Annotated in this window: 59 protein-coding genes and 1 riboswitch (2 of these 60 running past the window's edge); of the genes, 31 read left to right on the forward strand and 28 right to left on the reverse strand. The window is 69.7% G+C overall.

The genetic code is table 11. From position 1 onward, the window contains the following. On the reverse strand, nt 1–1,531 hold the 5' end (the start) of the coding sequence (locus tag RBS12_RS13385) for an ATP-dependent DNA helicase (protein WP_307966611.1). 1,745 nt of this gene lie to the left of the window's left edge; only the first 1,531 of its 3,276 coding nucleotides appear in the window; it begins with the start codon at nt 1,529–1,531; the stop codon falls past the left edge of the window. Next, the gene (locus RBS12_RS13390; protein WP_307966612.1) at nt 1,528–1,938 is read right to left on the reverse strand and encodes an MGMT family protein; all 411 of its coding nucleotides are present in this window, start codon (nt 1,936–1,938) and stop codon (nt 1,528–1,530) included. The genes RBS12_RS13385 and RBS12_RS13390 overlap by 4 nt, the downstream gene beginning before the upstream one ends. Nucleotides 1,939–2,158: 220 nt before the next feature. On the opposite strand from RBS12_RS13390, the gene RBS12_RS13395 reads away from it, so the two are divergent. From RBS12_RS13395 to RBS12_RS13430, 8 genes are all read left to right on the forward strand, one after another. After that, a complete protein-coding gene (locus RBS12_RS13395; RefSeq protein ID WP_307966613.1) occupies nt 2,159–2,914 on the forward strand; it encodes a prolipoprotein diacylglyceryl transferase family protein in 756 nt (251 codons plus the stop codon). 122 nt (nt 2,915–3,036) lie between these two features. Further along, nucleotides 3,037–3,261, forward strand: a complete 225-nt coding sequence (locus tag RBS12_RS13400; protein WP_307966614.1) for a hypothetical protein — start codon at nt 3,037–3,039, stop codon at nt 3,259–3,261. Next, complete coding sequence (locus RBS12_RS13405; protein ID WP_307966615.1) at nt 3,258–4,892, forward strand: radical SAM protein; 1,635 nt, start codon at nt 3,258–3,260, stop codon at nt 4,890–4,892. Before RBS12_RS13400 ends, RBS12_RS13405 begins: the two co-directional genes overlap by 4 nt. After that, complete coding sequence (locus tag RBS12_RS13410) at nt 4,889–5,251, forward strand: hypothetical protein (protein WP_307966616.1); 363 nt, start codon at nt 4,889–4,891, stop codon at nt 5,249–5,251. The genes RBS12_RS13405 and RBS12_RS13410 overlap by 4 nt, the downstream gene beginning before the upstream one ends. 160 nt (nt 5,252–5,411) lie before the next feature. Further along, the gene (locus tag RBS12_RS13415; protein WP_307966617.1) at nt 5,412–6,119 is read left to right on the forward strand and encodes a 3'-5' exonuclease; all 708 of its coding nucleotides are present in this window, start codon (nt 5,412–5,414) and stop codon (nt 6,117–6,119) included. A gap of 306 nt (nt 6,120–6,425) precedes the next feature. Next, nucleotides 6,426–7,385 carry an ABC transporter substrate-binding protein gene (locus RBS12_RS13420; RefSeq protein WP_307966618.1) on the forward strand — a complete coding sequence of 320 codons (960 nt, stop codon included), beginning with the start codon at nt 6,426–6,428 and terminating at the stop codon, nt 7,383–7,385. Nucleotides 7,386–7,403: 18 nt separating this feature from the next. Next, nucleotides 7,404–8,180 (forward strand): amino acid ABC transporter permease, encoded by a 777-nt coding sequence (locus RBS12_RS13425; RefSeq protein WP_307966619.1) that lies wholly within the window; start codon nt 7,404–7,406, stop codon nt 8,178–8,180. Between the two features lie 14 nt (nt 8,181–8,194). Beyond that, nucleotides 8,195–8,932, forward strand: coding sequence for an amino acid ABC transporter ATP-binding protein (locus tag RBS12_RS13430; protein ID WP_307966674.1), 738 nt, complete (start codon nt 8,195–8,197; stop codon nt 8,930–8,932). Nucleotides 8,933–9,013: 81 nt separating this feature from the next. Here the strand turns inward: RBS12_RS13430 and RBS12_RS13435 are convergent, their stop codons facing one another. Further along, nucleotides 9,014–9,469 carry an Lrp/AsnC family transcriptional regulator gene (locus RBS12_RS13435; protein WP_307966620.1) on the reverse strand — a complete coding sequence of 152 codons (456 nt, stop codon included), beginning with the start codon at nt 9,467–9,469 and terminating at the stop codon, nt 9,014–9,016. A gap of 80 nt (nt 9,470–9,549) precedes the next feature. Here RBS12_RS13435 and RBS12_RS13440 point away from each other — a divergent pair, with 80 nt between their 5' ends. After that, on the forward strand, nt 9,550–10,197 hold the full coding sequence (locus RBS12_RS13440; protein WP_307966621.1) for a LysE family translocator: 648 nt from the start codon (nt 9,550–9,552) through the stop codon (nt 10,195–10,197). 79 nt (nt 10,198–10,276) lie between these two features. On the opposite strand, the gene hemL is transcribed toward RBS12_RS13440, so the two are convergent. The 9 genes from hemL to hemE form a co-directional block, all read right to left on the reverse strand. After that, complete coding sequence (gene hemL, locus RBS12_RS13445; protein WP_307966622.1) at nt 10,277–11,590, reverse strand: glutamate-1-semialdehyde 2,1-aminomutase; 1,314 nt, start codon at nt 11,588–11,590, stop codon at nt 10,277–10,279. A 94-nt stretch (nt 11,591–11,684) separates the two neighbouring features. Continuing rightward, the gene (locus RBS12_RS13450) at nt 11,685–12,737 is read right to left on the reverse strand and encodes an LLM class flavin-dependent oxidoreductase (RefSeq protein WP_307966623.1); all 1,053 of its coding nucleotides are present in this window, start codon (nt 12,735–12,737) and stop codon (nt 11,685–11,687) included. Between the two features lie 39 nt (nt 12,738–12,776). Beyond that, nucleotides 12,777–13,757: a porphobilinogen synthase gene (gene hemB / locus RBS12_RS13455; RefSeq protein ID WP_307966624.1), complete on the reverse strand. Its 981-nt coding sequence runs from the start codon at nt 13,755–13,757 to the stop codon at nt 12,777–12,779. Between the two features lie 63 nt (nt 13,758–13,820). Next, a complete protein-coding gene (locus tag RBS12_RS13460; protein WP_307966625.1) occupies nt 13,821–14,756 on the reverse strand; it encodes a uroporphyrinogen-III synthase in 936 nt (311 codons plus the stop codon). 2 nt (nt 14,757–14,758) lie between these two features. Further along, the gene (gene hemC / locus RBS12_RS13465) at nt 14,759–15,760 is read right to left on the reverse strand and encodes a hydroxymethylbilane synthase (RefSeq protein ID WP_307966626.1); all 1,002 of its coding nucleotides are present in this window, start codon (nt 15,758–15,760) and stop codon (nt 14,759–14,761) included. A 1-nt stretch (nt 15,761) separates the two neighbouring features. Continuing rightward, complete coding sequence (locus tag RBS12_RS13470; protein ID WP_307966675.1) at nt 15,762–17,036, reverse strand: ferrochelatase; 1,275 nt, start codon at nt 17,034–17,036, stop codon at nt 15,762–15,764. A gap of 26 nt (nt 17,037–17,062) precedes the next feature. Next, nucleotides 17,063–17,791 carry a hydrogen peroxide-dependent heme synthase gene (hemQ, locus tag RBS12_RS13475; RefSeq protein WP_307966628.1) on the reverse strand — a complete coding sequence of 243 codons (729 nt, stop codon included), beginning with the start codon at nt 17,789–17,791 and terminating at the stop codon, nt 17,063–17,065. 83 nt (nt 17,792–17,874) lie between these two features. Next, on the reverse strand, nt 17,875–19,359 hold the full coding sequence (hemG, locus tag RBS12_RS13480) for a protoporphyrinogen oxidase (protein ID WP_307966629.1): 1,485 nt from the start codon (nt 19,357–19,359) through the stop codon (nt 17,875–17,877). Nucleotides 19,360–19,368: 9 nt separating this feature from the next. Beyond that, complete coding sequence (gene hemE, locus RBS12_RS13485) at nt 19,369–20,424, reverse strand: uroporphyrinogen decarboxylase (RefSeq protein WP_307966630.1); 1,056 nt, start codon at nt 20,422–20,424, stop codon at nt 19,369–19,371. A 120-nt stretch (nt 20,425–20,544) separates the two neighbouring features. Between hemE and RBS12_RS13490 the strand changes: the two genes are divergently transcribed. Together RBS12_RS13490 and RBS12_RS13495 are read left to right on the forward strand one after the other, a co-directional pair. Continuing rightward, nucleotides 20,545–21,903 (forward strand): glutamyl-tRNA reductase, encoded by a 1,359-nt coding sequence (locus RBS12_RS13490; RefSeq protein WP_307966631.1) that lies wholly within the window; start codon nt 20,545–20,547, stop codon nt 21,901–21,903. Nucleotides 21,904–21,969: 66 nt separating this feature from the next. Further along, complete coding sequence (locus RBS12_RS13495) at nt 21,970–22,860, forward strand: hypothetical protein (RefSeq protein WP_307966632.1); 891 nt, start codon at nt 21,970–21,972, stop codon at nt 22,858–22,860. Here the strand turns inward: RBS12_RS13495 and moeB are convergent. Beyond that, nucleotides 22,854–24,041 (reverse strand): molybdopterin-synthase adenylyltransferase MoeB, encoded by a 1,188-nt coding sequence (gene moeB / locus RBS12_RS13500; RefSeq protein WP_307966633.1) that lies wholly within the window; start codon nt 24,039–24,041, stop codon nt 22,854–22,856. The two genes, RBS12_RS13495 and moeB, sit on opposite strands and share 7 nt — an antisense overlap. 113 nt (nt 24,042–24,154) lie before the next feature. Here moeB and RBS12_RS13505 point away from each other — a divergent pair, with 113 nt between their 5' ends. From RBS12_RS13505 to RBS12_RS13515, 3 genes are all read left to right on the forward strand, one after another. After that, nucleotides 24,155–24,778, forward strand: coding sequence for a TetR/AcrR family transcriptional regulator (locus RBS12_RS13505; protein ID WP_307966634.1), 624 nt, complete (start codon nt 24,155–24,157; stop codon nt 24,776–24,778). A 73-nt stretch (nt 24,779–24,851) separates the two neighbouring features. Further along, entirely contained in the window at nt 24,852–25,076 is a 225-nt protein-coding gene (locus RBS12_RS13510; protein ID WP_307966635.1) for a DUF3107 domain-containing protein, read from the forward strand. Nucleotides 25,077–25,087: 11 nt separating this feature from the next. Then, nucleotides 25,088–25,399, forward strand: a complete 312-nt coding sequence (locus RBS12_RS13515; RefSeq protein ID WP_307966636.1) for a hypothetical protein — start codon at nt 25,088–25,090, stop codon at nt 25,397–25,399. Here the strand turns inward: RBS12_RS13515 and RBS12_RS13520 are convergent. Then, entirely contained in the window at nt 25,389–25,733 is a 345-nt protein-coding gene (locus RBS12_RS13520; protein WP_307966637.1) for a 4a-hydroxytetrahydrobiopterin dehydratase, read from the reverse strand. The genes RBS12_RS13515 and RBS12_RS13520 overlap by 11 nt on opposite strands. Before the next feature lie 137 nt (nt 25,734–25,870). Here RBS12_RS13520 and RBS12_RS13525 point away from each other — a divergent pair, with 137 nt between their 5' ends. Beyond that, nucleotides 25,871–26,038 (forward strand): hypothetical protein, encoded by a 168-nt coding sequence (locus RBS12_RS13525; protein WP_307966638.1) that lies wholly within the window; start codon nt 25,871–25,873, stop codon nt 26,036–26,038. 23 nt (nt 26,039–26,061) lie between these two features. On the opposite strand, the gene RBS12_RS13530 is transcribed toward RBS12_RS13525, so the two are convergent. The 3 genes from RBS12_RS13530 to thiO form a co-directional block, all read right to left on the reverse strand. After that, on the reverse strand, nt 26,062–26,883 hold the full coding sequence (locus RBS12_RS13530; RefSeq protein WP_373886524.1) for a thiazole synthase: 822 nt from the start codon (nt 26,881–26,883) through the stop codon (nt 26,062–26,064). A gap of 7 nt (nt 26,884–26,890) precedes the next feature. Next, nucleotides 26,891–27,148, reverse strand: a complete 258-nt coding sequence (gene thiS / locus RBS12_RS13535) for a sulfur carrier protein ThiS (protein ID WP_307966639.1) — start codon at nt 27,146–27,148, stop codon at nt 26,891–26,893. Further along, nucleotides 27,145–28,368, reverse strand: coding sequence for a glycine oxidase ThiO (gene thiO / locus RBS12_RS13540; protein ID WP_307966640.1), 1,224 nt, complete (start codon nt 28,366–28,368; stop codon nt 27,145–27,147). Before thiO ends, thiS begins: the two co-directional genes overlap by 4 nt. Then, a riboswitch (TPP riboswitch) is annotated at nt 28,366–28,520 on the reverse strand. Its footprint overlaps the gene before it by 3 nt. Nucleotides 28,521–28,535: 15 nt before the next feature. On the opposite strand from thiO, the gene thiE reads away from it, so the two are divergent. The 3 genes from thiE (at nt 28,536) to RBS12_RS13555 (ending at nt 31,828) form a co-directional block, all read left to right on the forward strand. Next, nucleotides 28,536–29,240 carry a thiamine phosphate synthase gene (gene thiE / locus RBS12_RS13545; protein WP_307966641.1) on the forward strand — a complete coding sequence of 235 codons (705 nt, stop codon included), beginning with the start codon at nt 28,536–28,538 and terminating at the stop codon, nt 29,238–29,240. Next, entirely contained in the window at nt 29,237–30,082 is an 846-nt protein-coding gene (locus tag RBS12_RS13550) for a prephenate dehydratase (protein ID WP_307966642.1), read from the forward strand. The genes thiE and RBS12_RS13550 overlap by 4 nt, the downstream gene beginning before the upstream one ends. 228 nt (nt 30,083–30,310) lie before the next feature. Beyond that, nucleotides 30,311–31,828 carry an RNB domain-containing ribonuclease gene (locus RBS12_RS13555; RefSeq protein WP_307966677.1) on the forward strand — a complete coding sequence of 506 codons (1,518 nt, stop codon included), beginning with the start codon at nt 30,311–30,313 and terminating at the stop codon, nt 31,826–31,828. A gap of 350 nt (nt 31,829–32,178) precedes the next feature. Here the strand turns inward: RBS12_RS13555 and RBS12_RS13560 are convergent, their stop codons facing one another. Beyond that, nucleotides 32,179–32,868, reverse strand: a complete 690-nt coding sequence (locus RBS12_RS13560) for a hypothetical protein (protein ID WP_307966643.1) — start codon at nt 32,866–32,868, stop codon at nt 32,179–32,181. 864 nt (nt 32,869–33,732) lie between these two features. Between RBS12_RS13560 and RBS12_RS13565 the strand changes: the two genes are divergently transcribed. Beyond that, the gene (locus RBS12_RS13565; protein WP_307966644.1) at nt 33,733–35,529 is read left to right on the forward strand and encodes a DEAD/DEAH box helicase; all 1,797 of its coding nucleotides are present in this window, start codon (nt 33,733–33,735) and stop codon (nt 35,527–35,529) included. A gap of 8 nt (nt 35,530–35,537) precedes the next feature. After that, nucleotides 35,538–36,425 (forward strand): DNA methyltransferase, encoded by an 888-nt coding sequence (locus RBS12_RS13570; RefSeq protein ID WP_307966645.1) that lies wholly within the window; start codon nt 35,538–35,540, stop codon nt 36,423–36,425. On the opposite strand, the gene RBS12_RS13575 is transcribed toward RBS12_RS13570, so the two are convergent. Then, the gene (locus RBS12_RS13575; RefSeq protein WP_307966646.1) at nt 36,422–37,279 is read right to left on the reverse strand and encodes a PHP domain-containing protein; all 858 of its coding nucleotides are present in this window, start codon (nt 37,277–37,279) and stop codon (nt 36,422–36,424) included. The two genes, RBS12_RS13570 and RBS12_RS13575, sit on opposite strands and share 4 nt — an antisense overlap. A gap of 91 nt (nt 37,280–37,370) precedes the next feature. Between RBS12_RS13575 and RBS12_RS13580 the strand changes: the two genes are divergently transcribed. Continuing rightward, nucleotides 37,371–38,954 carry an aminopeptidase P family protein gene (locus tag RBS12_RS13580; RefSeq protein WP_307966678.1) on the forward strand — a complete coding sequence of 528 codons (1,584 nt, stop codon included), beginning with the start codon at nt 37,371–37,373 and terminating at the stop codon, nt 38,952–38,954. Between the two features lie 82 nt (nt 38,955–39,036). On the opposite strand, the gene RBS12_RS13585 is transcribed toward RBS12_RS13580, so the two are convergent. Further along, entirely contained in the window at nt 39,037–39,891 is an 855-nt protein-coding gene (locus RBS12_RS13585) for a general stress protein (RefSeq protein ID WP_307966647.1), read from the reverse strand. Nucleotides 39,892–39,977: 86 nt separating this feature from the next. Here RBS12_RS13585 and RBS12_RS13590 point away from each other — a divergent pair, with 86 nt between their 5' ends. Genes RBS12_RS13590 through RBS12_RS13600 form a run of 3 tightly spaced genes read left to right on the forward strand, consistent with a single transcriptional unit; the run spans nt 39,978 to nt 42,998 of the window. Then, a complete protein-coding gene (locus RBS12_RS13590; RefSeq protein WP_307966648.1) occupies nt 39,978–41,258 on the forward strand; it encodes a magnesium transporter MgtE N-terminal domain-containing protein in 1,281 nt (426 codons plus the stop codon). Continuing rightward, the gene (locus tag RBS12_RS13595) at nt 41,251–41,886 is read left to right on the forward strand and encodes a DUF1003 domain-containing protein (protein WP_307966649.1); all 636 of its coding nucleotides are present in this window, start codon (nt 41,251–41,253) and stop codon (nt 41,884–41,886) included. The genes RBS12_RS13590 and RBS12_RS13595 overlap by 8 nt, the downstream gene beginning before the upstream one ends. Further along, nucleotides 41,883–42,998 (forward strand): Mrp/NBP35 family ATP-binding protein, encoded by a 1,116-nt coding sequence (locus RBS12_RS13600; protein WP_307966650.1) that lies wholly within the window; start codon nt 41,883–41,885, stop codon nt 42,996–42,998. The genes RBS12_RS13595 and RBS12_RS13600 overlap by 4 nt, the downstream gene beginning before the upstream one ends. Before the next feature lie 61 nt (nt 42,999–43,059). Here the strand turns inward: RBS12_RS13600 and RBS12_RS13605 are convergent, their stop codons facing one another. Genes RBS12_RS13605 through sigE form a run of 3 tightly spaced genes read right to left on the reverse strand, consistent with a single transcriptional unit; the run spans nt 43,060 to nt 44,898 of the window. Next, nucleotides 43,060–43,464: a twin-arginine translocase TatA/TatE family subunit gene (locus RBS12_RS13605; protein ID WP_307966651.1), complete on the reverse strand. Its 405-nt coding sequence runs from the start codon at nt 43,462–43,464 to the stop codon at nt 43,060–43,062. Between the two features lie 57 nt (nt 43,465–43,521). Then, on the reverse strand, nt 43,522–44,271 hold the full coding sequence (locus tag RBS12_RS13610) for a hypothetical protein (RefSeq protein ID WP_307966652.1): 750 nt from the start codon (nt 44,269–44,271) through the stop codon (nt 43,522–43,524). 9 nt (nt 44,272–44,280) lie between these two features. Next, nucleotides 44,281–44,898: an RNA polymerase sigma factor SigE gene (gene sigE / locus RBS12_RS13615; protein ID WP_307966653.1), complete on the reverse strand. Its 618-nt coding sequence runs from the start codon at nt 44,896–44,898 to the stop codon at nt 44,281–44,283. Between the two features lie 196 nt (nt 44,899–45,094). Between sigE and RBS12_RS13620 the strand changes: the two genes are divergently transcribed. Next, nucleotides 45,095–45,724, forward strand: a complete 630-nt coding sequence (locus tag RBS12_RS13620; protein WP_307966654.1) for an O-methyltransferase — start codon at nt 45,095–45,097, stop codon at nt 45,722–45,724. Between the two features lie 75 nt (nt 45,725–45,799). Here the strand turns inward: RBS12_RS13620 and RBS12_RS13625 are convergent, their stop codons facing one another. The 4 genes from RBS12_RS13625 to RBS12_RS13640 form a co-directional block, all read right to left on the reverse strand. Beyond that, nucleotides 45,800–45,967, reverse strand: a complete 168-nt coding sequence (locus RBS12_RS13625; protein WP_138414063.1) for a DUF3117 domain-containing protein — start codon at nt 45,965–45,967, stop codon at nt 45,800–45,802. A gap of 160 nt (nt 45,968–46,127) precedes the next feature. Further along, nucleotides 46,128–47,462 carry a hypothetical protein gene (locus RBS12_RS13630; protein WP_307966655.1) on the reverse strand — a complete coding sequence of 445 codons (1,335 nt, stop codon included), beginning with the start codon at nt 47,460–47,462 and terminating at the stop codon, nt 46,128–46,130. Continuing rightward, complete coding sequence (locus tag RBS12_RS13635; RefSeq protein ID WP_307966656.1) at nt 47,459–47,785, reverse strand: DivIVA domain-containing protein; 327 nt, start codon at nt 47,783–47,785, stop codon at nt 47,459–47,461. Before RBS12_RS13635 ends, RBS12_RS13630 begins: the two co-directional genes overlap by 4 nt. Next, a complete protein-coding gene (locus tag RBS12_RS13640; protein WP_307966657.1) occupies nt 47,782–48,624 on the reverse strand; it encodes a TIGR00730 family Rossman fold protein in 843 nt (280 codons plus the stop codon). The genes RBS12_RS13635 and RBS12_RS13640 overlap by 4 nt, the downstream gene beginning before the upstream one ends. 94 nt (nt 48,625–48,718) lie before the next feature. Between RBS12_RS13640 and RBS12_RS13645 the strand changes: the two genes are divergently transcribed. The 4 genes from RBS12_RS13645 (at nt 48,719) to RBS12_RS13660 (ending at nt 52,026) form a co-directional block, all read left to right on the forward strand. Continuing rightward, on the forward strand, nt 48,719–49,474 hold the full coding sequence (locus tag RBS12_RS13645) for an amino acid ABC transporter ATP-binding protein (protein WP_307966658.1): 756 nt from the start codon (nt 48,719–48,721) through the stop codon (nt 49,472–49,474). Between the two features lie 60 nt (nt 49,475–49,534). After that, the gene (locus RBS12_RS13650) at nt 49,535–50,437 is read left to right on the forward strand and encodes a glutamate ABC transporter substrate-binding protein (protein WP_307966659.1); all 903 of its coding nucleotides are present in this window, start codon (nt 49,535–49,537) and stop codon (nt 50,435–50,437) included. A 69-nt stretch (nt 50,438–50,506) separates the two neighbouring features. Further along, nucleotides 50,507–51,154 carry an amino acid ABC transporter permease gene (locus tag RBS12_RS13655; RefSeq protein ID WP_307966660.1) on the forward strand — a complete coding sequence of 216 codons (648 nt, stop codon included), beginning with the start codon at nt 50,507–50,509 and terminating at the stop codon, nt 51,152–51,154. After that, complete coding sequence (locus RBS12_RS13660; protein ID WP_307966661.1) at nt 51,151–52,026, forward strand: amino acid ABC transporter permease; 876 nt, start codon at nt 51,151–51,153, stop codon at nt 52,024–52,026. The genes RBS12_RS13655 and RBS12_RS13660 overlap by 4 nt, the downstream gene beginning before the upstream one ends. 94 nt (nt 52,027–52,120) lie before the next feature. Here RBS12_RS13660 and dapE read toward each other — a convergent pair whose 3' ends face one another. Beyond that, nucleotides 52,121–53,278, reverse strand: a complete 1,158-nt coding sequence (gene dapE, locus RBS12_RS13665) for a succinyl-diaminopimelate desuccinylase (protein ID WP_373886522.1) — start codon at nt 53,276–53,278, stop codon at nt 52,121–52,123. Between the two features lie 69 nt (nt 53,279–53,347). On the opposite strand from dapE, the gene dapD reads away from it, so the two are divergent. Beyond that, the gene (dapD, locus tag RBS12_RS13670) at nt 53,348–54,367 is read left to right on the forward strand and encodes a 2,3,4,5-tetrahydropyridine-2,6-dicarboxylate N-succinyltransferase (protein WP_307966663.1); all 1,020 of its coding nucleotides are present in this window, start codon (nt 53,348–53,350) and stop codon (nt 54,365–54,367) included. A 95-nt stretch (nt 54,368–54,462) separates the two neighbouring features. Beyond that, nucleotides 54,463–55,217, forward strand: the 5' portion of a protein-coding gene (locus RBS12_RS13675; protein WP_307966664.1) for a hypothetical protein. 97 nt of this gene lie beyond the right edge of the window; 755 of the gene's 852 nt are visible here — the first part of the coding sequence; it begins with the start codon at nt 54,463–54,465; its stop codon lies beyond the right edge, outside the window.

The following is a 55,217-nucleotide window of genomic DNA, read 5'->3' on the forward strand; positions in this document are numbered from 1 at the left end:
AAGAGAGTTCGAGCTGGCGCAGGGATTGGCGCAGGCGCCGGAGCTCGAGCGCGGAGGCCCCGCCGATCCGCGACATCAGGAGCTCAACGACCGTCTCGGCGGTCAGCGAGCTCGGATCGACGACGGCGCGATAGGCCGAGAGAAGCGGCCGCACCGCAGCTTCGTCGCGAACGGCCGTCTCCGCTACCGGGACCTTGACGGGGATGCCCTGCGAGGCGAGGAAGCGCTGCGCCTGCGCGAGCTTGACCCCCGAGCGCACCATGATGGCGATCTCGCCGTAGCCGAGCCCGCCGAGCAGGTGGGCATCCTGAATCCGATGGGCGACGTATCGCAGCTCGTGCATGGGCGAATGCAGGACATGCGCTTCGACTTCGCTGAGCGGATCGACGAGTTCGGCGTGCTCGAGCTGCCGCGCCTTCTGGCCCCCGGGCACGGCCGAGATGCGCGACGCAACGGCCTGCCATGCGACCGACACTGCAGGAGGCATTCGGTGCGACGTCGCCAAGGCCACCTCGGTCAGCCCGCCGAGCAGTTCGCCGAGCCGCGATACGAGCTCCGGGCGCGCGCCTCGAAAACCCTGGACGACGACGTCGGGGGCCGCCGACACGATGACGTCCCGCCCTTCGCCGAGCACAGACACGAGTTCGAGCACGGCCGGGTTGGCCTCCTGGATGTCGTCGACGACCAAGAGCGCGAGCCTGCGTCGCTCCGCCGCAAGGAGTTCGGCGTCGTCGAGCAGGATCTGGCGGGCGGCTGTGATGATGCCTGCGGGATCGAATGCCTCAGGCATGCGGAGTTCGAGGACGTCGCGGTACTCGCGGAAGAGCTCCGCCGCGGCCTCCCACTCGGGTCTCTGGGTGCGACGCCCGAGCTCGGCGAGCTCATGCGCCGTCGTGCCGTATTCCGTGACGCGGTCGACGAGCTCGCGCACCTCGTGCCGGAATCCGCGGGTTCCGAGGGCCGATTCGAGGCCCCGGGGCCACGCGGGCCCCCGGCCCGTCTTGGCGTGCCCTTCGAGCAGCTCCCTGATGATGAGGTCCTGCTCGGCGCCGGACAGGAGGCGCGGCGCGCGCGGAAGCCACTCGATCCGTCCCTCCGAGCGGGCGCGCCGGATGAGGTCGAAGGCATACGACTGCCACGTGCGCGCAGGCGGCGAGCTGAGGCTGCGATCAAGCCGCGCGGTGAAGCCGTCGCGCAGGCGCGCCGATGCGGCCCTCGACGGCGCCACGAGCAGCACCTGCGAGGGATCGACGCCGTCCCGCTCGACCCGCACGGCGGCTGCCTCAACCAGCACGCTGCTCTTGCCCGTTCCCGGAGCGCCCCACACGAGCACGGGACCCACTCCTTGGCGCAGCTCGATGACGGCTCGCTGGTCGGGCGAGGGGTCGAGGCCTGAGCGCGAGGCCCGCGGCAACGGCGGCAGGAGGGTCAGGCCCGCGTCGCGGGACGGCGCTTCGACGCGCGGAGCCTCTGGCCCGAGCTGGGTGTGGCTGGTCTCGTGATGGCGGATGGTCGGCGCGAAAACCGTCATGGCTCGATCCCACCATCGGGGTCCGACATTTTCCGGTGCCGGCCGTGAGTCCGGTCCCAGAGCGCTTCGGCGACCGCGTCGACAGCGTCGAGTTCGCCGTCGTCGGGCGCCCAGCGGGCCCGGCCCATATCGACGCGCCACGAGCCGACGCCGGGCGTTCCGCGGAGCGGCGTTCCCTCGTCGATGTAGCGGGCGAGCGCCTCGCGCTCGTGCCCCTCGGGGGCGCCCCCGTTCGCCTTGATGACGCGCCACCAGGCGGCCTGTCCCCCGTAGTGGGACATGACCGAGCCGACTTGGCGGGGTCCGCCCGCCCCAAGCAGCTCGGCGACGTCGCCGTAGGCGAGGACTGTTCCGGATGGGACAAGGTCGACGACGGCCAACACCGCCTCAACGTACTCGTCCCGCATGCCCACCAGCCTAGGGTGTGCCGCTCGTGCTGCCGGTGCGCCATGCGGGTGGAGGCGGAGTCAGGTTCAGACGGGGCCCATCAGCAACGGCGCGACTCTGATTCCGGCGTGACTCTGATTCCGGAGGGACCCGATGATCGCTGAACGCCGGATTGCCGGCAAAGGAAAACGTGCTGCCGCCTGCCTGTTCCCGTGGGCTCCCGGGGTCTACTGTGTTCGAATGATCGGGCTGCCGTTCGCCGGGAACGGACTGGTGCATGGCATCTTCATGGGCGTGGGCATCGCGGCCGCCCTCATCTTCTACGCCTTCGAGACGCGGCGCCGCGGCCTCACCGACGCCCGGCTGTGGACCCTCGCCGGTTTCGCCCTCGCGTTCGGCGCCGTCGGCTCTCGGTTCACGTGGGATTTCACCCGGCAGGCGTCCCCGGCCCAGTGGTGGTTCGACGGCGACCGCAGCATCCTCGCGGGTCTCGTCGGCGCATGGATCGGCGTCCATCTGGGAAAGCGTCTCATCGGCTACAGGGAATCCACAGGAGATCTCTTCGCGCCCGCGATCGCGCTGGCGATGAGCCTCGGGCGGATCGGCTGCCTCCTCACCGAACTGCCCGGCACCCCGACCGGAGGCAGCTGGGGGATGGTCCTGACACCGGCCCAGGCCGCGCTGCTCGGCGGCCCGGCCGCGATCGGGCTCCACCCCTCGTTCGCGTACGAGATCGTCTTCCACGCCACCGCGTTCGCGCTCATGGTGCGCTACCGCGACCGCGTGAGGCGCACAGGGGACCTGTTCATCTGCTACGTCGCCGCCTACGCGCTCTTCCGCTTCGGCGTCGAATTCGTGCGCGGCAATGAAGAGCTGTGGCTGGGGATGAGCCGACCGCAGTGGTTCCTTCTGGCCGTGCTGCCCCTGCTGGCCTGGCGGGTGTGGCGGGTGTTCGCCAGACCCGTTGCCGCGAAATTGGAGGGAAGGGCGGTATGAGCGAGGAACCCCCAGACAGCCCCCAGCCCCCGCGGGCGCCCGAGCCGCGCCGGCCATCATGGCCGCGCCGGCTACTGCGGCGCCCGGGCGTCTCCCTGCTGCTCGGGATTGGGGCCGGGGTCGTGGCGCTCTTCCTGCTGGGCCTGCTGGCCACGGGGATCTCCGCCGCCTCAGGCGCCTGGTCGTTGCTGCCGTTTGCCGTGTATCTGGTCGGGGCAATCGTGCTCGCGGTGAGGCCTGTGACATCTCGCTTCGGCGCGGGATTGCTGCTCGCGATCGGGGTCTGGGTGCTCATCGGCGCCGGTGTCTGCGTCGCGCTATTGAACAACCCGAGAGGATTCGTGTGAGCCCTTCGAACGCGGTCTCGCGCCGCGCGCCGCTCGGCCCGGGCCAGCCCCTGCGCGGGGACCGGATCCACCGGTACGTCACGGCGTTCTGCCCGCGCTGCCACGAGACGAACCCGCCGCTGGCACAGGTGCGGCGCCTCTCCGGGGCCCTCCTCGTGCGGGACGGGCGGGTCTGGCTGGAACGCGGCTGTCCCGACCACGGTCTCGTGCGCACCCTGTACGACGAGTCGCCCGAGATCCTGCGCTATCTGGAGAAGTGGCAGGCGCCGACGAAGGCGCACGTCCCAGACGAGGCAGAGAACTACCGCCCGGTCCCGGAGGCGTATGCCTACGGGCTTCCCGCGATGCAGACCCAGCACACGTGCATCCTCCTCGAAGATGTGATCGAGCACTGCAATCTGCGCTGCCCGACGTGCTTCACGGCGTCCGGCCCGCAGCTGCAGGGCGTGGCCCCGCTCGCCGAGGTCCTCGCGAACGTCGATGCCCGGCTGGCCCGCGAGAACGGGCGCCTCGACGTGCTCATGCTCTCCGGCGGCGAGCCGACGCTCTATCCTCATCTCGCCGAACTCCTCGACGAGCTGGTCGCCCGGCCGATCGTGCGGATCATGGTGAACAGCAATGGGATGCTCATCGCGACCGACGACGAGCTGCTGGCCCTGCTGGAGAGGCATCGTGAACGGGTCGAGGTCTACCTCCAGTACGACGGCCCGTCCAAGGAGACCTCCATCCACCATCGCGGGGGCGACCTGACGCGATTCAAGGACGCCGCGATCTCGCGCCTGTCCGAGGCGGGGGTCTTCACGACCCTGACGATGACGGCGGCCCTGGGCGTGAACGACGGCGAGATCGGCGCCGTCGTCCTGCGCGCCTTGGAGACCCCGTTCATAGGCGGGGTCGCGCTGCAGCCGGTGTTCGGCTCGGGGCGGGGACACGGCATCGATCCCGGGGACCGGCTAACCCACACCGGGGTACTGGCGCGCCTGGAGGAGCAGACCGGCGGGGTGGTGGCGTGGCACGACCTCACGGCGCTGCCCTGCTCGCACCCGCACTGCGCCTCCGTGGGCTACATGCTCAAGGACGACTCGGGCGTCTGGCGGTCCCTGACCGCCCTGATCGGGCACGACCAGTTGCTCGCCTGGCTCGAGATCGACCCCGACAGCATCGCCAACCGGATCGCCGACAGCGCCATCCCGCTCAGCCTGCGCTCGCTCATGAAATCGTCGCTTCTCGACCTGCTGAGCGAGCAGTCCTCGCTCTCGCATCCGAGCACGGCGGACCTCTGGAAGAACATCTGCACCCAGTGCGACCTCGGCATCGGCACGCTGGCCACCCTCGCGGCCGGCTGGCTCCCCGGCCAGCAGCAGCGCCTCCGCAGGCTCCTGGCCGAGCGCGTCACCCGCATCACCGTCAAGCCGTTCATGGACATCTCGACCATGATCGAGGAGCGCCTGCGCCAATGCTGCGTCCACGTAGGCACCAAGAGCGACGCCGGCAAGCACCAGTGCGCCCCCTTCTGCGCCGTCCAGGCCTGGCCCGCACTCGCCAGACAGCGGATCAGCACCGCGACCGGCCTGCCCCTGCCCACCCTGCGTCTTATCCAAGCACCGAGCAGCGCCCGAGAAGCCTCATGAGCGCCGATTCTGACGCACGGCGCATCGCCGAGGGCCCGTCGCCGTCGCACCTTGTCGGTCCGCGGAACGGCACCCAGCCCGAGCCCGCGCCGCCGCCGCAGGACTCGCCGCCCTTCGATCCGCTGCGACTGTGCATCTTCGCCACCATCGCCCTCCTGGGATGGCTGGCAGGCCCGCCCGCGCTCGTGGTGTTCTCTGCCATCGGGTTCGTCGGCTACGCGAAGGCCCGGCGCGCAGGCCTGACCACCTCGAAGTGCTTCCTCCGCGACACGAGGCTCGTGCTCCTCTACCTCGGCATCCTCACGGCCGCGGGGCTCTGGGGGACTTACGCGCTCGCGGCTCGCCTCCTCGGCTTCTGACCGCCTCCAACTCCTCGGCCACGCTGCCTGTCACCTTCGCGGCCGTCGCCTGAGGTGGGCGGCTCCCGGCCTGGGCGGAACCTCCGACTCGCGAGCACCTCGGCAAGGGCCCGGCGAGCCTCCCGTTAGATTGTCGGCCCCTCCCGTTAGCGTGTGGGACATGACGTGGAGCAGCAGTGCAAGGGCAGCGTTCGACCTCGAGACGACCGGCCGTAACTCGCGCGCAGCCCGCATCGTGACTGCGAGCATCGTCGTGCTCGCCGCGGATGGGTCGGTCGAATCCGAGTACGAGTGGCTCGCGGATCCAGGAGTCGAAATCCCCACTGAGGCCGCAGAGGTCCACGGCATCACGACCGAGAAGGCGCGCGCCGAGGGACAGCCCGCGGCCGACGTCGTCGCGGAGGTCGCGGCAACGCTCCAGAAGCTGTTCGACGAGGGCATCCCGGTCGTCGCCTTCAACGCTGCCTACGACTTCACCGTGATGGCGGCGGAGTGTGCGCGCCATGGCCTGCCCCAGCTCACACGATTCCCCGTGCTGGACCCGTATGTCATCAACAAGCAGGTCGAGCGCTTCCGCAAGGGGAAGCGGACATTGGGCGCACTGTGCGAGCAATATGGCGTCGTACTCCGCGACGCTCACACGTCGGCGGCAGACGCGCTCGCGGCGGCCCAGCTGCTCGACGCGATGGCGAGCCGCTTCCCGGAGCTCAACAAGCCCGCCCCCGCCCTGCACCGAAGCCAAGTCGACTGGTCCCTCGAGCAGGCCGCTGACTTCCAGTCCTATCTGCGGCGCACGAAGCCCGCCGCAGTGGTGGAGGGCGATTGGCCTGTGCTCACCCCCGCCGACGCGAGCCGCGGCGGATTTTAGGCGCAGATTCTCGGCGCCCGCGCCTCGCTCCACGCACGAGTGAGATACATCTCACAACCTGATTGCGCTGTCGACGCCGGGGAGCGACCAGTCACGGATTCACAGCAAGCGCCCAGCAACCTTCGACTCACAGCCACACATCAGCTTCAATCGAAGATAATTCGGCAGTTTCCGGCATGTTTCGAAATATGTTCCCCGAAAAATTGTTTCAAGCCTCCCACCCATAATGGTATGCAGCCCTGACACATTTGCGTCCCGCTCCTTGCGGATGCGTGTGTCCAGCGTTCTCATCACGAAAGAGGCTCCATGAAGCTCAAGGCACCCAAGTGGCTCGCGGCCGCCCCCGTCGCAGCTGTCCTCGCGCTCACGCTCGCCGCGTGCGGCGGCGCGTCCACCGGCACCCCCTCGGGAACCCCGACCGACGCGCTCAAGGGCTCGGACAAGCAGTCCACCGACAAGTACACGACGGCTTCGGTGACCCCGCTGGACAAGATCGACACGTCGAAGCTCGGCCTCATCACGCCCGGCACGATCAAGGTCGGAACGCTCTCTGACGCGCCGCCGAACATCTTCATCGACAAGAACACGGGCGAGTTCACCGGCTACGACAACGAGCTGCTCAAGGCCATGGCCGCGAAGCTCGGGCTCAAGGTCGAGTTCGTCTCGACGAAGTTCCAGAGCCTCCTCGCCCAGGTCAAGACGAAGCAGTTCGACATGGGCTCGTCCTCGATCTCGACGACGGACGCCCGCCGCGAGACCGTCGCGTTCACGAACGGCTACGACTACGGCTACATGGCGATCGTGACCAAGGACGGCGCGAAGGTGAAGACTTTCGACGACCTCAAGCAGGGCGTGCGCATCGGCGTCGTGCAGGGCACGGTCCAGGACGACTTCGTGACCAACACGCTCAAGCTCGACCCGGTCCGCTTCCCGGACTACAACACGGTCTACGCGAACGTGAAGAGCGGCCAGGTCGACGCGTGGGTTGCCCCGTCGCAGCAGGCCGAGGGTCAGGTCAAGCAGGGCGACGGCACTGTCATCGCCCAGAAGAAGGTCAACACCCAGAACTTCACGGCCTACGCCGTCGCGAAGGACAACCCCGCACTCCTCGAGGCCCTCAACTCGGCCCTCGACGCCGTGATCGCCGACGGCACGTGGTCCAAGCTCTCCGCTCAGTGGTACCAGGACCGTCCCACGCTCAAGGAGCAGACCCCCGAAGGCTGGAAGCCGGGCAGCAAGGCCGTCCAGGTCACTGCGGCCAAGTAACCGGAGAACAGGCGCCACATGGATTACCTGAACAAGCTCGGCGAAACCTTCTTCGACTGGAAGGTCATCGGCGAGGTGCTGCCCGCGATGTTCACGATCGGCCTGCCAAACACGCTCGTGCTCGCGATCTCCTCGGGGATCGTCGGCACGCTGCTCGGCTTGGCCCTGGCCGTCATGGGCATCTCGCGGAATCCTGTGGCCCGATGGATCGCCCGGGGGTACACGGACGTGTTCCGTGGACTCCCGGCGATCCTCACCATCCTCGCGATCAGCCTCGGGTTTGGGCCGATCCTGCGCCAGTTCACCGGGATCACGAGCCCATACCCGATGGGCGTCGCGGCGCTTTCACTCATCTCGGCGGCATACATCGGCGAGATCTTCCGCTCGGGCATCCAGAGCGTCGACAAGGGCCAGCTCGAGGCCTCGCGCGCACTTGGTTTCGGCTACGGACCGTCGATGCGGCTCATCGTCGTCCCGCAGGGCGTCCGCCGCGTTCTTCCGGCGCTCATGAACCAGTTCATCGCGCTCATCAAGGACTCGTCCCTCGTCTTCACGATCGGCGTCACGTCCCATGAGCGGGAGCTGTTCCAGATCGGGCAGGATGTCGCCGCCAACACGGGCAACCTGTCCCCGTACGTCGCGGCCGCGATCTTCTACCTCGCGATGACGATCCCCCTGACGCACGTCGTCAACTACATCGACGCACGTCTCCGCACGGGCCGGGCCAAAAACAACGCTGAGAAACAGGAACCGGACGAGGCCGCCGCCGTCGTCGGGAAGGGAGCCCGCGCATGAGCCACGCGACTTCGGTGAGCCAGTTCGCTTCCGGCTCCCTCGAGGCGAAGGGGATCCACCTCGCCTTTGGGAGCAACAAAGTGCTGCGCGGGATTGACCTCAACGTCCCGGCGGGCTCCACGGCTTCGGTCATCGGCCCCTCAGGCTCGGGAAAGTCGACGCTTCTGCGCGTCATGAATCGGCTCATCGAGCCGGACGCCGGCGACATCCTGCTCGACGGCAAGTCCGTGCTCAAGGACAACCCGGACGAGCTGCGCCGCCGCATCGGCATGGTGTTCCAGCAGTTCAACCTCTTCCCGCACAAGAGTGTCGGCGAGAACGTCGCGTTTGCGCTGCGGAAGCTGCGCGGGCTCCCCAAGGATCAGGCGCGCGACGAGGCCCTCGCCCAGCTCGACCTCGTGGGCCTCAAGCACAAGGCCGAGGTGCGGCCGGCGACGCTCTCGGGTGGCCAGCAGCAGCGCGTGGCCATCGCCCGCGCGCTCGCCATGAAGCCCGAGGTCATGTTCTTCGACGAGGCCACATCGGCCCTCGATCCCGAGCTCGTCAAGGGCATCCTCGCCCTTATGGCCGACCTCGCGCAGAGCGGCATGACGATGGTCGTCGTGACGCACGAGATGGGCTTTTCGCGCAACGTCTCGGATACCGTGACGTTCATGGACGGCGGCGTCGTGGTCGAGAGCGGCGCGCCCGAGCAGATGTTCGGGGACCCGCGCACGGATCGCCTCCAGCGCTTCCTGAGCGACGTCCTCTAGAACTCCGGCGACCCAGAACCACGGGCGACGGCGGCACTCACGCGAGTGCCGCCGTCGCCCGTTGTCGTTGAACCCGAGCGCCTAGAGCGGGAGCCCGCCGGAGCCTTTGAGATCCCGCATGACGATGGTCGACGAAAGCTTCGCGAGGCCGGGCAGCGCGGCGAGGCGCTCGTCATAGAGCCGCTGATAGCCCGGGAGGTCCTCGGCGACGCACTTGAGGAGATAGTCGGGATCGCCGAAGAGCCGATATGCCTCGACGACCTGCGGCTCCGCGACGACCGCGGCCTCGAAGGCCTGAATCGCCTCGCGTGACGTTTCGCGGAGGGTCGCGAAGACCATCGTCCCGAAGCCGAGGCCCACCTTCGCGGGATCGACCTCGGCGCGATATCCCCGGATGACCCCCTCGGACTCGAGGTCCTTGAGCCGACGATGGCACGGAGCGAGCGTGAGACCGACCTTCGAGGCCAGGGCGGTCGCGGTCATCCGGCCGTCCGACTGGAGGATGCGCAAGATACTGCGGTCGAGGTTGTCGATCATGGGTAGAATCTACTCCTGAGACACTCCCGCAAGCGAGAATTGGTGAGCACCTTGTGCGAGAAAATCCCTACTCTTGCTTCATGGATCTCACACCGTTCCTGGGCTTCGCGGCCGTCTCCCTCACCCTCGTCCTGACGCCGGGCGCCGACTGGGCCTACACGATCGCGGCCGGGATTCGCGGCGGCTCTGCGGCGCCCTCGGTCGCGGGGCTGTGTGCGGGCTATCTCGGTCACACCGCGCTCGTCGCGACCGGGCTCGGGGTCCTCCTCGCTGCGCGGCCCGAGCTCGTCGCGTGGCTCGCGGTCGCCGGAGCGGTGTACCTCCTGTGGCTCGGGACGACGACGGCGCGCGGCTGGCGCGCGGCGGGCTACCGCACCGACTGCGGGACGGCGGGCATGCGATCAACGAACCCGCTCAGGGACTTCCTCCGAGGAGCCGGAACGAGCGGCATCAATCCCAAGGGCTTCCTCCTGTTCCTCGCGGTCATGCCGCAGTTCGTCCGGGCGGGCTCAGCCGTGCCCGTCCCGCTGCAGACCGCGGCCATGGGCCTCACGCACGTGGCGATCTCCGTCGTCGTCTACGGGCTTGTCGCCGTCGCGGCGCGGCGCCTGCTCAGTGCCACGCCGCGCCGGGCGCAGTTCGTGACGCTCGCGAGCGGAATCATCATGCTCGGCTTCGGCGGCGTGCTCCTGGCCGAACAGGCGGCGGCGCTCATGGGCCACGCGTAGGGCGAGAAGTGGCCTCGCGTCGCGATGGGCGGATGCGCGGCTACATCTCGCCGAACGCCTGGCCGAATCGCTCGCCCGGCTACTCCCCCGTAGTCGCCGACGCCGCAGCCTTCGCCGCGGCCGGGAGGGCGTCGACGACGCGGGCCATCGCGGCGTCGTCGTGCGCCGCGGACAGGAACCATGCCTCGAAGACGCTCGGCGGGAGGTAGACGCCGGAATCGAGCATCGAGTGGAAGAACGGCCCGTAGCGGAACGCCTCCTGCGCCTGCGCGTCGGCGTAGTTGCGCACGCCGCGCTCCGACGTCCCGAACGCGACCGAGAACAGGTTGCCCGCGCGCTGGATCGAGTGATCGACGCCCTCAGCCGCGAGGGCCTGGGAAAGGGCCGCGGAGAGCTCTGCCGAGCGCGCGTCGATGTGCGCGTACACCTCGGGGGTCGCGAGCGAGAGCGTCGCAACGCCAGCCGCCATCGCGACGGGGTTACCCGAGAGCGTTCCAGCCTGGTACACAGGTCCGAGCGGGGCGAGGAATTCCATCACCTCGGCGCGCCCGCCGAGAGCGGCAACCGGCATGCCGCCGCCGATCACCTTGCCGAAAGTGAAGAGATCCGGGGCCCAGCCCTCGGCCTGCCCCGTGAGGCCCCAGTACCCCGCGGGCCCCACGCGGAATCCGGTCAGCACCTCGTCGACGATGAGGAGCGCGCCATTCTGGGCGGTGATCCGCCGGAGGCCCGCATTGAAGCCGTCAGCCGGGGTCACGACGCCCATGTTCGCGGGCGCAGCCTCCGTGATGACGGCCGCGATGCGAGAGCCGAGCTCGGCGAACGCGGCTTCGACGGCGTCGAGATCGTTGTAGGGGAGCACGAGCGTCTCCGCCGCCGTCGCCGCGGTGACGCCGGCGGAACCTGGCAGGGCCAGGGTCGCGACGCCGGAGCCGGCCGCCGCGAGAAGCCCGTCGACGTGCCCGTGATAGCAGCCCGCGAACTTCACGACAAGGTCGCGGCCGGTGTAGCCGCGCGCGAGGCGGATCGCCGTCATGGTCGCCTCGGTGCCCGTCGACACCATGCGGAGGCGCTCGACGGCGGGAACACGCCCGACGACGAGCTCGGCGAGCGCCGCTTCGTCCGGCGTGGACGCGCCGAAGGAGAGACCGCGGTCGACGGCGGCATGGACGGCGGCGAGCACCTCAGGGACGGCGTGGCCGAGCAGGGCGGGACCCCACGAACACACGAGATCGACGTACTCCCGACCGTCCGCGTCCGTGACGTGCGGACCCTTCGCGGAGACGATGAAGCGCGGCGTCCCGCCGACCGAGCCGAAGGCCCGAACGGGCGAGTTCACGCCTCCGGGCATGAGCGAGCGGGCACGGGCGTAGAGGTCCTCGGACGTGGTCATGGCCCCCATTCTCCCATCCGAAACCAACGGCAATTGTCGGGAAAGGCAGGGTCAACGGCGGTCTCACCCTGCTCAACCCGACAATTGCCGATGCTCAGGCGAGCATGTCCGCGACGAGCGGCGCGACCTTCGTCCCGAGGAGCTCGATGCTGTGCATCATCGCGTCGTGCGGGAGAGTTCCGCTCGAGTATTTGAGGTCGAAGCGCTCGGTGCCGAGCACCTTGTGGGTGTCCGCGATCTTGCGCGCCACGGTCTCGGGGGCGCCGACGTAGAGCGCGCCGTTCCGCGACGCCTGGGCGTTGAACTCGGTCCTGCTCCCGGGGCCCCACCCGCGTTCCGCGCCGATGCGGTTGCGCATCGCCAGCCAATGCGGGAACAGCTGCTCGCGGGCCTGCTCGTCGCTGTCCGCGATGTGGCCTGGCGAGTGTGTTGCGAGCTGGGTGTACGGCTTGTCGAACTTCTCGAGCGAGCGCTTGTAGAGCTCGATGAACGGCGCGAAGCGCGCGGGCTCGCCGCCGATGATCGCGAAGCTGACCGGGTACCCGTAGTGGGCCGCCCGGACGACGGACTGCGGAGTGCCGCCGACGCCGATCCACGTGTCGAGGAGCCCGTCCTCGAGATGCGGATACGCCGTGAGGCCCTGGATCGGTCCGCGCGTGCGGCCCTCCCAGTGCACCGGCTGCTGCGAGCGCACACGGTCGAAGAGCTCGAGCTTCTCCTCGAAGAGAATCTCGTAGTCCTCGAGGTCGAAGCCGAAGAGGGGGAAAGACTCGATGAACGAGCCGCGCCCAAGGATGACTTCGGCGCGTCCGTTGGAGACGGCGTCGAGCGTTGAGAAGCGCTGGAAGACGCGCACGGGGTCGTCGGAGGAAAGCACCGTGACCGCGGAGGCGAGGCGGATGTTCCGCGTCTCGGCAGCGACGGCCGCGAGGAGCACCTCTGGCGCGGAGACGGCAAAGTCCTTGCGGTGATGCTCGCCGACTCCGAACGCGTGGAGACCGACGGCGTCCGCGAGCTTTCCTTCGTCGACGACCTCGCGGATCACTTGGGCGTGCGGCTTCGGCTGCCCGTCTGGCCCGAGGCCGACATCGCCGAATGTATTGACTCCCAGGAGGACCTTGGATTCGCTCTCTTCATGCATATGCATTGAAACCGCCTCCTCGGCCCGATCATTCCCGAAAACGGCCTACGCCTCCCGGAGCCACCGCGCGATCTCCGGCGCCCAGTACGTGAGCACCATGTTGGCGCCCGCGCGACGAATGCCGAGGACCGACTCAAGGATCGCCGCCTTGCGGTCGATCCAGCCGTTCGCGGCGGCCGCTTCGATCATCGCGTACTCCCCCGAGATCTGGTAGGCCGCGACAGGCACGGGGCTCATCGCCGCGACATCCGCGAGGATATCGAGGTAGCTCATGGCCGGCTTGACCATGACCATGTCCGCGCCCTCCTCGAGATCGAGCTCGACCTCGAGGAGCGCCTCGCGCCGATTCGCGGCATCCATCTGGTACGTGCGCCGATCCCCCTTGAGCTGGGAATCCACCGCTTCCCGGAAGGGCCCGTAGAACGCGGACGCATACTTGGCGGCATACGCGAGCACAGAGACGTCCTGGCGGCCCGCCGTATCAAGGGCCTGGCGGATGACCGCGACCTGGCCGTCCATCATGCCGCTCGGCCCCAGGACGTGGGCCCCGGCCTCCGCCTGGGCGACGGCCATCTGCGCGTAGATCTCGAGCGTCGCGTCGTTGTCGACGCGGCCCTGTGCGTCGAGCACGCCGCAGTGCCCGTGATCGGTGAACTCGTCGAGGCACACGTCGCTCATGACGACGAGCGAGTCCCCCACCTCGGCGCGAACGTCCCGGATCGCGGCATTGAGGACGCCGTCGGGATCGAGGGACGCCGAGCCGACGGCGTCGCGCTCCTCGGGGACGCCGAACAGCATGATGCCCCCGAGCCCGAGCTCGGCGGCCTCGGCCGCGGCGCGCTTGAGGGTCTCGGTCGTGTGCTGGACGACGCCGGGCATCGACTGGATCGGGGCGGGCTCGCTCAGGCCCTCGCGGATGAACGCGGGGAGGATGAGCTCCGCCGGGTGAAGGCGATGCTCGGCGACGAGGCGGCGCAGTGCAGGCGTCTGGCGCAGGCGGCGCGGGCGGTGGTGCGGGAAGCTCATGGGGTGTCCTAGGGGCGGGTGGGCGGGATCAACTGGGCGGCGGGACGGGAGATCGGGGCGGGATCAGTTGGGCGGCGGGACAGAAGGCCGGGGCGGCCGTAAGAGTGCCTCGACGACGGCGTCGACGATGCCCTCGGGGGTCGGCCTGGTCGCGGTCGCCGCGACGTCGACGCCGAGCGATCGGAGTTCGGCGGCCGTCGGCTGGCCGATCGCGACGAGTCGCGTGGCGTCGAGCGGTCGAAGGGTCTCGCAGATGCGCTGCGCCGCGCTCGGCGAGGCCGCGACGACCGCGTCGATACGCCCGGCTGCCAGCTCGCCCTGCGCTTCGTCCGGGGAGAGGGCGACGGCGGGACTGGGCTCAGCTGCAAGTCTGGGCTCGGTGCCGACGGCGAGTTCGGCCGTGAGCCGCCGGGCGGGATCCGCTGGATAGTCGACCGTCTCGTAGGCGGTCACGACGTCGACGTCCCAGCCCCGCTCGACGAGTCCGTCGGACAGGGTTGGGGCGGCAAGGCTGCTCTGCGGGATCAGGACCCGCACGGCACCGGCACCGTCGGCCCCGGCCGCGCCGCCGTCGTCGGCATAGGCCCACAGCTCGACAAGGCCCTCAGCGGACTGCTTCCCCTCGGGTGCAAGATCGACGCGCAGGCCCTCGGACTCGAGCACGCGGCCCGAACTGGGGCCGATCGTCGCGATCCGAACCCCCTCGGGGACGAGCGAGCGGAGCGAATCGCCCCGCTCTGCGGCGAACTGCTTGAGCGCGCGCACGGTCGTGATGCTGCTGACAACGAGCCACGCGTAGTCGCCCGCTGCGAGCCGCGCTAGCGCAGCCTCAAGGGTGCCCGCATCGCGGGCCGACTCGAAGTCGATGAGAGGGAGGAGGAGCGGCTCGGCGCCCGCTGCGGCGAGCGCCGAGGCCATCGCTCCGGCACGGTCAGGGCTGCGGGTCAGGAGCACGCGCCGGCCGGCAAGGGGCCGCCCGTAGCCAGGACCGCGGCCCACGCTCACGCGCCCAGGTCCGCGAAGTCCGCGGCGCCCTGGGCGAGCAGTTCCTCGGCCAGTTCGATCCCGAGAAGATGTGCGCCGACCTCGGTCAGTCCGTCCGTTGCCCTGCTGAGCCTGAGGCTTCGTGTCCCGTCGAGCGAGCACACGACCGCGTCGAGGTACAGCAGGCTCCCCTTGCGACGCGCGAAGGCGCCGACGGGTGCCGCGCATCCGGCCTCGAGCCGGGCGAGCAGCGCGCGCTCGGCGCCCACCGCGAGGCGCGTGTCGGCGTCGTCGATTGCGGCGAGAGACTGGGCGAGCACGCCCTGCACCGCGCCCTCGACGAGCGCCCCGTTCTCGCGGACCGGCGCGTCGTCGGCGCGGCATTCGACGGCGAGCGCCCCTTGGCCGGGCGCGGGCAGCATGACCTCGGGCTCGAAGTATTCGCTCACGACCTCCGTGCGGCCGAGGCGTACGAGGCCCGCGGCGGCGAGGACAACTGCATCAAGCACGGCACTGGGGTCGCCCGGAGCGCCCTCAGCGTTCCCCGGGAGCCCGGGAACGCGACCGAGACGCGTGTCGACATTGCCGCGGATGTCCACGACCTCGATATCGGGCCGCGCAGCACGCAGCTGTGCCGCGCGACGCGGAGAGCCCGTCCCAACCCTCGCCCCGGCGGGCAGCTGAGCCAGCGTGAGGCCGTCGCGTGCGCACAGGACGTCGCGGGCGTCGGCCCGAGCCGGGATGGCGCCCAGTGCGAGACCGGGAGTCCCCGCCGTCGGCAGGTCCTTGAGCGAGTGGATCGCGACGTCGCAGCGGTCCGCGAGGAGGGCTTCCCGGAGCGCCGCGACGAAGACGCCGGTGCCCCCGAGCTGGGCGAGCGAGCCGGTCCGGACGTCGCCCTCGGTCTTGATCCGCACGAGTTCGACGTCGAAGCCGCCGACCGCGGCGAGCCTGTCCGCGACCTGCTGCGTCTGGGTGAGGGCGAGCGCGCTCCCGCGCGTCCCGATGCGCACGCTCACGTCAGGCCCCGCTCGCCGAGGCCGTCGAGGAGTCCGAGACGGTCGAGACGCCCGAGGCGTACGGATCGTGGCCGGATCCAATCGCTGTGCCCGCTTCAGCAATCGCGGGCTTGGCACCGCGGAAGTTCTCGCAGTCCCCCGCCGGAACGACGTCGTACCACGGGCCGAGCTCGGTCACGTGGGGACGGTCGGCGATATGGTGTGCGCCCCGCCAGCCCTCGGGAAGCCGCTCCGACACGAGGTCGACGAGTCCGGAGACGAAGATCGGGTGCGTGCCAGGGGTCGGTACGCGGACGGCCTCGATGCCGAGCTCCATGCACGTCTCGAGGGCCTCGGTGTCGAGGTCCCACGCGACCTCCATGTGGTCGCTCACGAAGCCAAGCGGCACGATGACGACGCCCTTGACGGCAGATTCCTTGCCGTCCCCGGCCGCGATCGACGCGAGATGGTCGTTGATGTCGGGCTCAAGCCACGGCACGTGGGGCGCCCCGGAACGGGACTGGTAGACGAGGTCCCATGCGAGGTCAGGAGCCACAGCCCCCATGATCGCGCGCGCGTTCGCGAGGTGCTGCGCGACGTAGGCCGAGCCGCCCTCGAACTCGCGAGGCTCGCCCGCGGCACGTCCGGCGGCCTCGGCGTCGCGGGTCGGGATCGAGTGGGTCGAGAAGAGGACCCGAATCTCGCGGTCGCGCGAGCCGTCCGCCGCACCAAGGGCCTCGCGCACTCGGGCGAGCCCCGCCGTCGCCCCTTCGACGAACGGCGCGACGAATCCCGGGTGGTCGAAGTACTGGCGCACCTTGTCGACTTCGAGGCGGCCTGCGAGGCCCGTCTCCGCGAGCGCCATGCCGATATCCTCGCGATACTGGCGGCAGCTCGAGTAGCACGTGTAGGCGCTCGTCGTGAGCATGAGGAGGCGGCGGTGGCCGGCGTCGTACAGACGCTCGAGCGTCTCGGGGATGTACGGGTCCCAGTTGCGGTTGCCCCAGTAGACGGGCAGGTCGATGCCGCGCGCGGCGAGCTCGGCCTCGAGCGCTGCCTTGAGCGCGCGGTTCTGCGCGTTGATGGGGCTCACGCCGCCGAACGCACGGTAGTGGTGACTCACCTCTTCGAGGCGCTCGTCGGGGATGCCGCGACCGCGCGTGACGTTGCGGAGGAACGGGATGACGTCGTCCTGGCCCTCAGGCCCGCCGAATGAGGCGAGCAGGATCGCGTCGTACTCCTTGGGCGCGAGGCGCCCACCCTCCGTGACGGGGTTGACGTCCGTGCTCACTGGCATTCCCTCCGGGAGGCCGGCGGCCGACGTCACGCGAGGACCTCGACGACCTCGGCCGCCGAGATGCGCCGGCCGGTGTGGAACGGGACTTCCTCGCGCACGTGGTTGCGCGCATCGGTGTAGCGCAGGTGTCGCATCATGTCGACGAGATCGGTGAGCTCGGGCGCCTCGAGCGCAAGGATCCACTCCCAGTCGCCGAGCGCGAACGCGGAGACGGTGTTCGAGATGACCTGCGGGAAGTCGCGGCCGAGCATGCCGTGCTCGCGGAGCATGCGCGAGCGTTCTTCGGCCGGCAGGATGTACCACTCGTACGAGCGGACGAACGGGTAGACCGTGAGCCACGTGCTCGGCTCGACCCCGCGCGAGAACGCGGGCGTGTGGCTCTTGGCGAACTCAGCCTCGCGGTGGACGCCCATCGCGTTCCACGTCTGCTCGGTGGCGGCGAAAAGCTCGCTGCGGCGGATGTCGCGGACGGCCTGCTGGAGTTCCTCGGGCTTGGGACCGTGGACCCACACCATGACGTCGGCGCCCGCGCGCAGGCCCGAGACGTCGTAGAGTCCGCGGACCGTGACGCCCTTCTCGCCGAGGCGGGCCACGAGGGACTCGAAGTCCGAGACGGCGCTCGCTGCCGGGGCGTCGCTGCCCGGGACACGGCCGAAGACGCTCCAGAGGGTGAAGAACTGCGGCTCGGTGGACTCTGAGGCGGGGCCGCCCTCCGTCACCGTTTTGGTGACAGATTCGTCAAAAGTGTGGCTCATGGCTCCAGTGTGCTCCTTCGGTCGAGGCAAAATCGAATTGGGAATCTCTACGGAACGTAGAAACGGCGTGGAAGTGATGAACGTCACGCAGGGCCGGCCACGAGGCGGCTCGCCTGCCCTCGCGCGTCGGGGACGACTGACGCGAGGCCATTGCCGGCAGCCCAGCCCCCCACGACGGCCAGCCCCGGCTGTTCGGCCACGCGGCGTCGAATCTCTGCAACACGCTCCCGGTGGCCCACGGCCGCGAACGGGAGGCTCCCCTCCCACCGCACAACGTCCCAGCCGAGCACGTCTTCGAACGTGATCTCCACGGTGAGAAGCGCTGAGGCGTCCGCGAGCGCGGCACGGAAGAGCTCGTCGTCGGTCTCGGGCCCCGTCTCAGGCGCGGTGGAATGCACATCGGCCGCCCGGCCATACGAGAGCCGCAGGACATGCGTTCCGCGCCCGGCTTCGTCGGCGAGCCAGGCCCATTTGGACGTCGCGTGGGTGAGGGCCTTGGCTTCGACTCCGGCCACCTGCGGGGCTACCAGCACGCCTGTGCCACGCGGCCGCGCGTCGAGCTCTGGCTTGTCCAGCACGAGCGTGACGAGCTTGACCTCGGGCCCGGGCACGGGCTCGTGGCCGCCGAGCTCGGGGACGGCGTCCGAAAGCAGCTCGACGGCGGCTGGGCCGCCGAGAGCGACGACCACAAGGTCGGCGTCGTGGGACGTGCGCTCGGGCGCGCCCTCCGAGCCGGGAAGGGCCGCCTGCACGGTGCCGACCCGCCAGCCGCCTCCCACGCGGTCGAGGCGCTCGGCACGTTCCCCGTTCACGAGCTCGACGCCGTCATAGGCGAGACGCTCGACGAGCGCCGTGACGAGCCGATGCATGCCCCCGCGCAGCCCGGCGACGGCCGATCCCGCCTTCGCCCCGCCCGTCGAACGGGCTCGCTGGGCGGCCACGGCCGCGGCGAGCGAGCCGCGCTCGGCCATGAGCGCGCGCAGGCCGGGGGCGACCATGTCGATGTCGAGGAGCGCGGGGTCCGCCGAGTGGACGCCCCCGACGACGGGCGTCACGAGCCGTCCGAGAACGCGGCGCCCCATGCGGGCCCGCACGACGTCGGCAACGCTCGCCTCCGCGCGCTGCACGGGCACCGGGAGGAGGCGATCGAGCGACGCGCGGAGCGACCCCCACAGTCCGAGGACCGAACGGACCTCGGGGTCCCACGGGTTCGACGGAATCCCGAGCACGCCCGCTTTGGGAAGCTCCTCGGCGCCCGCCGGGAGCTGGACCCACGCGCCGGACGGATCCGGCGCGACGATGTCGTCCCCGAGCCCGAGCTCCTCGAGGAGATCCCGGACGCCGTCCGTGCGCGTCGCGAACGACTCGGCTCCGCTGTCGAGCGCGAGTCCCGCAACCTCGTGGACACCGAGGCAGCCTCCCCACCTTTCGCTCGACTCGAGGACGGTGACGGCGAGCCCCGCGCGGCGCAGCTCGAGCGCGGCGCACAGGCCCGAGATGCCGCCGCCGACGACGACGGCGCGCCGTCCGCCAAGTGCGTCTCCGCCGCCGTGTGGTCCTGAGGTCATCGACGTCGCCTAGATCGAGTGGACAAGCTCGACAAGCCGCGTGAGCACGCCGGGATCGGTCTCGGGCGGAACGCCGTGGCCGAGGTTGACGACATGGCCGGGCGCAGACGCCCCCTGCCGGACAATCTCGCGAACGTGGCTTTCGAGGACGTTCCACGGCGCCGCGAGGAGCGCGGGATCGATGTTGCCCTGGAGGACGACCCGCCCACCGAGCCTTCGGTTCGCCTCCTGGATCGGCAGGCGATAGTCGACGCCGACTGCGTCGACGCCGACCTCATACATCGCGCCGAGAAGCTCCGATGTCCCGGTCCCGAAGTGGACGAGCGGAGCGCCGAGGTCTCGAACGTGGTCGAGTGCTCGGGACGAATAGGGGGCCGCGGACCGTCGGTAGTCCTCAAGGCCGAGCGAGCCGGCCCACGAGTCGAAAAGCTGGCCGGCCGACGCACCGGCGTCGATCTGTGCGCGCAGGAAGCGGCCAGACGCGTCGGCCGTCCATTCCATGAGCGCCTGCCAGGTCGCGGGGTCGCCGTGCATCAAGGTGCGGGGACCGAGGTGGTCGCGCGAGGGGCGCCCCTCGACCATGTACGCCGCGACCGTGAACGGCGCGCCCGCGAAGCCGATGAGCGGCGTCGTGCCGAGCTCCGCGACGGTGAGGCTCACGGCTTCGCGAATGGGGGCAAAGATGGAGTCGTCGATACGCGGAAGCGCCGCAACATCCTGAGGCGTTCGAATGGGCTTCTCGAGCACAGGACCGACGCCCGGGACGATGTCCACGCCGATGCCGGCGAGCTTGAGCGGAATGACGATGTCCGAGAAGAAGATGCCCGCGTCGACACCGTGCCGGCGCACTGGCTGGAGCGTGATCTCGGCCGCGAGCTCTGGCTTGAGGCAGGCTTCGAGCATGCCGTAGCCCTCGCGGGCCTCGCGGTATTCGGGCAGCGACCTGCCGGCCTGCCGCATGAACCAGACAGGATGCTGGTTCGGACGCCCCCCGCGATAGGCGGTGATGAGTGGAGACTGCGCCGTCCGGCCGTCCTTGAGGGGGTGGTCAGGGCTGAGGGTCATACGGCGATTGTCTCAGAGCGGGCAAGCCTCGATACTGACAGCCTGTCACGTTCGGCGCCCCGACGCGGGCGCGGAAGCTCCGTGTTCTACATCGGATCGAAAAGCTATGATGGACGGGCTGTGGTTGTTTTCTCGATGGTGGCGACTCACGCCGATCTGAACCTTGAAACCGTTGCTCTCCTGAGCAACGGTGCTGCCACTGTGGCCTCGTCCGCCTCCCACTCCGCCACGGTTTCCGGCACCGTGGTCCTCGCGACGTGCAATCGCTTCGAGATCTACGCCGAGGCGCCCGCGCCCGAGGACCTCGAGGCGGCGCGTTCTGCGGTCGTGGCCGAGATCAGCCAGCGAAGCGGCCTCCCCGAGCGGACCGTGTCGGACGCGTTCCGCACGCACGAAGGCGCCGACGTCGCGCGACATCTCTTCGCGGTGAGCTCGGGACTCGACTCCGCCGTCGTCGGCGAACGGGAGATCGCGGGCCAAGTGCGCCGCGCGCTCATTTCGGCCCAGGAAGACGGCACGGCAAGCCCGCCGCTCGTGCGCCTCTTCCAGGCGGCCTCCCGCACCGCGAAGGACGTCGCGACGCAGACCGCGCTCGGCAGCCGCGGCCTCTCGATCGTCTCCGTCGCCCTCGATCTCGCGGCCGACCTCGCCGACGACCCCGACTGGTCCTCAAAGCGTGCCGTCCTCTTCGGAACAGGCGCGTACGCGGGTGCGACCATGGCCCTCCTGCGCGAGCGCGGGTGCCTGAGCGTCGACGTCTATTCGTCGTCGGGCCGCGCAGAGGAGTTTGCGGCCGCGCGCGGCGGCGTCGCCCTCTCGGGGGAACAGCTCCCCGAAGCGATCGCCGACGCCGACATCCTCATCGGATGCAGCGGGTCGACGACGCCGATGGAGGCCGTCGAGCTCGCAGCCATCCGCTCCGAGTCGCCGCGACAGCTCATCGTCATCGACCTCGCCCTGACGCACGATTTCGACCCCGCCGTCGGCTCGCTCGACGGCATCGAGCTCGTGACGCTCGAGTCGGTCCGTCTCGCGGCCCCGCAAGAGCAGGCGGAGGCCCTCATCGAGGCGAGCAGGATCGTCGGCGCGGCGGCGGCCGACTTCGAGGCGCAGCGGCAGGCCCGCCAGGCAGACGCCGCGATCGTCGCGCTCCGCCGCCACACGATGGCCGTCCTCGACTCCGAGATCGAGAAGGTCCGGGCGCGCCACGGCTGCACGGCCGCCGCGGAAGAAGTCGAGTTCGCGATGCGGCGCATGGTCAAACAGCTCCTCCACACCCCGACTGTTCGCGCGCGCGAGCTCGCGGCCCAGGGCCGCGAGGCCGAATACCTCGCGGCGCTCGACGCGCTCTACGGCATCAGCATCGACCTGCCGTCCGTCGTCGCGGATGCCCTCGGCGATGAGGCCTCCGGCGATGAGGCCCCGAGCGAGGTCGGCGCGGCAGAGGACTGCCCGGTCGACCACTCCCGCGCGGGCTGAGGTCTCGCCGTCCCGCCGCGGGGCGGATAATGTATCCCCCACATCCGCATGAATGGGGGGAAGGCCGTGGGCGCTCGCGCCTCGACATCGCTGAGATCGCGTCGCGGCGTTGCGCTGCGCATCTGGAGGATTGCCGCTCTCGCGGGCTCCGCCGTCGTCCTCCTCACGGGGTGCATTCCGCTCCTGCCCGCCGTGATCCACGCAAGGCCCAGTGCGCCGTCGTCCGCCGAGGCATCGGCGCCGAGCGCATCCGCCTCGCCCACTCCCAACCACGGAGGCTACGCCTCGCCGCAGCGCTCGGTGTCCGAGCTCGAGCGCATCGTCACCGCGATCCACGGCGCGGACGGCACACCCCTGCGGCTCGTCAACGGGGACGAAGAGAGCGCGTCGTACTGGAGCGGGACCCTCTACGCCCCTCTTGACCAGTTCCGGCCTTCCGCGTGCGAAACGCTCCTGAAGCACACGCTCGTCCCGGTCTCGCCCGTCTCGAGGTCCGGCGCGTCAGGCGAGGAGGGCAGCTGGACCTTCGTCTCCGTTGTCACCGACCCCGAACGGTCCTACTCTCAGGCGCTCCGCGAGCTCACGGAGTTCGTGCGGACGTGCCCGCGCCACGACGTCGTCGTCAACGGAAATCGGGCCAAGCTCGAGTTCACCTCGGTCCCGCCGCCGAAGAGCCTCGCGAGCCGCACGGTCGGCTTCGTCGGGACCATCAGGCCGCAGAACGGGCGGGTGTTCCGGATCATGAAGCTCATGGCGTACGGCCAAGGCCTCATGATCAGCGTCACGCGCGAGCTCGGCGACGCGGATCCCAGCCTGGACACCCGCGCCGAAGACGCCCTTGCCGCGCTCGGCGACTCCGCGTTCCTCGCCGCGGGCCCCGAGTCCTCCCCCACGCCGCTCGCGCCCGCAGGGCAGCCGACGACCGGCCAGAAGGCCCTGTGGCTGAGGAATCAGTAGGTCGGCTTGTCCGGCTCGATCTCGCGCACCCAAGCCAGCACGCCGCCCTCGAGGTGGCTGACCGCCGTGAAGCCGGCGGCCTCCGCCGCGGCGAGCACATTGGCGGAGCGCGCGCCTGACTTGCAGTGGAACACGACGCTCCGGTCGCGGGGTAGCTCGCCCCAGGCCTCACCCGAGAGCAGCCGCCCCTGCGGGATGAGCCGAGACCCGGGGATGCTCACCATCGCGTGCTCGCCGGGCTCCCGGACGTCGATGAGCTCGAAATCGGCCTGGCCGGCGTCGCGTGCGCGGAGCATGTCGGCGAGCTCGCGCGCCGTGACCGTGCGCCCCGCGGGGGCAGGCGCGGCGGGTGCGACGCCGCAGAAGGCCTCGTAGTCGACGAGTTCGGTGATCGGCTCGGCGTCCGGCGCCGTGGACACCTTCAGCTCGCGCCAGGTCGCGCTCAGCGCGTCGTACAGCTGGACTCGCCCGAGCAACGTGCGGCCGACGCCGGTGATGAGCTTGACGGCCTCCGTCACCATGGACGCGCCGATCGACGCGCACAGCATGCCGTACACGCCGCCCTCGCCGCACGACGGCACGGAACCAGCCGGAGGCGCTTCGGGGTACAGGTCGCGGTACGTCGGGCCGTGCTTCTCCCAGAACACGCTCACCTGGCCGTCGAAACGGAAGATGGAACCCCACACGTACGGCTTGCCGAGGATCGCCGCGGCATCGTTGACGAGGTAGCGCGTCGCGAAGTTGTCGGTCCCGTCGAGGATGAGGTCGTAGCCCGCGAAGATCTCGAGCGCGTTGGACGCGTCGAGGTACACCTCGTGGAGCCGGACGTCGACGAGCGGATTGAGCTCCCGGATCGCGTCCCGCGCCGAGTGTGCCTTGGGGCGCCCGACGTCAGCGACCCCGTGGATGACCTGCCGTTGGAGATTGCTCAGCTCGACGGCGTCGTCGTCGACGATGCCCAGGGTTCCGACGCCCGCGGCCGCAAGATACAGGAGCGCGGGCGAGCCGAGGCCGCCGGCGCCGATCACGAGGACCTTCGCATTCTTGAGCCGCCGCTGCCCGAGATCGCCGATCTCAGGGATGATGACGTGCCGCGAGTAGCGCTGCACCTCGTCCGGCGTGAGCGGCTCGCCGGGCTCCACAAGCGGCGGAAGCAGGGTCGGAACGGAAATGGGGGACATGACTCCAGCGTATTCCCCGCGTGCCGTCAATGCCGCAGTCCATGTGACCCGCGGGTAGAGTATGACTACCGGCGGGTCCGTGTGGGGCCAGCTGGCGGGAGAAAGGTGGAGCTGTGAGCACCGAACCTCGTGCGGCGGCCACGCGGTCCCCGCGCCTTCCCCGAGACGAACGGCGGGCCCAGCTCCTCAACGCCGCGCTCGAAGTCTTCGCAGCCAACGGGTATCACGGCGCCGCAATGGACGACATCGCCGAGACGGCGCAAGTCTCGAAGCCCGTGCTCTATCAGCATTTCCCCTCGAAACGCGACCTCTACCTCGCGCTCCTCGACAGCCACCTCGCGTCCCTCGCCGAGCTCATGGACGCGGCGCTCGGCTCGACGACGGACAACCGCGAGCGCGTGCGCGCCGTCATGCGCGCGTACTACGAGTTCATCGCGAAGGACGACAAAGCCCATCGCCTCGTCTTCGAGTCCGATCTCGTCAACGACCCTGACGTCGCGTCCCGGCTCGAGAAGTTCAACAAGGGCTTCGCCGAGGCCATCGCGCGCGTCATCGCAGCGGACACGAAGCTGCCGATGATCGAGGCCCAGCTGCTCGGGCGCGGCCTTGCGGGCATGGCCCAGGTGAGCGCCCGATACTGGCTCGAGACCTCAGGGAATCTGCCGATCGACGCCGCGAGCGATCTCGTCTCCCGTTTGGCTTGGCGCGGAATCTCTCGATTCCCCAAAGAGGCCTAAGGTACACATAGAGAGTCGCTCCGAGGCACGTGCCGCGGGCGCGCTTGTCATCACGCAGCAAAGGGAGACCCACGTGGAAATCAAGATCGGTATCCAGAACGTCGGCCGCGAGATCGTGCTCGAGTCCTCGCAGGACGCCGAAGTGATCGCGAAGCTCGTCGCCGAGGCGATCGCCGGTCAGAAGGAACTGCGACTCGAAGACGAGAAGGGTCGCCAGGTCATCGTCCCCGCCGGCGTGATCGGATACGTCGAGCTCGGCGTGCAAGAGCAGCGCCGCGTGGGCTTCGGCGCACTCTGACAGGGGGCGACGTGGAGACCGTCTGGTCGCTCGTCATCGACATCATCGTCACCGGCGGCTTGGGCTTCGCGCTCTGGGCCGCCGATCGCCGCCACGGCAAGTACGGCATCATGCTGCCCGTCGCGCTCGGCGTCGTCGTCGCGTGCGTTGTGTGGATCGTGCTCGTCTCCGCAGGGACGGGCTACATGTCCGGGCTCATCTGGATGCCGTGGGTGCTTCCCATGGCCCTCGGCGTCGCCGCATCGTTCGTGCTCACGAAGTTCGTCGAACGATCGCGCGAGAAGCGCGACATCGCCGACCTCAACAAACTGCTCAAGGGCTGACCGAGTCCGGATACCTCTCCGGCTCCGGCACGGCGTCGAGCGCCGCGGCGTGAAGGCTCACGCGGTGCGCGGCCTCGACGTCCTTCTCCGTGACTGCTCCCCCGGCGTCGTGCGTGCTGAACCGCACGTAGACGCGGCGATAGCGCCAGTCCAGGTCGGGATGGTGGACGAGCTCCTCGGCCACGTCGCCGACCGCAGCGATGAAGGCGAGCGCGCCCGCCGCGCTCGGCAGCTTGTAGACCGTCACGAGCCCGCCGAGGCGGTGCCGCCAGTCAGGGAGCTTCTGGAGCTCCTCCGCGAGCCGCGTTTCATCGAGCACCTCGAGTTCGCCCATGGTTCGAGCCTAGGCCGATCCCGGCGGCGCCGTCACGGGCGGGGGTGGCCTCAGTGGGCTAGACAATTCTTTCGGTCCACGTAGACCGATGCGCCCGAGAGGCGTCAGTGGCCTGCCACTCGACGTAGCGTCGAATCATGAACGCACCTCATGCGGGCAGGCGGGGGATCATCTTCCTCACGGGATTCGCGCCCTTCGCGATCCTCTGGCCCTTGGCGGGCCCCAGCTGGGCGCTCGGAGCGGGAATCCTGGCGGTCGGTCTCGTTGTCCTGCTTCGTCGCCTGAAGCCGCGGAAGCCCAAATAACGACCTCAGGATGCCCGTCCCGGCTAGAGGAACTGCGCCCGCCCCTCCAGGGGGCTCGAGGCGAGCGCGTGGTCGCGCCTCGGGATGCGCCCGGCCTTCGACGCGAGACGGCCGGCAGCGACGGCGTGGCGGAAGGCGGCCGCCATCCGCACGGGATCCTGGGCGCGGGTGACGGCGGACGCGAGGAGCACTGCGTCGCAGCCGAGCTCCATCGCGAGTGCGGCGTCCGAGGCGGTGCCGATCCCCGCGTCGAGGACCACGGGCACCTCGGCCCGCGCGACGATGAGCTCGATGTTGTGCGGGTTGAGGATCCCGAGTCCCGTCCCGATCGGGGCGCCGAGCGGCATGACGGCGACGGCGCCGAGCTGCTCGAGCCGGCGCGCGAGCACGGGGTCGTCGTTCGTGTACGCGAAGACCTTGAAGCCGCGCCCCACGAGCTGCTCGGTCGCGTCGGCAAGCTCGATCGGGTCGGGCAGGAGGGTCGTCTCGTCCGCGATGACTTCGAGCTTGACCCAGTCCGTCTCGAGCGCCTCCCGCGCGAGCTCGGCGGTGAGCACCGCGTCGCGCGCCGTGAAGCAGCCCGCGGTGTTCGGCAGAATGCGGATCCCCTTGTCGACGAGCAGCTGAAACAGCGAGCCCTGCTCGGCCGGCGAGAAGCGGCGCATCGCAACGGTCGTGAGCTCGGTGCCCGAGGCCTCGAGGGCATCGCCGAGCCCGTCGAGGCTGGGCGCCCCGCCGGTGCCCATGATGAGCCGCGAGCCCAGCTCGACGCCGTCGACGACGAACGGATCGTCGGCGAGAAGCGGTTCGCGCCCCACGGCGCCAGCCGCGGTATCGGTCCGGATATCCACATCAGCCTCCTTGCATGGCTGTCACGAGCTCGACGGCGTCGCCCGCCGCGAGCGGGGTGGCGGCCCAGCGGGCGCGGGGTACCACCTCCGAATTGAGGGCGACGGCGACACCCAGGCGCCCGCCGTCGGCCGGCCGCCCGTCGGCGCCGATCTCGCGGCCGGTCGTCGCCGCGACGAGATCGAGCACGGTCGAGCCGGGCGCGAAGTCTCGGGGCTCGCCGTTGACGCTCACGGTGAGCGTCGTGGTCGAGGAATTCATGCTGTCCTCCCGTAGGAAGCGTGGGTCTCGTGCGGAATCCGGGCGAAGCGGTCCGGGCGGAATGCGTCCCAGCGTTCTTCGGTGCGGCCGTCGAGCAGTTCGACGCAGATCCGTGCGGCGGCGGGCGTCAGCAGGACTCCGTGGCGGAAGAAGCCCGTCGCGACGATGAGGCCCGGGACGTGACCGCCGTCGTCCGCCGCCCCTGCCGGGCCGAAGCCTGCGGCGACTCGTCCGAGGAGCGGCGCGTTGTCGGGGGTGCCGGGGCGGGCCCGGGCGGTCGTCTCGTACAGCTCGAGCTCGGCGACGGCCGGGACGAGGGCCTGTGCATCGCGCAAAAGCTCGTAGACGCCGCCCGCGGACACGGCATCCGAGCCGTCCTCGCGCTGCGTCGCGCCGATCACGAGCGTCCCGTCCTCACGCGGCACGAGATAGACGGGCTTGCCCCGCACGAGGCCGCGCACCGTCGCCGTCACGAGCGGACGCAGGCTCTCGGGCACGCGCAGCCGCAGGATGTCGCCGTACACGGGCCGCAGCGGGAGCGGGACAGGAAGCCCCGCGAGATCTCGGGCACCGATCGCGTTCGCGACGATCGTCTCCCCCGCGCGCACTTCGCGTCCGTCGTCGAGCAGGACGCCCACCACGCGGGCATCTCCCGCTCCGCCCGCCCAGACGAGGGCCTGGGCCCGGCGCCGCACGATGCGGTCCTCGCCGAGGCGGCCCAGAATCGCCGCGACGAGGCGGCGCGGGTCGACCTGGTGGTCTGCCGAGATCTCGAATGCCCCCGCGATCGCCGGCGCGAGCATCGGCTCAAGCGACCGGGCTTCGCGGACCGTGAGCGCCCGGACACCGAGCCCGTGGGCCTCTTGGACCGCTCGGAGGTCCGCGAGCGCCTGGCGATCAGCGGCGTCGCCCGCGACGCACAGCGTCGGCGTGCTCTGATAGCCGGTCTCCGCTCCGAGCGAGCCGGCGAATCCGGGCCACAGCCGCGCCGACTCGAGCGTGAGGCCGAGCAGGTCCTCTTCCTGGTAGTGGTACTCGCTCACGGCGGCGAGCATGCCGGCCGCCGCGAAGCTCGCGCCCGTGCCCGGCGCGGGGTCGACGACGACGACGCTCCGCCCCGACCGTGCGGCCTCCCATGCGATCCCGAGACCCACGACGCCGCCGCCGACGACGGCGACGTCGGCTTGCACCGTGGGGGGCACCGCCTCGCGTCCGTCCATGAATTCGCTGTCCTTCCCTACGCCGGCACAACCCGGATCAGGTTCTCACGGTCGGCACGAAGCCCTCTCAGCCCGACTCATGGTGCGCCCTCCGCCGCTGAAGGCGGGGATCGGAAGGGGTGTCACACTCGCGGGCTCCCGCAGTACTGAGGACTAGTCTAGTTGCCATGCAATTGCTCGACGCCCAGCTTTACGTGTGCACCGACGCCCGGACTGACCGCGGCGACTTCGCGGCCTTCGTGGACGCGGCGTTCTCCGGCGGCGTCGACATCATCCAGCTCCGCGACAAGCAGATCGAAGCGGCCGAGGAACTCGAGCTCCTCGAGGTGCTGCGCGAGACGGCCGAGCGTCATGGGAAGCTGTGGGCCGTCAACGACCGAGCCGACATCGCCCTGCTCTCCGGCGCACCCGTGTTCCACGTGGGGCAGAAGGACCTTCCCCTGCTCGCCGTGCGCCGCGTCCTCGGCGACTCGGTCGCCGTCGGGCTTTCGACCCACTCACCTGAGCAGGTCGACGCCGCGCTCGCCGCCGCTGCTCCCGGCTCCGCACCCGACGGCGCCGCGGGCCTTTCGTACTTCTGCACCGGGCCGCTGTGGGCCACCCCGACGAAGCCGGGACGGACGCCGGTCGGCCTCGGCCTCGTCGAGTATGCGGCACGCCGCACGGCAGAGGCCGTCGACGGGGGCGCGCCCACGCTCCCGTGGTTCGCGATCGGCGGGATCGACCACTCGAACGTCGGTGCGGTCGTCGACGCTGGGGCGAGCCGCGTCGTCGTCGTCCGCGCCGTCACGGACGCCGACGATCCCGCGGACGCCGCCGCCCGGCTCCGCGGGCAGCTGCCGGCCCTCGCTCGCGGCGCGGCGCACGCATGACCGTCGTCGCGTACCAGGGCGAGCCCGGTGCGAACTCGCATATGGCCGCCCTCGAAGCGTTCCCGAGCGCCGACGCGCTCGCGTGCGCAACCTTCGAGGACGCGTTCGCTGCCGTCGACGGCGGCGAGGCGGACTACGCCATGATCCCGATCGACAACACGGTCGCGGGGCGCGTCGCGGACATCCATCTCCTGCTCCCGACGACATCGCTCCAGATCATCGGCGAGCACTTCCTGCGGATCCGCTTCAGCCTCATGGGCATTCCGGGCGCGAGCATCGAGGGAGCGCGCGAGGTTCACAGCCACGTGCACGCGCTCGCGCAGTGCCGTGGATTCATCCGGGCCCACGGACTCACCCCCGTCGTGGCCGGAGACACCGCGGGTTCCGCGCGCGAGGTCTCGGAGTGGGGCGACCCGACGAAGCTCTCGATTGCCCCGCCGCTCGCGGCGGAGCGCTACGGCCTCGAAGTGCTCGCGTCGGACATCGAGGACCACAGGCACAACACGACGCGCTTCGTGATCCTCGCTCCTCCGAGGCCGTACCCCGAGGCGGGCAGCGAGCCCTTCGTGACGAGCTTCGTGTTCCGGGTCAAGAACATCCCGGCAGCGCTCTACAAGGCGCTCGGCGGCTTCGCGACGAACGGCGTCAACATGACCCGGCTCGAGAGCTACATGGTGGACGGCAAGTTCGCCGCGACGATGTTCATGGTCGACGTCGAGGGCCATCCCGACGAGCCCCCGCTCGCGCGGGCCCTAGAGGAGCTCGCGTTCTTCTCGACCGAGCTGCGCATCCTCGGCGTGTTCCCTGCCCACCCGCGCCGGTTCGGCCAGGACGCGCTCTAGCCGTTCAGGGGTCAGGTCCGGTGGGTGTCCCACCCACGGGACGCGCCCCCCACCGGCTCCCAGCCTTCGCAGACCGGGACCAGGCCCCTCGCCGGCATGGGCCCTGAACTCGTAAGACTTGCGTTGTCGGCCCTCGGGTCTAGGCTGACGCTCGTGGGCCAATCACACTTTGTCCCGAAGCCGGCGAGAGCCGCGACCGCGCAGTCCGACGCAGGACGCGCGGCCATCGTGGCTGCGTTCGCCGCGCTCCGCGAAGAGTTCCAGCTCGCATCGGAGTACCCCTCGGCGGCCCTCGCCGACGCCGAGGCCGCCATCGCCTCCCTTCGGCTGCCCGACGCCGACGAGACCCACGTCGACTTCGTCACGATCGATCCGCCCGCATCGACCGACCTCGACCAAGCCCTCCACCTCGAACGCGACGGCGCCGGCTATCGAGTGCGCTACGCGATCGCGGACGTCCCAGCCTTCGTGCGGCCCGACGGCGAGCTCGACGCCGAAACGCGGCGCCGCGGTCAGACCATCTACGCCGCCGACGAGAAGGTCCCGCTCCATCCGCGCGACATCACCGACGACGCCGGGAGCCTCCTCGCGGACACCGTGCGCGGGGCGTTCGTCTGGGACTTCCGGCTCGGCGCGGACGGCGAGGTCACCGACGTCGACCTCAGGCGGGCCCGGGTCCGGAGCCGGGCGAAGCTCAACTACGCCGACGTGCAGGCCCAGATCGACGCGGGAACCGCCGTCGAACCCCTCATGCTGCTCAAGGAGGTAGGGCTCAAGCGCGTGGCCCTCGAAAGAGCGCGCGGCGGGGCCAGCCTCAATCTCCCCGAGCAGGAAGTCGTTCCCACGGACGACGGCGGCTACCGCATCGAGGCGGCCGCGCAGCGCCCGGTGGAGGACTGGAACGCGCAGATCTCGCTCATGACCGGCATGGCGGCGGCGAAGCTCATGATGGACGGCGGCGTCGGGATCCTCCGCACCATGCCGCCTCCGGACGAGAAGTCGCTGCGGCACTTCCGCCGGCAGACGCACGCGCTCGGCCGCCCCTGGGACGGAGACGTTCCGTACGGCGAGTACCTTCGCACGCTCGACGCCTCCGATCCGCAGCACCTCGCGATCCTGCACGCGGCAGCCGCGCTCTTCCGCGGCGCGACCTACACGCCGTTCGACGGCGTGCTCCCGGACAATCCCGTCCAGGCGGCGATCGCCGCGCCCTACGCCCACACGACGGCGCCGCTGCGGAGGCTCGTCGACCGCTTCGTCCTCGTGCTCTGCGACGCTCTCGCGAACGACGGCGACGTACCCGCCTGGGCCCGCAACGCGTTGCCCGCCCTCCCGGGCCTCATGGCCGCATCGGATCACTTGGCCGCCCAAGTCGAGCGCGCGTCGCTCGACCTCGTCGAAGCAGCGCTGCTCGTCAACTGTGTCGGCCAGGAGTATGACGCCGTCGTGGTCTCCGGCTCGAAGCCTGCAGCGAGCGACGACGGCGCGGGTCCGGGCAACGGGTCTGGCTCCAGCAACGGCAACGGCAACGGCAACAGGCGACCCTCCCAACCGCTCGACCGCATCGCGAGCTCGCAGAACGGCGGCCGTCCCCAAGGCGGCGGCAAGCCGTTCGGCACCGTGCAGCTCTCCGATCCGCCGGTCACGGCGCGCTGCGAGGGCGAGATGGAGTCCGGAACCACCGTGCGCGTGCGGCTCGTGACCGCCGACATCCTGAAGCGGCTCGTGCTGTTCGAGCGCGTATAGGGTCGGCTGCGCGCGAGCTCCCCGGTTCCTCCGGTCCGCCGCACTCCGCCAGCTCGCCCCCCGCCCTTACGGCTTACCCCCTGCCTCACCAGGGATCCGCCGATTCGCCGCAACTCCGCCGGCTCGCACCCCCTCCCTTACGGCTTACCCCCTGCCTCACCAGGGATCCGCCGATTCGCCGCAACTCCGCCGGCTCGCACCCCCTCCCTTACGGCTTACCCCCTGCCTCACCAGGGATCCGCCGATTCGCCGCTAGTCAGCCGGTTCGCCCGGTGTCCGCCGGCTACAGCCCCCGCCTCTTTGGCTGATCCCCGTCGTCGACGGCATTCCGGCTCCTCGGCTCCCGAGCATCACGCCGAGCGATACCGACGCGACCTGTCAAAGGCCGCGCTGATCAGAGCGTGGACACGTTCCGGTCGGGTGAGATCAGCCCACGTGATGCGCACGATCACCCATCCGTGGCCAACCAGTGCGTTCTCTCGCGCCCGTTCGCGCAGGAGGACCTGGTCAGTCGGCTCGTCGCCGACGTACTTCGAAAGGCCGTCGAATTCGAGGGCCACGCGCAGGTCTGGCCACGCGAAGTCAAGGCGGTAGACGGACCCTTCGACGAGGACCTCGAATTGCTGGACGGCACGTGGGATCGGCAGCGATTCCAGGAGCAACCGTGTCCGCGTCTCGCCCGCAGATTCGGACAGGGCGGTTGCCCGAGCCATGATCGCGCGGGCAGCGGCAACTCCGCGACGGTGGCGCGCACGATTCACCGCTTCGAGCAAGGATGCGTCGTCGACCGATCTCTGCCAGAGCGCGGACTCACACAGAATCATCGCCGGCTCGACCGGCAGGACCCTCAGGCAGTCGATCACCGTCTCAGCACTCTCCGTGCACGGCAACCCGTCAACGAGCCCAATGGTCGCGTCAGGCCGGTAGGTCTTGACCACATCCAGGGCATGATCGCGGCTAGACGACTTGAAGAGCTGGACAAGGTGAATCCGCCGTTCCGAGGTCCATACGCTGAAGCCGTGGAGCGCCGCGGCGCTCACGCCCGAGTAGCCGAACGCCCACGGCGATGACGGAGTGAAGCGCGACCACGCATGAGCCCGTATGCGAAGGAGGCGATCGTTTCGCTCACGGATCGCGACGTCATTCCCTTGAGGAACCAGCCCTCTCATCCCGAAGACCCCCCGCCGGATCTTCACGATGACCCCGTCGGCGACGAGATCGGGCACTGAATTCTCTCCCACACCTAACAGAGCGAGCTCTCGAGATGTGCAGAGCCCATGGGCGAAGCTCGGCCGAGGGCCAAGACGTGAGAGGTCAAGAGTTTTCATAAGGCGACTCTGACCTCCTTAGTAGAGTTCGCGCGCGCTCCTGGCGCTCCATGTGGATACGCGCCCGGAAGGGATCCTGTTGAGGAGCAGTGCAGTCGGGGACAGCCTTCCGCAGCATGCGCGGCACACCGATCATCCGCAGGTCCGCCGGTTTCCCGCAGGAGGGCCGTTCGCCGGATATAGAGGGGGTTATCGCCGGCGGAACGACAGCCAACCGGCGGAAATGCGGCCAACCGGCGGAAACACGACCGGGCCGCGAAACCGGCCGCCGCCAAAGCCGTGCGGACCACCACGAAGGCGCGTCGCCGTGTGTCGCGGACCACAATTCCCGGCTTTCCGCAAGCCCACGATATCCTTGAGTCGTTAATGGATGCCCGGTCGTCTTCGACGCGATCTGCTTTTTCACCTGCCAGCGCCCGCGCTGGCACCTTGATAGCCCGCGATCGGCTTCCACTGGACGGCCGTTGCGACCGGCTGCTCCGGACGCCTTGGGCGAATGCGAGTCCCTTGCCGCCCGCCCTGAGGACGTCTGTTGAGCGGCCAGTCCCGGCCCAGATGGAGAGGGACGCAGCCCCTTTGAACGAGGTTCACACTCAGGAACTGCTTCTGGACGATTCGGGCGAGGAGACGCTCGAAACGCAGGAGACCATTACCAACGACGCCCCCGTGCGCCAGGAAGCGCAGCAGACCTTCAGCGACTTCGGCGTCATTCCCGAGATCGCACAGTCGCTCGCCGATGCAGGGATCCTCCACCCGTTCCCGATCCAGTCGATGACGCTCGGCGTCGCGCTCGGCGGGCACGACATCATCGGCCAGGCCAAGACGGGCACGGGCAAGACGCTCGGCTTCGGCATCCCGACGCTCCAGCGCGCGATCGCACCCGACCACCCCGACTACGCAAAGCTCCCGGTGCCCGGCGCGCCGCAGGCCCTCATCATCGTCCCCACACGCGAGCTCGCACTCCAGGTCTCGAAGGATCTCCAGACGGCGAGCAAGCGCACGAACCTGCGCACCGAGGTCATCTACGGCGGCCGCGCGTACGAACCGCAGATCGAGGCGCTGCAGCGCGGCGTCGACGTCATTGTCGGAACGCCGGGCCGCCTGATCGACCTGCACCGCCAGCGCCACCTCAACCTCAAGAACGTGCGGATCGTGGTCCTCGACGAGGCGGACGAGATGCTCGACCTCGGCTTCCTGCCCGACGTCGAGACGCTGCTCGGCGCCGTCCCCGCAATCCGCCAGACGATGCTCTTCTCCGCGACCATGCCGGGCCCGGTCGTCGCGATGGCCCGCCGCTACATGAGCCGGCCCACGCACATCCGCGCGTCCGAGCCGGACGACGACTCGATCACGAAGAAGGACATCCGCCAGGTCATCTACCGTGCCCATCACCTCGACAAAGACGAGGTCGTGGCGCGCATCCTCCAGTCCGAGGGCCGCGGCCGGACGATCATCTTCACGAAGACCAAGCGCACCGCCGCGAAGCTCGCCGAGGAGCTCGTCGACCGCGGGTTCGCGGCAGCCGCCCTCCACGGCGACCTCGGCCAGGGCGCGCGCGAGCAGGCGCTCCGCGCGTTCCGCAACAACAAGGTCGACGTCCTCGTCGCGACCGATGTCGCGGCCCGCGGCATCGACGTCGAGGACGTCACGCATGTCATCAACTTCCAGTGCCCGGAGGACGAAAAGGCCTACCTGCACCGTGTCGGCCGCACCGGCCGCGCCGGCAACAAGGGCACGGCCGTGACGTTCGTCGACTGGGAGGACGTCCCCCGCTGGACGCTCATCAACAAGGCGCTCGGGCTCGACGTCCCGGAGCCGGTCGAAACGTACTCGTCGTCCGCGCACCTCTTCGCGGATCTGGACATCCCCCAGGGCACGAAGGGCCGTCTGCCCCGCCACAAGCGCGTGCTCGAGGGCGTCGAGGGTGAGGCGCTCGAGGACCTGGGCGGGCCGTCGAAGAAGCCGCGCCGCGGTGGCAAGGGCCGCGAGCGGCGGGGCGGCGAGGCCCGAGGCGGCTCGAAGCCTCGCGAGGCCGAGAAGGCCGGCGCCGCCGAGCAGCCCGCCGAGGGCGGGGCCAAGGTGGTGGCCGAACGCGCCGAGGGCGAGGGCAAGCACGGGCACGGCCACGGCCGCTCCGACCGCCAGGCACGCTCGCAGACCAGCGGCGAGGGCCGGCGTCGCAGGGGCAGCTCGAAGAAGGCCGAGCCGGAGCAGGCGCCGGCCGAGCAGGGCGCCGCTGCTCAGGCCGCGGCCGTCTTCCTCCAAGGTGACACCGAGGAGGGCGTGGACCGCGGCGTGCTGGCCGCGCGCCGCCGTCGTTCGCGGACCCGCCGCGTCGAAGGCGAAGTCGTGAGCCGCACGAACGCCGAATAGGCATGCACGTGGGCGCGAGCGTGCCGGCCGGAGTGGTCCGGCCGGAGGGTGTGTGGCGTCCGGACGGACCTGATCTCGTCGTCGAGGCGGACAACGCGGAATTCCTCCCGTCGCTTCCCGACGGCTCGTTCACGATGGTCTACATCGATCCGCCCTTCAACACGGGTCGCGCCCAGCGCCGCCAGTCGATGACCATGGTCCGGAGCAACGACGGCGACCGCATCGGCTTCGGCGGGCAGCGCTACGAGACCATCAAGGGCGCCCTGCACCGCTATGACGACGCGTTCGGCGACTACTGGGCCTTCCTCGAGCCCCGGCTGCTCGAAGCGTGGCGCGTGCTCGCGGATGACGGGACGCTCTACCTGCACCTCGACTATCGCGAGGTGCACTACGCCAAGGTCATGCTTGACGTGATCTTCGGGCGGGAATGCTTCCTCAACGAGATCGTGTGGGCCTACGACTTCGGCGCGCGCACGCGCCGGCGCTGGCCCACGAAGCACGACACGATCCTCGTGTACGTCAAGGACCCCGAGAAGTACCACTTCGACAGCGCCGAGGTGGACCGCGAGCCGTATATGGCCCCCGGGCTGGTGACGCCGGAGAAGCGCGAGCTCGGCAAGCTGCCCACTGACGTCTGGTGGCACACGATCGTCTCTCCGACGGGGCGTGAGAAGACCGGCTATCCGACGCAGAAGCCCGTCGGGCTCGTGCGGCGCATGGTCGCGGCCAGCTCGCGGCCCGGCGATTGGATCCTCGACTTCTTCGCGGGCTCGGGCACGCTCGGGGCCGCGGCGCATGAGCTCGGCCGTCGCTTCGTGTGCGTTGACGCGAACGCCCAGGCCATCGAGGTCATGGCCGCCCGCCTCAGCTCGGCGACCGTGGTCCGGGCCGGCTAGGGGCGCTTCGCACGGACGACGACGGCGCCGCTCGCCTGCCGTTCGATCTCCGCGAGCACCTCGGGCGCGGTGGTGTTCTCGCCGAGGCGGTTGGCCTTGCCGGCCCCGTGATAGTCGGACGAACCGGTGACGAGGAGGCCGTGCCGCTCGGCAAGTTCGAGGAGGAACGGCCGCCGCGCCTCGGGATTGTCTCGATGGAAGACCTCGAGCCCCGCGAGGCCCGCATCGATCATGTCGCGGTAGGTCGCTTCGCCGACCGTCCGGCCGCGCGCCTCGGCCACGGGATGGGCGAAGACCGGCACTCCTCCGGCGGCCCGGACGAGCTCGACGGCGAGGGCCGGCTCGGGCGCGTAGTGCTGGACGAAGTAGCGCGAGCGCGAGGAGAGGATCGTCGCGAATGCCTCCGACCGGTCACCGACGATGCCCGCCGCGACCAGCGCGTCCGCGATATGCGGCCGCCCCACGGTGGCTCCCGGTGCGAGGTGCTGGGTGACGTCGTCCCACGAGAGCGGGTAGTCCTCGGCGAGCAGCGAGACCATATGCTCGGCGCGGCTCAGGCGCGCGTCCTTGGCCTTCGTGATCTCCTCGAGGAGCCCGCGATGCGTGGGGTCGTGCAGATAGCTCAGGACGTGGACGCTGATCCCCTCTGCCGTGCGGCACGAGACCTCCATGCCGGGCACGAGCGCGACGCCGAGACTCTGTGCGGCATCCGACGCGTCGGCCCACCCGCCGGTCGAATCGTGGTCTGTGATCGCGACGGCGTCGAGGCCGGCGGCCAGCGCGGCGGCGACGAGGCCCGCGGGGCTCTCGGTGCCGTCGGAGACGCTCGAATGAGCGTGCAGATCAATCCTCACCCGACCACGATAGCCTCAGCGGCGGGCCCGAGCCCTGACCCGCCCGGCCAACGCTGGACTTGAAGGGGGCCGGTGCAAGAATGGCATCGTGATTGCTTCAGAAACGGTGCCGGGCCACGAGCCCAGCCACCCCTCCCAGCAGCCCTCCGTCCAACCGCTCGAGGACCGCGTCGACAACCGATCACAGCGGCCCAGCTCCGACGCCTTCAAGAGGTTCATGGCCTCCCAGTGGGCTCCCGCGGATGCAGCGCTCCCGCCGCTCGGCGCCGTCGCCGAGTTCGCGGCCCGCCGTCGTCGCGCGATCTCGGAGCGCTTCCCAGGCGAGCGCCTCGTGATCCCCGCGGGCCCTCCCAAGGTGCGCTCGAACGACACGAACTACCGCTTCCGCCCGCACTCCGCGTTCGCCCACCTCACCGGCCTCGGCGTCGACCACGAGCCGGATGCCGTGCTAGTCCTCGAGCCTGTCGAGGAAGGAGCGGGCGACGGCGGAGGTCACCACAGCGCGACGCTCTACTTCCGCCCGCTCGCCGGCCGCGACACCGAGCAGTTCTACGCGAACGCCCACACGGGCGAGTTCTGGGTCGGTCCGCGGCCTACGCTCGCCGAGCTCGAGACCAGCCTCGGGATCGCGACCGCACACCTCGACGAGCTCGAGGTCGCGCTCACGAAGGGCGTCGGTGCGCCCGAGATCGGCGGCGTCTCCGTGCGCCTCGTCCGGAAGGTCGACGAGAACATCGACGCCCTCGTCGACACTGCACGCTACAACACCGCCCTCGACCCCGAGAGCCTCGACCTGAGCCAGCTCGACGCGCTCGACGATCAGCTCGCCGAGGCCCTCTCCGAGCTTCGGCTCACGAAGGACGCGTGGGAGGTCGAACAGCTCGAGGCCGCCGTCGCGTCGACGGCCGCAGGCTTCGAGGCGATCATCCGGGCTCTGCCCCGCGCCGTCGCGCATCGCCGCGGCGAGCGCGTCGTCGAGACGGCCTTCTTCGCGAAGGCCCGCGAGGAAGGGAATGACCTCGGGTACGACACGATCGCGGCGAGCGGCAACAACGCGACCATCCTCCACTGGATCACCAACACCGGTCCCGTGAGGGAGGGCGACCTCCTGCTCGTCGATGCCGGCGTCGAGGCCGAATCCCTCTACACGGCCGATGTCACGCGCACGATCCCGGTCAGCGGCCGCTTCAGCGAGGTACAGCGCCGCGTCTACCAAGCCGTGCTCGACGCCGCGGATGCCGGTTTCGCCGCGGCCCGCCCCGGCGTCAAGTTCCGGGAGGTCCACGCAGCGGCCATGAAGGTCCTCGCCGCGCGGCTCGCGGAGTGGGAGCTCCTGCCCGTGAGTGCCGAGGAGGCGCTCGCCCCCGAGGGCCAGCAGCACCGCCGCTGGATGCCGCACGGCACGAGCCATCACCTCGGTCTCGATGTCCACGACTGTGCGCAGGCCCGCGCGGAGCTCTACCTCGACGGCGAACTCAAGCCCGGCATGGTGTTCACGATCGAGCCTGGCCTTTACTTCAAGGCCGAGGACCTCGCGATCCCGGAGGAGTACCGCGGCATCGGCGTGCGCATCGAGGACGATATCCTCATGACGGAAGACGGGCCGGTCAACTTGAGCGCCGAGCTCCCCCGTATGCCCGACGACGTCGAGGCGTGGATGGAGCGGCTCGGCTGACAGACAGGGCGAGCTAGACCCTCGAAGCGTGAGGTCTCGCGGCGAACGTCATTGACGATTCGACGAGGCCTCACGCTTCGGCTTAAGACTTGTCTTCCTCGTCGCGGGGCTGATCCTGGTCGATGCGGATCCCGTACTGGGGCCGTCCGTCGGGAAGATCGTGGTACCCGGACCCGCTGCGGGGCGGCTGGCCCTGCTGCTCTGGCTCCGCGGGCTCCTCGGGCCGTTCCTGAGGATGAGGGCTGTTGACGCCGTAGGGGTCGGTCCAGCCCGACGGCCGCTGCGGCGGCTGCTCCTGCGGCGGCTGCCACTGGCCCTCCGGCGCGCCCCACCCCGGATGGCCCTGCTGGTCCTGGCCGTGCTGGTCCTGCCCGTGCGGGTTCTGGCCAAAGTGGCCACCGCCGCCCTGCTGCCACGGCTGCTGGCTGCCCCAGCCCGGCTGCCCGTGCGACATGGGGAGCTGGTGCAGGAGCCGGCGCGCCTCGACCGCAGCTTCGAACGCGACGACGACGTCGTAGCTCGTCGGGAGCACTTGGCTCGTCGAGGTGAAGTCGCGCTTTCCGCGCTGCGTCGCGTACGTGACGATGCCGAAGAGCATGAAGAAGGCCGCACCCATGAGCACGGACGTGATGATCGACGGGAGGCCCGCGCCGGTCGAGAAGAACGAGAGCAGGACGCCGACGAACAGGCCGAACCACATGCCGCTCAGGGCGCCGTTGAGCGCGACCCTCGGATAACTGAGGCGACCGGTCACGCGCTCGACGAGCTTGAGGTCATTGCCGACGATCGCCACGAGCTCCACGGGGAACTGCTGGTCGGCGAGATAGTCGACCGCCTTCTGGGCATCGAGGTAGGACGTGTACGATCCCACGACATCCCCCTGCGGGAGGGATCGCGCCTGATCGATGGGGCCGCGAGAACCGAACATGTTCGCCATGCCTTAATTCTTACCCGAGATGTCGCGGTCGGCCTGTGTTTCCGCTCAGAGTGAGCACGAACTTGCCTCTGGAGTAGCCTAAGGACGTGAGCCCCAACCCTGCCCGTGTGTTCGTCGCGCGGCTGCTCGGCCTCGACGTGTTCGACCCGCTCGGCGATCGCGTCGGGCGCCTCCGCGACGTCGTCGTCATAGCGCGCGGCCAGCGGGCGCCTCAAGGCGTCGGCATCGTCGTCGAGGTCCCCGGCAAGCGCCGCGTGTTCGTGCCGATGACCCGGGTGACGTCGATGGACCAGTTCCAGGTCATCACGACGGGCCTCGTCAATCTGCGTCGGTTCGAGCAGCGCGGCGCGGAGATGCTCGTGCTCGGCGACCTCTTCGACCTCGGCGCGACGATCCTCGATGACGGCATCCAGGGCACCGTCGAAGACGTCGCGATGGATCAGCAGCGCAACGGCGACTGGCTCGTGAGCAAGCTCTTCATCCGGAGGGAGACCCCGGGCCGCGGGCTCCGCAGCCTTCGACGCGGCGGGACCGTCCTCGTCGACTGGGACGAGGTCCGGTTGGACGCGCGCGGCGGGACCCGCGCCGCGACCCACTTCCTCGCGAGCCACGAGGACCTCCGCCCTGCGGACTTCGCGGACGCGATCCAGGAGATGAGCGACCAGCGGCGCCTCGAGGTCATCACCGAGCTCCAGGACGAGCGGCTCGCCGACGTTCTCCAGGAGCTCCCCGAAGACGATCAGGTCGAGATCCTCTCGTCGCTCGACAACGAGCGTGCCGCCGACGTCCTCGAGGAGATGGACCCCGACGACGCCGCGGACCTCCTGGCCGACCTCCCCGCCGAGCGCGCCGAGGAACTCCTCCAGCTCATGGAACCCGACGAGGCCGACGACGTGCGCCGCCTCCTCCAGTACGACGAGGGAACGGCCGGCTCGATCATGACGCCGGTTCCCGTCATCCTCCCTCCCGAGGCGACCGTCGCGGACGCCCTCGCGCACGTTCGCCGCGAGGAGCTGAGCCCTGCGCTCGCCTCGGCCGTGTTCATCTGCCGTCCTCCGCTCGAGACGCCGACGGGCCGATACCTCGGCACCGTCCACATCCAGCAGCTTCTGCGCAGCGCGCCCCCCGAGCAGCTTGGGTCGATCGTGGACAGGGGCCTCGAGCCCGTGTCCGACCTCGCCCCCCTCCACGAGGTCGCCCACGCCATGGCGCAGTACAACCTCAACTCGCTCGCCGTCGTCAATGACGGCGGCCGGCTTGTCGGGGCCGTCACCGTCGACGATCTCCTCGACCACCTCTTGCCCGAAGACTGGCGCACGCACGACGACGAAGCGCCCCTGAGGAAGGTCGGAGGAAGCTTTGGCTGAGCCGCGCAAACTGCTCCCGGGTCTCGACATCCCGCTCGAAAGCCGAACGCGGCTCCTCCCGACCTTCAATCCAAATCGGGACACGTTCGGTCGCTTCGCGGAGGCCTTCGCCCGCTACATGGGCACCCCGCAGTTCCTCGTCTACATGACGCTGTTCTGCGTCGTCTGGCTCGCATGGAACACGCTCGCCCCACAGGAATGGCAGTTCGACCCCAAGTCGCTCAACTTCACGCTCCTGACCCTCCTTCTCTCGCTTCAGGCCTCCTACGCCGCGCCGCTCATCCTGCTCGCCCAGAACCGCCAGGACGACCGCGACCGTGTCCAGATCGAGCAGGACCGCTCACGCAGCGAGCGGGGCCACGCGGACACCGACTACCTCACGCGCGAGGTCGCCTCCCTGCGGCTCGCCCTGCGGGAGGTCGCGACGCGCGACTTCGTCCGCGCCGAGCTGCGCTCCCTCCTCGAAGAGCTCTCGGAGCAGAACGCCACTCTCGGGAACTCCGGCAAACGGCGCAAAGACAAGAAGGAGCGCGCCGCACGCGCGCAGGAGTCCGAAGAGGCCCAGAGCGAGTCCCTCGAGCCGGCCGTGTCGGGGCCCGCCGCCGCCCAAGGAGACAGCGAGCAGTGACCGTTCCTGACGAGGCGGCAGTCCGCGCCGCGCTCTCGACCGTGATCGACCCTGAGCTCCGCCGGCCCATCGACGAGCTCGGCATGCTCGCGGGCGTGGCGCTCGACGGCGGCCGGGTCACCGTGCGTGTTCTCCTCACGATCGCGGGCTGCCCCCTCCGCGGCACGATCGACGCCGACGTCCGCGCCGCGCTGACAACGGTGCCCGGCGTCGACGAGGTTGCGATCGAGCTCGACGTCATGACGCCTGAGCAGCGCCAGGCCCTGCGCGACCGCCTCCGCCCGGTGCGCGGGATCCCGTTCGCACGCCCTGAATCCCTCACGAAGGTCTTTGCCGTCGCGAGCGGGAAGGGCGGGGTGGGAAAGTCCTCCGTCACGGTCAACCTCGCGTGCGAGCTCGCGTCCCGCGGTCTCCGGGTCGGCATCGTCGACGCGGACGTGCATGGGTTTTCCGTTCCGGCCCTCATGGGCATCTCTCAAGGCCCCACGCGGGTCGAGGACATGATCCTCCCGCCCGTCGCCCACGGCGTGAAAGTCATCTCGATCGGCATGTTCGTGACGGGGAACCAGGCGGTCGCGTGGCGCGGCCCCATGCTGCATCGGGCGCTCGAGCAGTTCCTCACCGACGTCTACTTCGGCGACCTCGACGTCCTCTTCCTCGACCTGCCTCCGGGCACGGGGGACGTCGCGATCTCCGTCTCGCAGCTCCTCCCGAGCGCCCGGCTCCTCATCGTGACGACGCCCCAGGCCGCCGCAGCCGACGTCGCCGAGCGCGCGGGCTCGGTGTCCGCGCAGACGGGCCAACTCGTCGCAGGCGTCGTCGAGAACATGTCCGCCATGACGCTCCCCGATGGGACCGTTCTCGAAGTCTTCGGAAGCGGCGGCGGCGAGCGCGTCGCGGAGCGCCTGACCGAGGTCCTCGGCGCCCCGGTCCCGCTCCTCGGGAAGGTGCCGCTCGACGTTGCGTTGCGCGAAGGCGGCGACGCGGGCGTGCCGATTGTCCTCCGAAGCCCGGATTCGCCGTCGGCCGTCGCGCTCAAAGCCGTGGCGGGCCAGCTCGCTTCCGCTCCCCGCGGGCTCGCGGGACGGAACCTCGGCGTCTCCCCCCGCTAGACCAGACGCGGAGCGACGACCGAGCGGACGACGGCGGGCCGCCCGGCGAGGTGCGGCTGCCTTACGTCGCGTCGGTGTCGAACGGCGCGGGCTGACCGGGGGCGAGCCGCTCGATCGTGCGGACGGGAGCCTGCGGGGCGGCCTCGGCGAGCGCCGCCGCAGCGGCGGCCGCGGCCTGGGCGACGGCGGGGTCCTGGGTGTTCTGCGAGCCTGCGGGGGCGTCCTCGAGGAGCGCGTCGCGGATGATCTTGCGGGGGTCGTATTGCCGCGGGTCGTATTTCCGCCAGTCCACCTCGTTGAGGTCGACGCCGGTCTCTTCCTTGAGCTGTTCCTTTGCGCCAGTGGCCATACGGCGGAGTTCCCGGACGATGTTCGTGAGCTTCTGCGTGTATTCGGGCAGCCGCTTGGGGCCGATCACCAGGAGCGCGATGACCAGCAGGATGAAGAGTTCGTTCATTCCGGGCACGATCGAAGACTACCTTCTGCGCACGCACCCGGACGATTCGTCCGGGGCCTCGTCACGTCAGGGACGCCCTGCCGCGCTGAGCACGAGGTGCAGCCCCCTCGCGAGGCGGTCCGCGGGGTTCTCCTCTGCGGTCGGCGCACCGGTCGCCTGGCCGGCGCCCTGCGCTAGAGCGGCGGTCTGCGCGGTCGGGAAATCGGACGAGAGGACGGTCGTCTGGACCACTGACGACGCGCGGGACGGTCGCTGCTCCATGAGCGAGATCCGGTGGGTTCCGTCGCTGATCCGCAGGAGGAGCGTCGGGACCCCGTTGAGGACGTAGCCTTCGGCTGACTCGACGCGCAGACCCCGGATCTCGAGCTCGGGACAGTTCCAGCCCGCCGCCGAAAGCGCCTGAAGCTCGGACGCCGTCAGGGTGCGCCCCGCGCCGTCGATCCTGACCGTCGCGGGCCAACTCGCGGCCGCGCCCGGGACGAGCGGGTCGCCAGCGACGACATAGGCCGTGAGCGCGAGCGCCGCAAGCGCCATGGCGGCCCCGCCGACCGCGACGCCCGCCGCTTTGAAGATCCTCCTGCGCGGCGAATCGCCCTCGGCGAGCTCGGCCGCCAGCGCCAAATGCCGGGTCTGCTGGACGAGCCGCTGCGTCAGATCCGAGCTCGCGTTCGGTACCGGCGCACCGCGGAGCGCGGCGAGATAGCGGCGCTCCGATTCGACGGCAGCACGGCATTCAGGGCAGGCGGCAACGTGCTCAGGGTCCCGCGAGTGGTTCCCTGGGCCGCCGAAGAGGCCCAGCCGACGTCCTTCCCGCATGCGCGAGCCTCAGCGCAGGCCGGCGACGCGCGGCAGGGAGAGGCGCGGCTTTCCAGCGCCACGCCGGGGGTCACGATGCGCGAGCTTCTCGCGCAGAAGCGTGCGGCCGCGATGGATGCGCGAGCGCACCGTTCCGAGCTTGACTCCGAGGGCGGCCGCGACCTCGTCGTAGGAGAGCCCTTCGAGGTCGCAGAGGACGACGGCGGCACGGAAGTCCGGCGGGAGCTCCTCGAGGGCGGCCTGAACGTCGAGGTCGAGGTTGTTCATCTCGTAGCTGCGCTCGGGTCCCGGCTCTTGCCCTGGGATGCGCGCCTCGGCGTCTTCCGCGAACGCGTCGAAGCGGATGCGGCTCTTGCGCCGCGCCTGATCGAGGAAGAGGTTGGTCGTGATGCGATGGAGCCAGCCGTCGAGCGTTCCGGGCTTGAAGTTCTCGAGCGAGCGGAAGACGCGCACGAAGACCTCCTGGGTCAGGTCCTCGGCGTCATGCTGGTTGCCCGTGAGCCGGTACGCGAGGCGGTACACCTTCGCGGAATGTTGGGCTACGACGTCTTCCCATGTTGGCGGCACCCAATCGGAGGGAACCGGCTCGGACGGCGCCTGGGCGGCCGCGACACGCTGTGGAGCCACGTCACGCACCTCACCTTCGCTTCCTGTGCGGCCGCACTCTGCCGCGGACCCCTGATCCACGTGCAACCGCTGCGGAACCCCAGTCTGACAGCCGATGCTGAACGTTCGCTGATCATTCAGCCAAGGGCGTAGCGCAGCGCGTGACCCCGGAGGCGATAGGCTTGAGGGGCATCCCGAGCCGAAAGCGTTTCCTGACATGACCGACAAGTCCACCAGCTGGGCTTACGCTGAGGGGCTTGCCGTCGAGGACACCGTTGTGGCCCGCGCGCGCGAGCGTTCCCTCGAGCTCGGCGTCTCCCCCGTACCCCCGGGGGTCGGCGCCGTCCTGACCATTCTCGCAGCCTCGTCCAAGGCCAACGCAGTCGTGGAGGTAGGCACTGGCGCTGGAGTCTCCGGCGTCTGCCTTCTCCGAGGCCTCCGCGCCGGGGCGACCTTCACGACCATCGACACGGATGTCGAGCACCTCAAGGCGGCCCGCCAGGCGTTCACGGAGGCGGGCATCCCGGCGAGCCGGGTCCGCACCATCCCGGGACGGGCCGGCGCTGTCCTCCCCCGGCTCAACGATGCCGCCTACGACCTCGTGTTCATCGACGCCGACAAGGCCGGAACGCCGTCGTACGCAGATGAAGGGGTACGCCTCCTGCGGCCGGGCGGCCTGCTCGTGATCAACGATGCCCTCGACCGCGACCGCGTCGCGAACCCCGCCCATCGGGGCCCCGCCGCCGTCGCGCTGCGCGCGCTGCACCGCCGGCTCCTCGAGGACGAACGGCTCGATGCGGCCCTCTTGCCGACGGGAGAGGGCCTGTTCCTGGCGTCCCGGCGCTGACGTGGCCAGATCCCGCCCAAGACGAAGGAGGCCGGCCCCTCTCGGGGCCGGCCTCCTTCACGTCAGTCGCGCGGACTACTCGGTCACGCCGACGAGGCATTCCTTGAGCTGCGCTGCCTCCTCGGCATTGAGCTCGACGACAAGCCGTCCGCCGCCCTCGAGGGGAACACGCATGATGAGGCTGCGACCCTCCTTGGTAACCTCCATCGGGCCGTCGCCGGTGCGCGGTTTCATGGCTGCCATCTGAACATCCCCTCCAGTGAGTTCGCCTGCTGAATATCGCAGGCCCATCGGACGCACACCTTGCGCACCGTCCTTTCACCACGGTGATGCGAGGCCCCGCCACGTTGTACTTGCCTTTACATTATCAGCAGGGGTACCGCCCGGTAGTCAGGCGCCCCGGTCACGGCGGCCAGGAGCCGCCGCCGGGGAGTTCGGACCACTTCCACAGCCACACGACCCACATGATCTGCAAGAGCACGAACATCACGAGAGCCGTGCCGCGATACGCACGCGAGCGGGACAGTGCTGCGCCCGCGAGCGCGAGCGGGAAGAACGGGAGCATCATGCGGAAGGTGCTCGTCTGGGGATAGAGGAACGCGAGAAGGTACAGCGCGTACGCGGCGCACCAGAGCCGCAGTTCGACGCCGACGAGCCGCACGTGTGCGCTCGTCAGATACAGGACGACGACGGCGACGAGCACGAACGGCGCGATGGTTCCGAGCACGGGACCGAAGAGGTAGTGACCCGTGTCGAACCACGGCATGAACGGCACGAGATCGCTCCCCCGCCACACGGCCTCGGTGTCCGTGTAGGCCGTCATGACGCCCGTCGCGGCCCACGCGATGGCGGGCCAGGCGAGGGCCAATGCGCCGGAAGCAATCGTGAGGACGGCGAGGCGGGCGAGCTCCCCGAGGGCGGCCCCGTGGGTGCCGCGGCGGAACCAGCGGATCACCCAGAGCGCCGCGAGGGCCGCGGCGAGCGGGACCCCGATGGGCCGCGTGAGGCACGCGAGCGCGACGACGGGGATCGCGGCAAGGTAGCGACGCTCGACGATCCAGAGGAGGGCCCACGCGAGGAAGAGAGTCCCGAGGGATTCGGCGTACGGCACCTGGAGGATCGCCGAGACCGGGAAGAACGCGAAGAACGCGACCCCCCACATCGACGTCCCGTGCTCGGCGAAGTGGCGGAACAGCCTGTAGACCACGAGCGCGGCCCCGAATCCGGCGAGCATCGCGATCGCCTGCGCGACGATCTGCCACGGGATGGTCGTGGCGGCCGCAAGGATCCTCACGAGGTATGGGAAGACGGGGTAGAACGCCCACGCATTCTCCGTCACAGTGCCGGAGGGCGAGCGGGGAAGGACGCTCGGGTAGCCGTGCTGGACGATGCGGCCGTACCACTCCGAGTCCCAGATCTGCAGGAAGTGGAAGTAGTCGGGCTGCGGGGGGAACCAGGGATTCATACCCTGCTGGAGGGCCACCGCGGCGAAGATCAGGAATGAAACGACTCGCGACGCGGCGAACAGCACGAGGACTTGGGTCCACCACGGGCGCCTCGCGAGCCACCCCGTTGACCGAAGGGCGCCCGACGCGAGTGCCGCGTGGACGGACGACGACGGCGCCCGAGTCGGCGTCGTCGCCCGCTCGGCGTCATCGTCGTCAAAGGCTGCGGAGCGCGCCCCGCCGGCGGAACCGGGCGACGACCACGCGCCGTCGCCCGCCCTGGTGACGCTCATGCGTCAGGCTCGGTCCGGGCGTCGACGCCCTTGCGCAGGCTCGCGATCTCGGCGTCCTGCGCGGCGATGCGGTCGCGGAGCCGCTCGAGGACCTCATCGACCTGGTCCATGCGGTACCCCCGAAGGCCGAGCGAGAATCGGACGCGGTCGACGTCGGCGGCGCTCGGCTGATCGGGAAGCAGGATGGGCGGCAGTCCCGGGGAGGGTTCCTCGAAGCCCTTCGCGATGGCATCGGGGACCTGACGTCCCCGATACGCGGCCACGCCGAACCAGACCACCCCCGCAAGGAGGAGGATCGCGAGGAAGACGAGGAAGAAGCTCACTCGCCGTCGGCCTTGTCGGACATCCAGGCCTCTTCCTCTTCCTCGGCCGAGCCGTACATGCCGCCGCGCCGCTCCTCGGTCTCGCCCCGGACGCCGGCGAGCACGCGGTAGACGGCGTCCTCGGCCGTGTCCGTGATCTGAATGAGATCGAGGTCCTCGGGAGAAATCATTCCCTCGGCCAAGAGCGTCTCCTTGAGCCAATCAAGGAGCGGGCCCCAGAACCGCGAGCCGACGAGCACGATCGGGAACGACGTGACCTTCCCGGTCTGGACGAGAACCATGGCCTCGAAGAGCTCATCGAGCGTTCCGAGGCCGCCCGGCAGAACGACGAAGCCGTGGGCGTACTTGACGAACATCGTTTTGCGGGCGAAGAAGTACCGGAAGTTGATGCCGAGATCGACCCACGGGTTGAACCCGGTCTCGAACGGCAGCTCGATTCCCAGGCCAACCGAGGTCCCTGAGCCGTTGACGGCGCCCCGGTTGACCGCCTCCATCGAGCCGGGGCCCCCGCCCGTGATGACGGCGACGCCCTCGCGCGCGAGCAGGCGCCCGATCTCGACGCCCATCTCGTAGTAGTCGCTGCCCTGCTTGGTGCGGGCCGAGCCGAAGATGCTGATCGCCGGGCCGAGTTCGGCGAGAGCGCCGAAGCCTTCGACGAATTCGCTCTGGATGCGCATGACCCGCCACGGATCCGTGTGGACGAAGCGCCCCGCGCCATGGGTGTCGAGGAGGTGCTGATCCGACGTCCCCTGGAGCGCTTGGCGTCGCCGCAGTTCGAGCGGTCCCTTTCGCCGGGAAGGGACGGAACGGTCGTCGCGGCGCGGTGATTCCGTGGTCATGCTCCAAGGCTAGCGGTCTCGACTGAATCACGATTGCCGCGCAGGGCGTTCGGTTCCCGAGCCCCCCACCGTAATCTCCGTTACATTGAAACCTATGACAACCGAAGCACCCTCGGCTCCACTCGTCTCTGTCCAGAGCGTGAACAAGCACTACGGCCAGCTTCACGTTCTCAAGGACATCAACCTCGACGTCCGCAAGGGCGAGGTCGTCGTGGTCATCGGTCCGTCCGGCTCCGGGAAGTCGACTCTGTGCCGAGCCATCAACCGACTCGAAACGATCGAGGCGGGCAGCATCTTCATCGACGGCAAGAAGCTCCCCGACGAAGGCAAGGAGCTCGCCAGGCTCCGCGCCGACGTCGGCATGGTCTTCCAGTCGTTCAACCTCTTCGCACACAAAACCATCCTCGAGAACGTCACGCTCGGGCCCATCAAGGTCAAGGGTGTCGACAAGGCGGCGGCAGAGAAGGACGCCATGGCCCTCCTCGAGCGCGTGGGCGTCGGGCAGCAGGCCCCCAAGCTCCCTGCCCAGCTCTCGGGCGGCCAGCAGCAGCGCGTCGCGATTGCCCGGGCGCTCGCGATGAAGCCCAAGGTCATGCTCTTCGACGAGCCGACCTCGGCCCTCGACCCCGAGATGATCAACGAGGTCCTCGACGTCATGGTCGAGCTGGCCCGCGAAGGCATGACGATGATCGTCGTGACCCACGAGATGGGCTTCGCCCGCAAGGCCGCGGACCGCGTGGTGTTCATGGCGGACGGCCAGATCGTCGAGCAGGCCAAGCCCGAGGAGTTCTTCACGAACCCGCAGAGCAGCCGCGCGAAGGACTTCCTCTCGAAGCTCCTCACGCACTGACCCTCATACCCCAGCACAATCCCATCCAGGGCCACGGCCCGCCGAGAAAGGAATGCTGACATGGCACTCTTCCGCACCAAGAAGGCCGCCATTGCCGCCGCGACGGCGGTGCTCGCACTCGCCCTGAGCGCGTGCGGCGGATCCGGAGGAGGTGGCGGCGGTTCGACCGAGTCGGGGGCCTCGGCGCCGTACACCGTCGCCTCCAACGTCTCGCTCACGGGCAGCCCGACCTTCGACAAGATCAAGTCGGCGGGCAAGGTCCGCATCGGCGTCAAGCAGGACCAGCCGGGCCTCGGCTTCAAGGACGCCGCGACGGGCGAGTACTCCGGCTTCGACATCGAGATCGCGAAGTGGGTTGCCGCCTCGCTCGGCTACTCGAAGGACAAGATCGAGTTCAAGCCGATCCCCTCGGCCAACCGTGAGTCCGCGATCCAGAACGGCGACATCGACTACTACGTCGGCACCTACTCGATCACCGACAAGCGCAAGCAGCAGATCGACTTCGCCGGGCCCTACTTCATCACGGGCCAGGGTCTTCTCGTGAAGAAGAGCAACACGACGATCAACAGCGACAAGGATCTCGCGGGCAAGACCGTCTGCTCCGCGACCGGTTCGACGCCTCTCCAGAACATCACGAAGAACTACCCGGACACCAAGACGACCTCGTTCGAGACGTACTCGCTCTGCGTCGATGCGCTCAAGGACGGCCGGGCCGACGCGGTCACGACCGATGAGGCCATCCTCATCGGCTACGCCGCCCAGGAGCCCGACGCCCTCAAGGTCGTCGGCAAGCCGTTCACGGTCGAGAAGTACGGCGTCGGCTTGCCGAAGGGCGACACCGCGCTGCGGAAGTTCATCAACGACATGTTCACGAACGGCAAGAGCACGTGGCAGAAGATCTACGACTCGACTCTCGGCAAGTCGGGGACGAAGGTCGAGCAGCCCGCCGTCGACAACTACTGACAGGCGGTCGGCGGGCGGGACGCGAGGCGTCCCGCCCGCCGCGCGTTCGCCTCGAAAGAGAAGGCTGAAGTGAGCACTCTCCTCAACAACCTCGACGTCTTCACGACCGGATTCAGGAACACCATCATCCTGTTCCTCGTCTCGGGCCTCTTCGCCCTCATCCTGGGCACGATCATCGGAACCATGCGGGTCTCCCCCGTCCCGGCCATGCGCGGGTTCGGCACGCTGTACGTCAACGTGGTTCGCAACACGCCACTGACGCTTGTCTTGTTCTTCTTCGCCTTCGGCTACCCCAAGCTGGGCTTGCCCGAAATCGACTTCACGACCGCGGCGATCGTCGGCCTGAGCCTCTACACCGCGAGCTACGTGGCCGAGGTGCTTCGCTCGGGCATCAACACAGTGCCTGTTGGGCAGGCGGAGGCGGCGCGCGCGATCGGCCTGCCGTTCCTGCAGACGCTCACACTCGTGATCCTGCCCCAGGCCTTCCGGTCGGTGCTCCCCCCGCTCTTCAGCGTGCTCATCGCGCTCCTGAAGAACACGACTGTCGCCGCGGGCTTCTCCGTCGCTGAGGCCGGGTCGATTCGCGCCTTCCTCGCCGAACGCGGCGAGCCCGGCATGATCGTGCTCCTGTGGGTCGCGCTCATCTTCGTGATCCTCGTTCTGATCCTCGCGCAACTCCAGCGCTACTTCGAGAAGAAGTGGAAGGTGGCCCGATGAGCTCCGTTCTCTACGACGCACCGGGGGCCAAGGCCCGCATCCGCCATCTCGTGCTTGGCGTCGCCACCTTCGTCGTCGTCGTCGCGATCATCGGATTCGTGATCTGGCGCTTAGCCGAGACCGGCCAGTTCACCGAGGCGAAGTGGAAGATCTTCACGTTCCCGTTCGTGCAGCAGACGATCCTTCAGGCCGTCGGCGCAACGCTCTCCGCCTTCGCGGTGGCCGCGGCCGGGAGCCTCGTCCTCGGCTTGGCCTTGGCCGTCGGCCGTCTCTCGGACCGGGCATGGGTCTCGACCCCATTTCACTGGTTCACCGAACTGTTCCGCGCGATCCCCGTGCTCATCCTCATGATGATGTTCTACTACGGACTCCCTCCGCTCCTCGGGCTGAAGTGGCCGCCGTACGTCGCGGTCGTCGTCGCCCTCGTCCTCTACAACGGCTCCGTGCTCGCCGAGGTCTTCCGCGCAGGCATCGAGGCCCTCCCTAAGGGACAGCGGGAAGCCGGGGTCGCGATCGGTCTCACGAAGTCGCAGGTCACGTCGATCATCCTGCTTCCGCAAGCGGTTCGGTCGATGCTGCCCGTGATCATCTCGCAGCTCGTCGTGACCCTCAAGGACACGGCCCTCGGCTTCATCGTGACGTACAACGAGATCCTGTTCCAGGCCAAGTACTTCGGCTCACAGATCCAATACGGCTCCCCGATCGTGCCGTCTGCGATCGTCGCCGGCGTCCTCTACGTCGGGATGTGCCTCATCCTGTCCGGCCTCGCGAAGCTCGCCGAGCGCCAGCTCCGCCGGAGTCAACGGGTCGCCGGGCCGAAGAAGGGCGCACCCGCGCTCAACGCGGCTCAGGACGCCGCGACAACGATCTGAGCCTCGACGCTCCCCAACGTTCAGGGGTCAGCTCCTGTGGGTGTTCCACCCACAGGAGCTGACCCCTGAACGGATTAAGTGACCCTCGAAAGAACTAAGACACCAGCCAGTCGCGCAGCGCGCGGAAGCACGCGCGCACATCGTCGGGCTCGACGCGCTCGTCGTCCTTGTGGGCGAGGAGCGCGTCGCCGGGGCCGAAGTTCACGGCCGGCACCCCGAGCTCGCTGAAGCGCGCGACGTCGGTCCAGCCATATTTGGGCTTGGGCTCCTGGCCGACGACGGCGACGAAGGCCGCCGCGGCTGGGTGTGTGAGGCCCGGCCGTGCGCCCGGCGCACCGTCCGTCCGGACGACGTCGAAGCCGTCGAGCAGCGCGCGCACCTGGGCCTCGGCCTCGTCGAGGCTCTTGTCCGGGGCGAAGCGGTAGTTGATCTCGACCGTGCAGCGGTCCGGTATGACGTTCCCCGCCGTGCCGCCCGAGATCCTGACCGCGTTGAGGCTCTCGCGGTAGTCGAGGCCGTCCACGCGCACGGTCGCGGGCTCGTACGCGGCGAGCCGGGCGAGGATGGGCGCGGCGGCATGGATCGCGTTCTTGCCCATCCACGCACGCGCCGAATGCGCTGCCTCCCCGAGCGTCGTCGCCTCGACGCGCAGCGTGCCGTTGCACCCGCCCTCGACCGTGCCGCCCGTCGGCTCGAGAAGGATCGCGAAGTCCGCGGCGAGCAGCTCGGGGGCCGTGCGCACGAGCCTCAGGAGCCCGCTCTTGGAGGCCTCGACCTCCTCGTGGTCGTAGAAGACGAAGGTGACGTCGCGCGCCGGGCGGGCGGCGCCGTCGTCGTTCGCTTGTCCGCCGAAGAGCATGCCGGCGAGCGCGAGCTGGACCGCGACGCCGCCCTTCATGTCCGTCGCGCCACGGCCCCACAGCGTCCCCTGCCCCGGCTCGCCGTCCCACGACGACGGGACGGTGCCGCGCGCACCGTCCGTCGCGGGCAGCGGGACGGTGTCGAGGTGCCCCGCGAGGATCACGCGTTCGGCGAGGCCGAATTCGGAGCGGGCGACGACGGCGTCCCCCTTGCGGGTGACGACGAGCCCCGGGAGGGTGCGCAGGGCCGCTTCGACGGCGTCGGCAATCGCCCGCTCGGTTCCCGAGACGCTCGGGATGTCGAGGAGATCGGCGGTGAGAACAGCCACGTCGCGGGTCAGGTCAAGCGTCACGGTGGGAACCTCGTCAACGGGCGTCATTTCACCGATCATAGTCCGGGTGCGAATACACTTCCCGGCGCGAGTTCGGCCCGATTGTCGCGCCTCGCTAAACTTGACGGCATGACTGAATCCTCCGCCGCACCCCGCGCTGCCCACGGCTTCGGCCTCGCCACGATCGCTGTCGCAGCAGGGGCCGACGGGGCCGAAGAGGCCACCGTCCTCGACGTTTGGTTCCCGGCCCCGGCGCTCGGGACGGCCGCAGAGCATCTGAGCGACGAGGCGGTCGTCGATGCCGCCCCGGCCGAGCTCGTGGCGGCAGCCGAGGGCGGCCAGGACGCCGAGCGCGGCACCCAGCTCAAGGTCGTCTTCGTGCAGATCGACCTCGACGAGGCCCCGGCGGACACGGCCGATGTCTATCTGCGCCTCCACCTCCTCTCGCACCGGCTCGTCCAGCCCAACACGATCAACCTCGACGGGATCTTCGGCAAGCTGCCGAACATCGTGTGGACGAACTTCGGCCCATGCCTTCCCGCCGGGTTCGAGGCGACCCGCGCGAAGCTCCGCCGCCGCGGGCCCGTGACCGTGTACGGCGTGGACAAGTTCCCGCGCATGGTCGACTACGTCGTCCCGACGGGCGTCCGCATCGCCGACGCCGACCGCGTGCGGCTCGGCGCGCACCTGGCCGACGGCACGACCGTCATGCATGAGGGCTTCGTGAACTACAACGCGGGCACGCTCGGCACATCCATGGTCGAGGGCCGCATCTCGGCTGGCGTCGTCGTCGGCGACGGCAGCGACGTCGGCGGCGGCGCGTCCATCATGGGCACGCTCTCGGGCGGCGGCAAGGAGCGCATCGCCCTCGGCGAGCGCGTCCTGCTCGGCGCCAACTCGGGCGTCGGCATCTCCATCGGCGACGACTCCGTGGTGGAGGCGGGCCTCTACGTGACGGCCGGAACGCGCGTGCGGATCAGCGGCTTCAAGGACGAGTTCGGCGAGGATGCCGAGAAGGTCGTCAAGGCCGTCGAGCTCTCGGGCCAGCCGAACCTCCTGTTCCGCCGCAACTCGACGACCGGACAGGTCGAGGTGCTTGCGCGCCAGGGCCAGACGGTCGCCCTCAACGAGGCGCTGCACGCGAACTGACCGCAGCACGCTGACATGACGCAGTAGACCGACCGGTTGCCGACGCAGTGCCGGGCGCGGACGCGCCCGGCACGCGCACAGCAAGGAGCTAACGCATGGCCATGGCCCGCACCGCGCGGCGCGCGCTCACGGTACTCGTGGCTCTCGTGCTGGCCGGGCTCGGGGTCTACATCGCGTCGATCGTGCTCAATCGGAACGAGGCCCCCGTCGTCGAGGGCTGTACCGCGCTGCTCAACGGGCAGAAGGAATCCCTCGCAACGGACCAGACCGCCAACGCGTCGCTCATCACCGCGATCGCCGTTCGCCGCGGATTGCCGGCCCGAGCGGCGACGATCGCGATCGCGACGTCGATGCAGGAAGCGAAGCTCCGCAATATCAACTACGGCGACCACGCCGGCCCGGACTCGCGCGGCCTCTTCCAGCAGCGGACCTCACAGGGCTGGGGCACTGAGTCCCAGCTCATGGACCCCGTGTACGCGACGAACGCGTTCTACGACGCCCTCGTGAAAGTGTCCGGCTACGAGACACTGTCCATCACGGATGCGGCCCAGCGCGTGCAGCGTTCGGCCTACCCCGAGGCCTACTCGCAGCACGAGGACCTCGGGCGGGGCTTCGCGTCAGCGCTCACCGGCAACTCCCAGGGGGCGCTCGACTGCACGCTCCGCAAGCCCGACGCCGCGGGTGATCCGGCCGCGGTCCGCGCCGCGCTCAACCAGGCCTACGGCACCACGCCGCCGCTCGTCGTCGCGGGCGCGACCGTCACTGCACAGGCCGACGGGCCCCTCGCGTGGTCAGTTGCACAGTGGGCTGTCGCGAACGCCAAGGGACTCGCGGTCACGCGCGTCGAGGT

It is taken from the genome of Sinomonas sp. ASV322, assembly GCF_030908245.1.
In the GTDB taxonomy this organism is placed as follows: domain Bacteria; phylum Actinomycetota; class Actinomycetes; order Actinomycetales; family Micrococcaceae; genus Sinomonas.

Bases quoted from the DNA above. Each gene is read 5' to 3' on its own strand.
- RBS12_RS13390 (WP_307966612.1), bottom strand. From the start codon at position 1,938: ATGCGGGACGAGTACGTTGAGGCGGTGTTGGCCGTCGTCGACCTTGTC.
- RBS12_RS13395 (WP_307966613.1), top strand. From the start codon at position 2,159: ATGATCGGGCTGCCGTTCGCCGGGAACGGACTGGTGCATGGCATCTTC.
- RBS12_RS13410 (WP_307966616.1), top strand. From the start codon at position 4,889: ATGAGCGCCGATTCTGACGCACGGCGCATCGCCGAGGGCCCGTCGCCG.
- RBS12_RS13415 (WP_307966617.1), top strand. From the start codon at position 5,412: ATGACGTGGAGCAGCAGTGCAAGGGCAGCGTTCGACCTCGAGACGACC.
- RBS12_RS13420 (WP_307966618.1), top strand. From the start codon at position 6,426: ATGAAGCTCAAGGCACCCAAGTGGCTCGCGGCCGCCCCCGTCGCAGCT.
- RBS12_RS13425 (WP_307966619.1), top strand. From the start codon at position 7,404: ATGGATTACCTGAACAAGCTCGGCGAAACCTTCTTCGACTGGAAGGTC.
- RBS12_RS13435 (WP_307966620.1), bottom strand. From the start codon at position 9,469: ATGATCGACAACCTCGACCGCAGTATCTTGCGCATCCTCCAGTCGGAC.
- RBS12_RS13440 (WP_307966621.1), top strand. From the start codon at position 9,550: ATGGATCTCACACCGTTCCTGGGCTTCGCGGCCGTCTCCCTCACCCTC.
- hemL (WP_307966622.1), bottom strand. From the start codon at position 11,590: ATGACCACGTCCGAGGACCTCTACGCCCGTGCCCGCTCGCTCATGCCC.
- RBS12_RS13450 (WP_307966623.1), bottom strand. From the start codon at position 12,737: ATGCATATGCATGAAGAGAGCGAATCCAAGGTCCTCCTGGGAGTCAAT.
- hemB (WP_307966624.1), bottom strand. From the start codon at position 13,757: ATGAGCTTCCCGCACCACCGCCCGCGCCGCCTGCGCCAGACGCCTGCA.
- RBS12_RS13470 (WP_307966675.1), bottom strand. From the start codon at position 17,036: ATGCCAGTGAGCACGGACGTCAACCCCGTCACGGAGGGTGGGCGCCTC.
- hemQ (WP_307966628.1), bottom strand. From the start codon at position 17,791: ATGAGCCACACTTTTGACGAATCTGTCACCAAAACGGTGACGGAGGGC.
- hemG (WP_307966629.1), bottom strand. From the start codon at position 19,359: ATGACCTCAGGACCACACGGCGGCGGAGACGCACTTGGCGGACGGCGC.
- hemE (WP_307966630.1), bottom strand. From the start codon at position 20,424: ATGACCCTCAGCCCTGACCACCCCCTCAAGGACGGCCGGACGGCGCAG.
- moeB (WP_307966633.1), bottom strand. From the start codon at position 24,041: ATGTCCCCCATTTCCGTTCCGACCCTGCTTCCGCCGCTTGTGGAGCCC.
- RBS12_RS13520 (WP_307966637.1), bottom strand. From the start codon at position 25,733: ATGGGCGAACTCGAGGTGCTCGATGAAACGCGGCTCGCGGAGGAGCTC.
- RBS12_RS13525 (WP_307966638.1), top strand. From the start codon at position 25,871: ATGAACGCACCTCATGCGGGCAGGCGGGGGATCATCTTCCTCACGGGA.
- thiS (WP_307966639.1), bottom strand. From the start codon at position 27,148: ATGAATTCCTCGACCACGACGCTCACCGTGAGCGTCAACGGCGAGCCC.
- thiO (WP_307966640.1), bottom strand. From the start codon at position 28,368: ATGGACGGACGCGAGGCGGTGCCCCCCACGGTGCAAGCCGACGTCGCC.
- thiE (WP_307966641.1), top strand. From the start codon at position 28,536: ATGCAATTGCTCGACGCCCAGCTTTACGTGTGCACCGACGCCCGGACT.
- RBS12_RS13550 (WP_307966642.1), top strand. From the start codon at position 29,237: ATGACCGTCGTCGCGTACCAGGGCGAGCCCGGTGCGAACTCGCATATG.
- RBS12_RS13585 (WP_307966647.1), bottom strand. From the start codon at position 39,891: ATGGCGAACATGTTCGGTTCTCGCGGCCCCATCGATCAGGCGCGATCC.
- RBS12_RS13610 (WP_307966652.1), bottom strand. From the start codon at position 44,271: ATGCGGGAAGGACGTCGGCTGGGCCTCTTCGGCGGCCCAGGGAACCAC.
- RBS12_RS13620 (WP_307966654.1), top strand. From the start codon at position 45,095: ATGACCGACAAGTCCACCAGCTGGGCTTACGCTGAGGGGCTTGCCGTC.
- RBS12_RS13625 (WP_138414063.1), bottom strand. From the start codon at position 45,967: ATGGCAGCCATGAAACCGCGCACCGGCGACGGCCCGATGGAGGTTACC.
- RBS12_RS13630 (WP_307966655.1), bottom strand. From the start codon at position 47,462: ATGAGCGTCACCAGGGCGGGCGACGGCGCGTGGTCGTCGCCCGGTTCC.
- RBS12_RS13640 (WP_307966657.1), bottom strand. From the start codon at position 48,624: ATGACCACGGAATCACCGCGCCGCGACGACCGTTCCGTCCCTTCCCGG.
- RBS12_RS13645 (WP_307966658.1), top strand. From the start codon at position 48,719: ATGACAACCGAAGCACCCTCGGCTCCACTCGTCTCTGTCCAGAGCGTG.
- RBS12_RS13650 (WP_307966659.1), top strand. From the start codon at position 49,535: ATGGCACTCTTCCGCACCAAGAAGGCCGCCATTGCCGCCGCGACGGCG.
- RBS12_RS13660 (WP_307966661.1), top strand. From the start codon at position 51,151: ATGAGCTCCGTTCTCTACGACGCACCGGGGGCCAAGGCCCGCATCCGC.
- dapE (WP_373886522.1), bottom strand. From the start codon at position 53,278: ATGATCGGTGAAATGACGCCCGTTGACGAGGTTCCCACCGTGACGCTT.
- dapD (WP_307966663.1), top strand. From the start codon at position 53,348: ATGACTGAATCCTCCGCCGCACCCCGCGCTGCCCACGGCTTCGGCCTC.